This window comes from Paraburkholderia sp. RL17-337-BIB-A (genome assembly GCF_046025895.1).
In the GTDB taxonomy this organism is placed as follows: Bacteria; Pseudomonadota; Gammaproteobacteria; order Burkholderiales; family Burkholderiaceae; genus Paraburkholderia; species Paraburkholderia fungorum_C.
The window spans coordinates 2,818,213-2,875,883 of sequence record NZ_JARESY010000002.1; the positions used below are offsets into that span (position 1 = coordinate 2,818,213).

The window sequence follows — 57,671 nt, forward strand, 5'->3', positions numbered from 1 at the left end:
AAGCACGGTGTGAAGTGACAACCGGCGCGGGCTAACCTTGCGCTGCCGGTCTCGAGATACCGGAAAAAGAAACCCGCGACATAACGGCGGCCCTCATCACCCCACGTTGGTGATCAGCCCGTCGCCGCACCCACGCTGGTGATCAGTTCGTCGTCGCAGTTTGCGCTTCGCGAGTCTCGCGAACGAGCGTCTCAACCAGTTCCGCCGCCGGCATCGCACGCGAAAGCCGCACGGCCTGGCCTGCCCATTGAGCCGCATAGGCAGCGCTTCCCTGCGCTTTCGCAGCCGCCGCCGGCCTCGGCGCCCTGCGCGATGACGCCGTCCAGTCCTGCTGCATGGATCTGAGCGGCTTCGTCGAGGTTGGTGGCACTCGCCAGCAGCATGATTCCGGCTTCGCGCAACGCCGCGATTTTCGCGGCCGGCGGCAAGCCGAAGTGGAAGCTGACCACAGCCGGACGCTCCTCAAGCAACATCGCGAGCATCGCGTCGTCTTCGACAAAACTCGTATAGATCTCGCGCAGCGCCGCAGGCGGTTGAGCACCGAAGCGCGCGAAGTGCGGCGCCAGATAGTCGAGCCAACGCGCCTCCCGAATGGGATCGGCGTGGGCAGGCGCATGGGCGAACAGATTGACGTTAAACGGCTTGCTGCTCAACGCCCGCGTTTCGTGGATCGCCGCCCGCGCGCTCTGCGCGTTCATCGCACCGAAACCGAGCGAGCCCAACGCGCCCGCGTTCGACACCGCCGCGGCTAGCGCCGGCGTGCTCACGCCCGCCATTGGCGCCTGGATGATCGGCAGGCGGACGCCCAACCGGGCGAGTAGATTCACAGAGTCCTTCATGTCCGTAGCTCCTTGAAACCTCACGCGCCCAGCGTTACCGCGCGCCTCCCTTGCAACTGACTATACTTGTGCCACCCGTGTTGATAAATACCTCCATATCGAATTAATTTGATACGTCACGTAATGAATAATCCACGGATCATCGAACGAAACAATAAACGGCAGTTCGACGATTTGATGCTCGGCAGCATCGAGCTGTTCTGTCTCGCGGCTGAACTGGAGAGCTTTACCGACGCCGCCACCGCTGCCGGCGTGACGCCTGCGGCGGTGAGCCGCTCGGTGTCGCGGCTCGAGGAGCGCATGGAGGTGCGGCTCTTCGTCAGAACCACGCGCCGTATCCGGCTGACCGACGCGGGCAGGACGTATTACGAGCGTTGCCGCGAGGCGCTCGGGCAACTCGTCGACGCGGAGCGCGAAGCGACCGGCCAGCAGTCCGCCGCTGCCGGCGTGTTGCGCATCAGCATGCCGACGCCTTATGCGCACTATCGCGTGCTGCCCATCCTGCCGGCCTTCCGCGAACGGCACCCACAGGTGCGGGTCGACGTGCACATCAGCAATCGCAACATTGACTTCGCCGAAGAAGGCTTCGATCTGGCCATTCGCGGACGCGCGCCGGACGAGTCGAATCTGATCGCCCGCAAGCTGGAAGACGCGGAACTGGTCGTGGTGGCGAGTCGCGCTTATCTGTCGCGAGCCGGAACGCCGGCATCGCTGGACGACCTCGCGCGCCACGATTGCATCCAGTTCGACCTGCCGAGCAGTGGCCGCAAGATTCCCTGGCTGTTCAAAAGCGGGGGGGACGTGCAGGAACATTTCACCGAAGGCGGCTATTCGAGCGCGGGCGATGTACTCGGCGGCGTCACGTTGGCGCGCAACGGCGCCGGGCTGTTCCAGACATACCGTTTCGTGGTCGAGCAGGACCTGGAGACGGGCGGTCTGGTGGAAGTGCTGCCCGAGTTCGGTGGCACCTCGCGGCCGTTCGTGCTGTTGTACCCCCACAAGCGCCATGTGTCGTTGCGGGTGCGACGCTTTGTCGAATTTCTCGTCGAGACACTCGGCCCGGCTCCGCACGACGACGTCACCTCTCCCCTTCTTTGAGGCTGACCGGCGATGGATCGAATCGATGCGACCGGCTCGCTGGCCGGCAGACTCGTGGGTCCGCTGGTCGGCGGCCTGCCGCCCTCGTTGATCAGCAAGCGCGACGGCGTACGCGTATGCGCGGCGAACCTGGGACGCGTTACAACCGACCAACTCGAACGCAACATTCAACGCATTGCGCAATCGTCGGGCGTCGACGCGTGCACTCGCCGGCCCGATCGCCAATCGCGCGCTTATTGCCCCGTGTTGAGCACAACCCTGAACCGGGCGGCGCCGCTCATCATACGGTCGTAGGCCTCGGCTGCCTTCGTCAGTGGGAATTCTTCGATCATCGGTTTGATTCCCGATAGCGCGCTGAAAGCGAGCGTGTCCTGAGAATCCGCCGACGTACCCGACGGCCAGCCTTGCACCGAATTGCGCCCCATGATGAACTGCGCGATAGGCACTTCGACGGGCTCATCGGAGAGCCCGACCATGATCAGCTTGCCGTTCGCCCCGAGGCCGCCCACTACCGCGCTCATCGCTTTGCCACTCGTGACGGTGGCGAGAATGACGCGCGCGCCGCCCAGCGCCTGCAACGCTTCTGCGATGTTCCCCGCAGTGCTGTCGATGTAGTGATGGGCGCCAAGTTGTTTCGCAAGACGGGCCTTGTCCTCGCCGCGCGCGATGGCTACCGTGACGAATCCCATCTTTCTCGCGAACTGCACGCCGAGATGACCGAGCCCGCCAATGCCCAGAATCGCGACCACATCGCCAGCCCGCGCGCCGCTGTTGCGCAGCGCGTTGAATGTCGTGATGCCCGCGCATAGAAGCGGAGCGGCATCGACATCGGAAAGATCGTCTGGAATGCGCGCCAGCGCTTCGACCGGGGCCAGCATAAATTCGGCGTAACCGCCGTCGTAGCTGATACCCGGCACGAGGGCGCGCTCACACAGAACAAAATCGCCTTGACGGCAATGCTCGCACCGTCCGCAATGTCCGCCGTGCCAGCCGACGCCGACGCGCTGCCTCGCCTGCCATCCTTCGATGCCCGCACCGACTGTATCGATGACGCCCGCGATCTCGTGCCCGGGCACCCGGGGATATTGCAGGCCCGGCCACTGCCCTTCTTTCGTCAACACGTCACTGTGACAGACGCCGCACGCCTGGATCTTGATCAGCACCTGCCCCGCACCCGGTTCCGGCACGTCCCGTTCGACGAGCTCCAAGGGGCCGCCCGCCCGCGCCACTTGCATTGCCTTCATCGTCCGCATCGCTTTCCTCCTGGTGAAAGAGACGAACGCGAGCTGACCGAACCCGGTTCGTGGATTTGCCGCCGACGTCACCTACCGGTCAAGCGGTCAGCTTACGCCATATTCCAGGCGCAGCTCCCCTGCCACGGCATGGCCTGTTCTTCTCGTCGACGGGAGCGCCGCATGACTCGCGAAAGGGTCGTTCGACCTGGCCGCCCGTGCGGCCAGTTTTGCGCCCTTCACGCCGACCCGATCGGGTCGCTCACGGCCGGATCACTCACGGCCCCGCGTTGCACCGTCGGCCCCGACTGCTCGCCGAACTGCAACGCAGCAAGCTGGGCATAGAGCGGCGAACTCAAAAGGAGCTCCGCGTGACGGCCCTGCGCGACAATGCGTCCCTGTTCCAGCACGATAATGCGGTCGGCCTGCTGGACGGTCGCGAGGCGGTGTGCGATGACCAGCGTGGTGCGATTCTGCGCGGCGTTATCCAGCGCCTTCTGCACCAGCCGTTCGCTGGCGGCGTCGAGCGCACTAGTGGCCTCGTCGAGCAGCAGGATGGGCGGATTCTTCAGGATCGCGCGAGCGATCGCAATGCGCTGGCGCTGTCCGCCGGACAGGCGCACGCCGCGCTCTCCGAGAAAGGTGTCATAGCCTTGCGGCAGTTCTTCGATAAAGCCGGCCGCGGCGGCCATGTCGGCAGCGCGTTGTACTTGCGCCAGTGTGGCTTCCGGCGCGCCATAGCGGATGTTGTCCAGCACGCTCCCTGAAAAGATCACCGATTCCTGCAGCACCACGCCGATTTCCTTGCGCAACTCGACAAGCGGCACGGCACGCGTCGGGACGCCGTTGATCAGAATGCGGCCGGATTGCGGATCGTAAAAGCGCAGCAGCAACTGGAACAGCGTCGTCTTGCCCGCGCCGGATGGGCCGACCAATGCGACATGTTCGCCCGGACGGACCTCGAGCGAGAGTGCGGACAGCGCGGCAATGCCAGGGCGCGATGGATACGAGAAGCTGACGTTGTCGAAGCGGATGCCCTCGCCTCGCACAGGCAGCGCGATCGTGGTCTCAGCCTCCACCACCGGCGAGCGCGCCGCCAGCAATTGCAGCAAACGTTCGGTGGCGCCGGCAGCGCGCTGCAGATCGCCCCACACCTCGGCGACCGCTCCCACGGCGCCAGCCGTGAACACCGCGTAGAGAATGAACTGGGACAACTGCCCTGCAGTCATGCGCCCGGCCAGCACCGCCTGCGCCCCGAGCCACAGCACGAACACAATGGCGCTGAACACCAGCACGATCACCACGGCGGTCAACCAGGCGCGCGCGCGAATGCGCGTGAGCGCGGTCTCGAAGGCCGCCTCCACCGCGCCGCCAAAACGCCGCGCCTCGAATGGCTCCTGCGTATACGACTGGACGGTCGGCATGGCATTGAGTACCTCGCCCGCCAGCGCGCTCGTATTCGCGATCTTGTCCTGGCTCGCGCGCGAGAGCCGCCGCACGCGCCGGCCGAAGATCACGATAGGCGCGACCACCACGACCAGCGTTGCGATGATGTAGCCGGACAGCACCGGGCTCGTCACCGCCAGCATCGCCACACCACCCGTCAACAGGAAGAAGTTGCGCAATCCCAGCGACAGGCTGGTGCCCACCACCGTCTGGATCAAGGTGGTGTCGGCGGTGAGCCGTGACAGCACTTCGCCGGTCTGCGTGGTTTCGAAGAACTGCGGGCTCATCCCCAGCACGTGATCGTAGACCGCGCGCCGCAAGTCGGCCGTGACGCGCTCGCCCAGCCACGACACGAGATAGAAGCGCAACGCCGTGGCGCCGGCCAGGACCAGCGAAACGACGAATAGCGCGATGAAATAACGATCGATGTGCGCCCGGTCGCCCCCGGCGAAGCCTCGATCGATCAGGTATTTGAACGCCACCGGCAACACCAGGGTGGCGCCCGCCGAGGTCACCAGCGCGAGGAAGGCGAGCGCCCAACGGCCGGCATAAGGGCGCAGGAAGGGAAACAGCGCAAACAGGGGGCCGATACGTGGTGAAGAACGCGAAAGCGGCGAAGACGTAACAGCGTCTGGCATGGGGATTCCGGAGTGGATCGAATATCCTCCCGATTGTGCCAGTCCTGCGAATTCGAAGGCGGTTCGCGCAAAAGCCCGGCGCTGATCCATGCATGGGCCTCCTGCACCGCCAGCCCTATAATCCGCGGCACAAGCCAATTAACGTATCGAGGTCGAATCGATGTCTGGAAGTATGTCCAACGGAGCGCTGCGGCGCATGGCCGCGATCGTTGCACTCGTGGTCGCCCTTGCGCTGGTCGTTGTCAAAGTCTGGGCATGGGTTACCACCGGCTCGATTTCCTTGCTGACGTCCGCTGCCGATGGTCTGGTGGACGTCGTCGCGTCGACCGTGACCTTCGCCGGGGTCCGTTATGCAGCCATGCCTGCCGATCGCGGCCATCGCTACGGGCATGGCAAGGCCGAGGCAGTCGCCGCGTTCGTTCAGGCATTGCTTCTCGCGGGTGCGGCGGTCGGGCTCGCCGTCGAGTCGGTGCAGCGTCTGTTCATTCCCCAAGCGCTGAATCAGACGGGGTTCGGCATCTGGGTGATCGTGGGAAGCTCACTGGCCGCCGCCGGGCTCGTCGCTATGCAAACCCTCGTGGTCAGGCGCACGGGTTCTACGGCCATCGCCGCAGATCGTGCCCACTACGTGACGGATGTGGCGGTCAACATCGCAGTGCTGATTGCGCTTTTGCTTGAACAGTTTCTTGGCTGGTCCCGGGCCGATGCGATCGGCGCCCTGGCAATCTCCGTCTACATGCTGTGGAACGCGCGCGGCATGGCGGTCCACGCGTTGTTTCAACTGCTTGACCGCGAGTTGGATGAGGCAGATCGTGCACGCATTGAAGCCGCGGTACTGGCCTGTGACGGCGTGCAAGGCATTCACGATATCCGTACGCGCGACAGCGGGGACAGGATTTTTGTCGAGTTTCATGTGGAAGTCGACGGGGCCCTCACCGTCGAAGAAGGTCATGCAATCAGCGATAACGCCGAAAAAGCGGTGCAGCGATTGTTCCCTTCGACCGATGCCACGGCCCACCTCGAGCCTGCCGGTATTAAAGACGAGCGGCTGGACGACCTTGTCAAATAGCCTGAGCGCGTGGACCGCAGTGGAGTGTGTCAGGCACTCTTCGGCGCCATCCAGACTGGCATCGCCAGAAGGAGAAGCGCCCATCGTCAGAGCGACGACGGGCGCTTCTCCGAACCACTACTGCACGGGCGGCCGCATCACTGCCGCGTGCGCCGATCCGGGTCTGCCGCGCAAGACGCTCTATGACAAGATGCGGCGTCTCGGCATTTCGCGAGAGATTGAAGACGGCAGCAAGTGACGGCGTGCGCACCTGAGCGGATGCATACGCGGCAGGAAGCGGACTTTCGACGGCAGAACGATCGTCGTTGAAGAGTGAAGCGTGCCGTGGCGTACGATACGGTTGTACTCGGTAGAACAGCAATGTCCGGGAGAACGCGCGATGAATGCTAATGCGTTAAACGCCAAATACGCACACCGACCATAGTCCGGAATGATCGTAAAAGATCAGATAGTCCTGCAACCGGCGCAGTATTACTATCGGTTCGCTCACTCTATGGTGAAAGGACAACGGCAGACGCGGGACCAGATTGTCGGAGGCGCATGGTGGATTGATGCCGACGTCTTCAACACCATTAAAAATCGAGCGGAACGGTCCGAATCGCATCTTTTATCACCCGCACGCCGGAATCTGGCGATCGCCAAACGATGGGAGGGCAAGGTAGACATCGTGGTGCGGGCACTTCTGGTCGGTCCTCTGCTGGCATATATCGGACCTCGAACGTATCAGGTCTTCGAAGACAACGTTCCAGACGATCTCTCCATCTGGATTCCATCGCCGGACGCGATTCAAATTTATATACCGGGACTAAGAGAAAAGAACCCGACGACTGGGTACCCGATCTATCGGAATGCCTTTGCGCACGCAGAGCAGATTCGCATAGGCTGGGACCCGACTTGTTGAGTTTCGGAACTCGTAGATCCGCTACTGCAAGTGCCTCTTCCACCTGGCTCACCGCGTTGAGGCGGTGAGGCGCTGTCACAAGATCTCTGGCTGACCGGCCCGGCCGTATCGCGGCCGAAATTCCATCTGCCGCGCCCTGCAATGCGCCGGCACCAGGCTCACATAGTTCTCCGATCTCAAACCGTCAAGGTACGTAAAAACCCTAGGATACGCCTGTTGGTGTATCGATTTACTATATCGATACACCAAATTGTCCGAACACGGACTTCAGGAGACACCATGGCTTCGATTTCCCGGCGAAAATTCTTACAGATCACCTCCGCCGCCTCGGTCGCCGCAGCGGCCGGTTCCCTGCCCACCCTGGCGCGTGCTTCGGCGCCGATTGCCCTGCGTTTTTCATCCACGATGGTGGCGGACCAGAACGCCTCGCACTACGTCTGGTATCAGAATTTCGCCGCGAGTCTGAAGACGAACGTAGGCGACGCCATCCGGATCGACTTCTTTCCCAATAACCAGCTTGGCAATGAAAGCGACGTCGCGCAGCAGGTCAAGATCGGCTCAATCGACATGATGGTGACGGGCGCCTCGATATGGGCCACGCTCGCGCCGGAAATCGGCATGCTGGATATGGGCTATCTGTTCGACAGCTTCGCGCATGCCGAGAAGGTTCTCGATGGTCACGTGGGCGCCGCATTGGGCAAGTTCCTGCAAGACCGGTCGGGTTGCCAGATTCTCACGTGGACGTCCCAGTTCGGCGCGCGCAACGTCTTCACCAAAAAGCCCGTTGAGTCGCTGGCGCAATTCAAGGGCACCAAACTCCGGGTATTGCCGACGCCCGCGTTCATCGAAACCTTCAAGGCCATGGGTGCGGTCCCCACGCCGATCCCGTTTGGTGAGCTCTATATGGCCGCGCAAACCGGCGTGGTCGATGGGCTGGAACACGACTCCGCGACGGTGCTGTCAGGCAAGTTTTACGAGGTCGTGAAGTCATGCTGGAAAACCCAGCACAACTTCAGTCCGCTCACTGTCGCGATTGGGAAGCGATCCATGGACAAGATCCCCGCGGAGTTGCGTCCGGGATTTCTCAAGGCCGTCCAGGAAGCCAGTTTGAAACAGCGCCCCATCGCCGACGAAAAAGCCTCGCAGGCCGAGCAGGTGCTCAAGCAGCACGGCATGACTTTCTACCCGATGGCGCCGGCCGAGCGCGATGCCGTGCGCCATCAATTGCAGAGCACGCTCTATCAGAGCTTCGCAAAACAATATCCGGCGACGGCACCGCTCTTTGCAGAAATCGCCGCGGCAAGGGGCTAATCGATGAGCGCGCTCCCCACCCCTCACACGCCGAACGAGCACGCCCACGCCGCCGCCACAGCGTTGGCCTTCGATCGTGGAACACCGTGGGGATCGGGCCTCGAACGCCTGGTGCGATGGACCGAATATCTCTCGGCAGCCGTGCTTGCCGCCGATGTGGCCGTGGTATTCGTGTCGGTCATCTACCGCTACTTCCTGCACGATCCGGTGGATTGGGCCGAGGAAATCGCCTCTGCCCTGATGATCGTGCTGGTCTTCTTCGGCGCTGCGACAGTACTGGCCCGTAGCCAGCATGTCGGCATCGAGTTGTTCCGCGGTCTTTTGCCGAGGCGCTGGCAACCCGCGATGATTCACGCCGGGCACTGGATCATCGCCGGTGTGTCGGCGAGCCTGTTTTTTTCGTCCTGCCTGTTGCTCGTCGATTCATATGGACAGACGACCGCGAGCGGTTTGCCCGGCTGGATCAACGTCTACCCGCTCGTGATCGGAAGTCTGTTCATGACGCTCTTCGCCGTGGCGAATGCCATCAACGGCACGCGGCGCATCGTGCTGGGGAGCCTCGCCGGATGCGCGGTGATTGCGCTCGCGCTGATCGCATGGAGCACGTTCGTCCCCGCACATCCGATCGAGCCCGGGCTGTTGCTCGCCGCGGGATTTTTCGGCGGCCTGTTCCTTGGCATACCGATCTGTTTCGTCCTCGCCTTCTCCGCCCTGTTGTTTTTTCTCGCGGAACCGAGCCTGCCCATGCTCGTGTACTCGCAGCAGGTGATGGCCGGCGCCAATCACTTTGTTCTGCTCGCGGTGCCGTTCTTCGTGCTGGCCGGCCTGCTGATGGAATCCAACGGCATGTCGTCCCGTCTGGTCGAGCTGCTGCTGCGCATCTTCGGACGCGTACGCGGTGGCCTCGGCTTGATATCCATTACGGCAACCGCTTTCTTTTCTGGCGTGTCCGGCTCCAAGCTGGCCGATATCGCCGCTGTAGGCGGGGTCGTCATGCCTGCCGTACGTCAGAGCGGGGAGGATCCGGATGAGATAGCCGCGATCCTTGCCAGCAGCGCGGTCATGGCGGAAACCATCCCGCCCTGCGTGAACATGATCATCATGGGATTTGTCGCCAACATTTCGATTGCCGGCCTGTTTCTCGCCGGGATCGTACCGGCCGCGGTGCTGGCTGTGTCGCTCGGTATCATGGCCGTGATTTTTGGCCGGCGCATCGACCCCAGCAAGGCCTTCAGTGTGCGCCGCCCGCTGGTGCCCCTGCTCGGCGGCGCCCTCGTTGCATTCATCATGATCGGCATGATCGGCAAAGGCGTCACGTCTGGGGTGGCGACTTCGACCGAGGTATCGGCGTTCGCCGTGGTCTATGCGCTGGTGGCGGGATGGCTTGCATTCCGCGAACTGACGCCCCGGGTGGTCGCGCGGCTGTTTGTGCGCGCCGCGTCGATGGCCGGCAGCATTCTGTTCATCGTCGCCGCGGCGTCGAGCGTCTCATTCGCCCTCACCATCGAGCAGATTCCGGCGCTCGTGTCCGGCGTGATGGTCTCTTTCGGCAGTCACTACGGCGCGACAGGGTTCATGCTGCTGTCCGTGCTCATCATGATCGTATTTGGCGCGATACTGGAAGGCGCGCCGGCGTTGATCATCTTCGGGCCGCTGCTGACGCCGATCGCCCAACAGCTCGGAATCAACCCGCTACACTTCGGAACGGTGGCCGTGGTGGCAATGGGACTCGGCCTGTTTGCACCGCCTGTGGGGCTGGGCCTGTTCGCCACGTGCGCCATCACGGGCACCAAGGTCGAACGCGTCGCGCGGCCCATGCTCAAATACCTCGCGGTACTTGCTATCGTCCTCGTCCTGCTGGTGCTTGTGCCCGGCTTCTCTCTCTGGCTACCATCCCGCTTTGGGATGTAAGTCACTTTACCGAGGATCTCGTGAGCACGATACAAGACGTCGCTAAACATGCCGCCGTCTCGGTGAGCACCGTGTCGAATGTACTCAACGGCCGCACGGAAAGGATGCGCCAGGAGACGCTCGCACGCGTGGAGGAGGCGATAGAAGCGCTGAAATACCGGCCAAGCAGCCTCGCGCGTCAGTTGAAAACCGGCCAGACACCGTTGATTGGCCTGCTGGTGCCGTCCATCGCCAACCCGATGTACGGCTACATTGCCCGCGAGATCGAGACCTTCGCGCAGGAGAAGTACGGACACCGCGTGTTGATTGGCAACACCTATCGGGACAAGGAGAAAGAAGCGTCTTTTTTTGAGGACCTCCTCGCCCATGGGGTACGGCGCGTCATCGTGATCTCTTCGCTGGCTGACGAGAGCCACCTTACGCAGGCCGTGCAGCGTGGCATGGTGGTCGTCAGCTACGATCGGCGCGCCACGCCCGGCGAGCAATCTCAAGTCAACCACGTCGCGCCGGATAACTTCGAGGCGGCACGGATCGCCACCCGTCACCTGATTGCTCATGGCCATACGCAGCTCGCGTTCGCGACGGTCGCGGGTATGACCGTGAGTCGCAGCGATAAGATCGATGGCTTCTACGCAGCGGCGAGCGAGGCCGGCTTGCGCGACCAGGCGCGTGTGATTGAAGGCGGCCCGTCGAACGAATATGGCGATTCCGTCATCGGTGAAGTGGGACACGAGCTTGCGCTGCAAATCGTCAAGAATGCCTGCCGGCCCACCGGAATCGTGGCGGTCAACGATCTGATGGCGCTGGGTTTGATGTCCGGCCTGCGTGAAACAGGTCTAAGCGTGCCCTCGGACGTCTCCGTCGTCGGCCTCGATGGCCTGTTTCTGTCCGCGCTTTCCAATCCCAGATTGACGACCGTACAACTGCCGGTGACCGAGATGGCTCGCGCGATGGTCGAGCGGGCCATGACTCGCCGGGGCCCGCCGGACGCGGACGCCGAGAATCTGGTTTTCAACACTACGTTGCTCATCGAACGCGAATCCGTGGCGGCACCTCCGGCACAGATTCCGTCTATCCACGCCAAAAAGCGGAATACCAGGAAATGAATACGGTTTTTGTTAGTCATCCTAGCAACATGCTGGAGCGTTACTTCGGCGACAAGGCGCTCGCTGGGTTACGCGCGCTCGCCGAGGTGAAACTGAACACCGAGCGCCGGGAACTCAGCACCGATGAACTGGCCAGCGCGGCACGTGGCTGCGACATCATCATCGCCTATCGCCAGACGCCGGCACCGCGCAGCCTGTTCGCCGCGCTGCCGGAACTGGCGGCGCTCGTGCGGTGCGCGGTCGATATCCGGACCATCGATGTCGGCGGCGCAAGCGAACACGGCGTGCTGATCACACAGGCGAGCGCCGGCTTCGTGCCGTCGGTATCGGAATGGGTGATCGGCGTGATACTCGCCATGGCGCGCGGCATCAATACCTACGCGACGGCCTACCATCGCGGCACGCCCCCCGAGCCCGTCATGGGACGTCAGCTGCGCGGCGCGACCCTGGGTGTCATCGGCTATGGCCAGATATCGCGCTATCTATGCGACGCAGCGTGTGCATTGGGCATGCGTGTGATCGTCACGGATCCGTACACCGAGGTAGAACAGCCCAACTTGCAACAGGTGCCGCTGCCCACGCTGCTGGCTATATCCGACTTCGTTGTTTGCCTCGCGCCCGCCACGGCCGAAACCGCCAGCCTGATGAACGCCCAGGCGTTTGCCTCGATGAAACGCGGGGCGTACTTCATCAATGCCTCACGCGGCGAACTGGTCGATGAGGCTGCGCTGCTATCCGCGCTGGATTCCGGCCATCTGGCCGGCTGTGCACTCGACGTCGGCAGCGAAGCGGACCAGATGCCCTCCCTGATACTCGCACGGCATCCCAAGGTGATTGCGACTCCGCATATCGGCGGCCTCACGCCGGAGGCGATCGAACACCAGGCGCTCCAGACAGTCTCGCAGGTCGCGGAGATCCTCCGCGGAGAAACACCGGAAGGCGCTGTGAATGCTCCGCACGCGAGCCGATTGGGCAGATTCGCGCATGGGGAGAAGCAAGCACAGGCGATGGTGGAATCGCAAGCGCCCCGTCATTCGTAGCAGACAGCAACCCACATCTCATGGATTCGACTTTGGCTACGATGTACCCGGGCGCATGCGATTGCCACATACATATCTATGCAGAGGGCTATCCCCTCGCGCCTCACGCCACGTTTGTCCCGCCTCCCGCACCCGTGAGCGCGTACCAGCGGATGCAAAAGGAGTTGGGCTTGACGCGCGCCGTCGTGGTGCAACCCACCGGCTATGGTTTCGACAATAGCTGCACCTTGTCGGCATTGGCAAGGTTCGGCGACGCGGCACGCGGCATTGCAATGCTCCCGCCACAGGCACAGCACGACGACAATGAAATTGCCCGTCTGCACGAGGCGGGCATTCGCGGTCTGCGCTACATGATGCTCGCCGGGGGTCTCTCCTCATGGAGCAACCTCGAGGCCGACGCTGCCCGCATCGCCGCGCTCGGCTGGCACATCGATCTCCAGCTCGATGGACGCGACCTGCCGAGCCACGAGTCCGAGCTGAAGGACTTGCCCTGCAAGCTGGTCATCGATCACACTGGCAAGTTCATCGAGCCGGTGCATCCGGACAGCGAAGCGTTCCGCTCGTTGTGCCGCCTGCTCGATCGCGGACAAACCTGGGTCAAGCTTTCCGCACCGTATGAAACGTCTCGCGTTGGCGCACCGGACTACGACGACGTCGCGCTGCTCGCGCGCACGCTCGCCGCGCGTTACCCGGAGCGTTGCCTATGGGGAAGCAACTGGCCGCATCCTAACGCCCAGCCGCGTCCCGTCGATGCACTGCTGCTGGACTGGCTCATCCGCTGTGCCGGCCATGAAAACACGCTGGAAAAGATTCTTGTCGGCAATCCCGAAGCGGTCTACGGCTTCTCTCCGTCGTTGACCTCACGTCGGGGTGTGGCTAGCACCTCGTGACGAAGGGGCGTGGCAGTCATAGTCACGGTCACGGATCTGGATCGCCAAGACTGGCCGCGCGCAATCGGTCGAAATCCAGAATGGCGATTTCCCCGGATTTCAGGCTCACTATGCGTTGGCTTTCAAGGTTCCTGAGCAACTGATTCGTGGTCTGCCGCGACAGCGACACCATTGAAGCCAGGCTGTCTTGCGAGACCCTTATCCTGCTCTGTGACGCGTTCAGACCGCCATACCCGCCGGCGATCATCAGCAAACGATTCGCCACGCGCTGTGCCGCGGGCAACAGGGTCATCGCTTCGGCGTTCTCGAACGAAACCCGCAGTCTTTGCGCCATCAACAACGCAAAATCGCGCCAATAACGGGGCGTGGAATCGAGCAGGCTCTGCAACGCGGATTCGGGCACGTGCAGCAAAAGCGTCCTGCTGACGGCAGTGGCGTCGTTCGGACGCGGCAGCCCGTCGAACATCGAGATTTCCCCCACCCATGCAGTCGGTCCGAGCACCGCGAGCAATGCCTCTTTCCCGTCCATCCCGACTGTGCCGATAGCGAGCGCGCCGCCCAGCACGGCGTACAGTCCATAAGACTGGTCGCCGCGCCGATACAGGATTTGGCCCTTCTCCAGTGTGAGCAGGGTGGCACGACTGACGAGGTAGTCCCGCAACTCGACAGGCAGACCCCGAAACCATGGCGTCGTTTCGAGTTGCGACCGGTAGCGGTGCAGGCTGGATTCCATTGGCGCGTCGACCTGTCGTGTATCTGACAGATTTTAGGCGGCTTCGCGCACATCATGTGGACTCGCATCGGACGACGCAATGACTTTGACCCTTGATGCACCTGCGGCGTCGCAGGGACGGAATGGGCGATTTCGCCGGGCGTTGTTCCACCAGGTTGTTCCATTGCTTGAATCATCGAATAAGGAGTGTCGACATGGCCTCATCTACTGTCAGTCTGAAGAACGACGTGTCACCCGCCGAATGGGAGGCGCGAGTCAATCTCGCGGCCGCGTACCGTCTCACGGCGCTGTTTGGGTGGGACGATCTGGTGTTTACCCACATCTCGGCACGTGTGCCCGGCCCCGACCACCATTTCCTGATCAACCCGTACGGCATGATGTTCGACGAAATCACCGCGTCTTCGCTGGTCAAGATCGGTCTCGACGGCCGCAAGGTGGCCGAATCGCCGTATGACGTCAATCCGGCCGGCTTCACGATCCATAGCGCCGTGCATGCGGCACGCGAAGATGCGCATTGCGTGATGCACACTCACTCGGTCAACGGTGTTGCCGTGTCGGCGCAGGAGGCGGGCTTGCTGCCGCTCTCCCAGCAGTCGCTTGGTGTGCTGGCGTCGCTCGGCTACCACGACTACGAGGGCATCGCGCTCAATGAAGCCGAGAAGCCTCGTCTCGTTCAGGACCTCGGCGGCAACACTTATCTGATGCTGCGCAACCACGGCTTGCTGACGGTCGGCGCGACGCCGGCGGACGCCTTCGTCGCCATGTACTTCTTCGAAGCGGCCTGCATGATTCAGGTGCGTGCCCAGGCAGGTGGCGGAAAGCTCAGGCCCATCCCGCAGCCGATTCTCAACGGCATCAAGGAGCAGATCGGGCTGGTGACGAGGGGCGTCACGCTCGGTGCGCTGGCGTGGCCCGGGTTGCTGCGTCGGCTGGATCGCCGTAACCCCGGATATGCGGACTAGCGCGGTCCGTTCGCACCATGCGCTACGCACTACGCACTACGCACTACGCACTACGCACGATGATAGATGCTGAGCAAACGGCGTAAGCGTCATGAACCGCGTTTGCCGATTCAAGGCATCGCGGATGGGTGGGTAAGTCACGTGAGAACCGATATGGGAAAAATCTTTATCTACGGCGCCGGCTCGATTGGCTGCTATGTTGGCGGACGGCTTCTTGCCGGAGGTAGCGACGTCAGTTTCATCGGGCGTGCACGCATGGCCGAGCAGTTGCGCAGTCAAGGCATCACGCTGTCGCGGCACGACGATAGTCGCTGGTATGTGCCGCCGGAGCGGACCGACGTGTCGACGGACGCGGCCAGCGCCGCCACCGCCGACCTCGTGCTGGTCACCGTCAAGTCTGCCGCGACGCCCACGGCCGCCGCGGAATTGGCCAGCGTGCTTCGCCCCGGCACGATTGTCGTGAGCTTCCAGAACGGCGTGGGCAACGCGGACGTCTTGCGTGCCGCGCTGCCACAGCACACGGTGCTGGAGGGGATGGTGCCCTTCAATGTCGTCGAACGCGGCCCTGGCGCGTTTCATCAAGGTTCAGCGGGCGAACTGGAAATCAGACATACGCCGGCCATGCAGCCGTTCGTCGACGCGTTCAGGCAAGCGGGTCTGCCGCTGATCCAGCACGTCGATATGTTGCCGGTGCAGTGGGCGAAGCTGTTGCTCAACCTCAACAATGCGATCAACGCGTTAGCGAACCGTCCTTTGAAGGAGGAGCTCTCGCAACGCGCCTACCGGCGCTGCCTCGCTATGGCGCAGAAAGAAGCGCTGGCGCTGCTGAAACGGGCCGGCATACGGCCGGCCAAGGTGACGCCGCTTCCGTCAAACTGGATACCGCATGTTCTCGCCGTACCCGATGCAGTATTCGAACGGCTGGGCCGCACGATGCTGACGATCGATCCGCTCGCGCGCTCGTCGATGTCCGACGACCTGGCGGCAGGGCGCGCCACGGAAATCGACTGGATCAACGGCGAGGTCGTGCGCCTCGCCCAACGCCTTGGGCAAACGGCACCGGTCAACGCGCGGCTCTGCGAACTCGTGCGGCAAGCGGAACGCGCCGACGCGCGCCCTGCATGGTCAGGCGAAGCACTGCTGGCCGAGTTGCGGGCTGCGGCGGATGTGCCTTCGATATTGCACGGCAATATCTGAACGCTGGCGCACGCGCAGCCGTTCTTCAATATCCGTCCTCGAAGCGCCTCGAACGCTGTGGCCTTGGTTAACCGGTCGTCGTCCCCGCATAGGCCGATCTGAGCGTGGCGAGGTCCAGCTTCACCATTTTCATCATGGCTTCGGCCACGCGCGTGGCCTTCACTGGATCAGGGTCAGCCATCATCCGCAGTAGCTCGGACGGACAGATCTGCCACGAGACGCCGAAGCGGTCTTTCAGCCAGCCGCACGCATCCGTTGAACCGCCGCCCTCGAGCAGGGCGTTCCAATAGCGGTCGACTTCTGCCTGATCGTCACAATTGACCAGCAGGGATATCGCATGGTTGAACGGATCGCCCCCCCCAGAACTCATGGCGATGAAGGGCTGCCCAAACAGAACGAAATCGACAACCTTCGTGGCACCGGCGCTCGGCACCGCCGTGACCCGCGTGATGCGTGAGTCGGGAAAGATAGCCGTATAGAACGCTGCGACCTCTTCAGCTTCCGTGGCGTACCAAAGAAAAGGCGTGATCTTTTGAATCGTCATGGCAAATCTCCTTTCAGTGATGGCTATATGTGCAGGCAAGCCGCATGCCGCCATTGGGACGACGAAGCAATAGCATCAAGATCGACAGGCCAGGAAGAAAAGTTTCACTTTTTATCCGCTTCGGCCATCCGGGTATGACCCCAGTTGCCTTGCTGTTAGTGACTGCGCCGAGCCTCATGCGCCGACTCTGTCGACCTCTTCCACCCGGCGTTTGGCGTATTCCCAACGCGCCTCATGCGCGTTTCGTCGGCGCAATCACTCGAGAGGATCTCTATTTCCTAATACTCATTGAGCGGCGGAAGCGGCGCCCTTTCCTGCCGCTGCACCTGTTGCCTTTTCCAAACGCGTAACAGCGCGGTTTCCGTATCCGCCCAGCGAAATTCGCGCGTGGCGCGTTCGGCAAACTGTGCGGTTACCGCATCGGCCAGCTCCGCTACTTTCGGCTCCTCCTTGCGCGGGAGGTTGGCCAGCCGCGCCGGATGTCCGAACTCCCCGCTCCGATCCATCCAGCGATACAAAGCCGGAATGGTCCGCCGCCATTCGCCCTTGCGCGCAACCGCGCATAGCGTGCGCCACGCTACCGTGTCGCTTGCGAGCCACCGCTTGCGCGCGTCGCTCGCCCGATGTTTTGCGCGGCGCAAGAACATGACGATGCGCCCCCGTGCCCACGCCACCACCAGCAGGCCCAGCACGATCGCACAGCCGGCGATCAACTGCCCACTGTGAATCACAATGATTCGGTGGGGAATGCCCTGGCTCATCACATCGGCGGGGATTTCGAAGAGGGGTTTCTCGCGCGCGGTGGACGCGGAAAACGTCACCCCCGGCAACGCGATCGTCTCTTTCTTTTGCGTCTTCGTGTTCCACCATTCAATCGTCACAGGCGGCAGCTTGAACCGGCCGTTGTGATCGGCGATGTAGGTCACGCTGTCGGTTCGCTCGCCCGCGACCAGTCCCACCCGGTCCTGCACGATGTTGCGGGTCGTGGACGGTTTGGCGTAGCGCTTCAATCCGTCGACTTCGCCGAGATTGGCCGGCGGAATCAGCATCGACTCGGTGCCGGCCGCGCTTTGCGTGATGGTGCGCGTGATCGAATCGCCCACGCGAAGCTGCTGCTTCGACGGTTCGATTTTTTGCGTCGCCGTGAGCTTCGCGGTCGGAAAGAATACGGCCATGTCCTGCGCGCCCGGCGGCACGGTCGCCACGAGTTTGAGCGCGGGCGTCATCACTTGCACCGGGGCGTTCGTGCCACCTGGGTAGACGGTGATCGCAAACGGCGGGATGTCGTAGGTCTTGCCGGCCTGAGGCGCAATGCGATAGGCGCGGCTCACGCCGAACCAGCGCACGCCGTCGATGTCCTCGGAAAGGTTGTCGGCCTGCTCGTCCGGCAAACTCACGATCGCATCGGCGACGGTGAAGAGCGGCCAGTTCGGCGCCTCGGTAAACCAGGTGGTCGTCAGCAGATCGACGACGAGCTTGACCTCGCTGCCCGCAACGACCGGGCCGGCCGGTTCGAGATGAGCGCGAACCATGGTCCGCGGCGCAGGGTCGGCAAAGGCCGGTAGCGGTGAGCAAGCTGCGCCAAGCCATGCAATGACGAGCAGAAACCGCAGGAAAGTCGCTGTCATGGCGCGCCCGCTCCCTTGGCCTCAGACTCCGCTTCAAAGCGCTGCTGCAGAAAAACCGCGGGCGAGGTATTCAGGTTGCGCATCCAGACCTCTTCGCTCGGACGCGGCGCCCCCTGGATCACGGTCGACGTGCCCCGCCCGTTCTTTTTGTCGGTCTCGACCTGATCCGGTGCCTCCTCCTCCGGGTCCATTTCATCCTGCTGGTCTTTTGCGAGCAAGCGCTGCAAGAACGCGCGATTGGCCGCCGCCTCGCGCAGCGCAGGCTGAAGTTTGAGCGCGTTGTCGTAGGCTTTGATGGCGGCGGCGTAATCATCCAGATGCGCGAGCGTATTGCCCATGTAGAAATACGCCTGCGCCGTCTTCAGACGCGAAAAACTTTCGAGGGCGCCGGCATAGTCGCCCGCGAGATATTGCGCGCGCCCTTTCCACATCGGATCGTCGAAGCGTTGCGCGGCTACCCTGTAATCGCCGTGCTCGAAATTCCAGCGGCCTTGCTGATCGTGCGTGGCGAACAGATCGATCCAGCGCCATTCGGCAGCCTGTGCATGACGGGGCATGGCACTGAAGGCGAGCGAAATCAGCACCACAGGTAGCCACTTGACGGTCCAGCCGCGCCGGAAACTCCACAACGCGAGCAGCAGCAATGGAACGACGAGCCAGTAGCCCGTCTCTTTCCAGCGCGGCACGATCTTCGACGCTTCCTCTTGCGCGAGGTATGCCTGCGCACGATGCTGGACCCACACCACGTCGTCGTCATCCACGCGCATGCTGGCGAGCGGAATGTCGGCGTCATTCGCCACCTTGCGGATCGCGTCGGTATCGAAGGTGCCCATCAGCGGGTGGCCTTCGGGGTCCATCGCGATCATGCCGTCGGGGCCGCGTATCGGCCCGCCATTTGCCGTGCCGACCGCGAGCCACAGCAGTTGATGCCGCAGTGCTTTGGCCTTTTGCACGAAGGCGTCGGTCTGATTCGTATCGAAGCCGTCGCTCATGAAAACAATCGTGCCCGCGGCGGGATCGTTCGCCAGAAGCCGCTCGGCGGCATCGAGTCCGGCGGTGGCGTTCTTGCCGTCACGCGGCATCAGCGCGGGCGACAGCGCCGGCACATAAAGTTCGAGCATGGCCGGGTCCTCGGTGGGCGGCACGACGAGGTGGCCCGTCGAGGCGAACACCACCAGCCCGGTGCGTGCGCCTTTGCGCGCCCTCGCGAGATCGAGCACCTTCTGTTTGGCACGTTCGAGCCGGGTGGGCGCGACGTCGGTCGCGTCCATCGAATGCGCCAGTTCAAGGACGACGACGAGCGGCGCCTTGTCCTGATTGAATGGCGGGCGCTCCTGCTGCCAGGTCGGCCCCGCCGCGGCGAGCGCGCCGATGCCGAGCAGCAGAGCCAGCGTGTGAACCGGCTGAATCACGCGGCGTTTCGTGTCGCCGACGATCAGGTGTTCCAGCAACACCGGATCGATGACGTTGCGCCAGCGCGCGCGCACGCTGTTGCGACGAAACCAGACGAGCGGCAACAGCACGGCGGGAATCAACAGCAGCAACCATCCCGGCCGCAGAAAATGAAAAGCCGTCAGATCAATTTCCACGACGGGCCTCCGCAATGGCCACACGTTCCGGAGCTGGCTCGCGACGTGGCGCGCGCAGCACCGCGATCAGCAGCGCCAGCACGTGGTAGAGCGCGAAAATCGCCACCGCCAGCCCGGCCGGCACCCAGTAGAAATCGCGCTGCGGCCGGTAGATTTCGCGCTTCACTTTCTCGGGCGTGAGTTTGTCGAGCGTGGCGTAGACGTCGGCGAGGTCCTGTTGCCGTCCAAGCGCGCGAAACGCCCGGCCGCCGGTAATGCTCGACATGCGGGCGAGCGCATCGAGATCGACCTTGTCCTCGCCGGTCGTGTTCGGATCGCCAATGCCGATGGTGTGGATCACCAGTTTGTGGTCTTTGGCGATTTCGGCGGCGCGCTCGGGCGGAATGGCGCTGCTGGTGTCGTTGCCGTCGGTCAGCAGGATCAGCACCTTCTCCGGCGCCGGTGAATTCGCCATCAGCTTCACCGTCAGGCCGATCGCGTCGCCAATGGCGGTACGCGGCCCTGCCATGCCGATCTGCATCTGGTCGAGCAGAACCTGCACGGCGGCGTGATCGAGCGTGAGCGGCGCCTGCGGATAGGCGGCGTCGCCGAATACCACGAGGCCGAGGCGGTCGCCCTTGCGCTTCGCGATGAAATCGGCCACCACACCTTTGACCGCGCTCAAGCGGTCCATCCGGACGCCGGCGGCATCGACGAAATCGCGCGTTGCCATCGAACCCGACAGGTCGATGGCGAGCATCAGATCGCGCGCGGGTTCTTCGCGCACGATCGGCGCTTCGACATAGACCGGTTTGGCGGCTGCGATCACGAGCAGCACCCACAGCAATGGCATTAGCAGACGTTGCAGCCAGTTGCGGCGCAAGCGCACGCCACCGGGTGCCGGCTTTTCGCCGGCAGCCTCCGCCATTTCATGAAAGAACGGCACGCGCACCGCAGAGGCTCTTGTCCGATAGGCCGGCACCAGCCACCACACGAAAAGCGGCAGCGGCAGCAGCGCGAACATCCACGGAAAATCAAATTTCCACATGATGACGCTCGATCCAGTCGCGGGTGTGGCCGATGAGCGCTGCCGCGTCGCCGTCGGAAATTGCGGCAACCGCTTCGGGCGGCGCATAGCTCGCGAGTGCGAGGAGCGCGCCGCTTCTGGCGTCGAAGCGGCCGCGTGTGCGTTGCAAAAACGCGATCCATTCACCGCCGGTCAACGCCGCAACCTGCTCGCGCGGCGCGGCCACGAGCGCGGTGCGCTTGATCAGGCGCGGTATGGCGGCGAGCGCGTCCGCACGCTGTTCACGGTCCGCGTGGGCGGACGCAAGGCTGGCTTCAATGCTCGCCAGCTCAGCGAGCGCGGCCCGTCTGTAGCGCTCCCTGGCGCGGCGGCGGCGGGCAAGCCAGAACACCACGCCGAGCGCCACTAGCAGCAAAACGGCAACGAACACCCAGCCGATCGTATGCGGCGCGTACGACACCGTTTCCGGCAACGGCAACTCCTGCAACGCCTTGAGTTGTCCCGAAGAATCCGGCGGGACGAGCGACGCATCGCTCATAGACCGCTCCCCGTGGCCGGTCGCGCGCGCTGGCCGAACAACCGCCGCACCTGCTCGACTGTCGGCTCCGCTGTCGAGAGCGCCATCAGCGGTACGCCGCTCGAGCGCAGCAATTCCGCCACCTCGGCGGTGCGGCCGCTGAACAGGCTCGACAACGGTGCACGGACGCGCTCCTGCTCGATCCGCAGTTCCACCTGCAGATGTCCTTCGCTGACCACCAGCGCGCGGTGTTCGGGCATCTGCTGCCACAAGGGATCGAAGACCATTGCCGCGACGACGTCGTTGTGCGCCGACAACTGCCGCAACAGCCGCTGCGTGCGTTCGTCCGCGCCGGCAAAATCGCTGACGATGCAGATCAGGTAATCGTGACCGGCTAGCTGAAGCACGCCTTCGAGCGCCGCGTTCAGTTGCGCGTAGTCGGTGCGCGCTTCGCTGTCGGCATGCAGCGCGCGGTTCATCGCGGCGAGCGCGCCGAACAGGACCTTGATCCGGCTGCGGCTGCGCAGCGGCCTCACCCGCACGATGCGGCTGTCGTCGAACAGCACGCCGCCAACCCGGTCGCCGGCCGTGAAGCCCATCCACACGGCAAGCGCGGCCACTTCAGCGGCCACCACCGATTTGAACGCGCGGCGCGAGCCAAAAAACATACTCATGCGCTGGTCGACCACCACCAGCAGCGGCCGGTCACGCTCTTCGGTATAGGCGCGAATCTGCGGCTTGCCGAGGCGCAGCGAGACCTTCCAGTCGATGTGACGGACATCGTCGCCGGGCAGGTAGGCGCGAATCTCCTCGAAATTGAGCCCACGCCCACGCAAGCGCGACGCGTGACTGCCCGACAGCACACTCGATACCGGCGCCGGCGCGATAAAGCTCAGCCCGCGGGCATGAAACTCGAGCTTCGCGAGATGCGCTGCGTCGACATACACGCGGCCATCGGCTGACGGTGCGGAGCTTGCGGATTCGGACATCAAGACCACGGCGATCCCCCGCGTCGATGCGTCGATGCTTATTGCGCCATACGCCATATGCTATACGCCGTGCGCTCTGCGCCGTGCTTCAGGCCGGCACGGCAACCTTTTCGATCAGCCGGTCGACCACGGCGTCGGCACTAATATTTTCGGCATTGGCGTCATAAGACAGTATCAGCCGATGCCGCAGTACCGGATGAACGACCGCGCGCACGTCGTCGGGCGTGACGAATGTGCGGTCCTGCAACCAGGCCTGCACGCGACTCGCGCGGTCAAGGCCGATCGAACCGCGCGGGCTCGCGCCGATTTCGATCCATTTGCCGAGCTCGGCGTCGAGTTCCCTACCATGCCGGGTGGCATTGACGAGCGACACAATGTAGTCGTCCACCGCCGGAGCAACCGTAATGCGCCTGATTTCGTCACGCACAGCGAAGATGACCTCCTGTGCGAGCACATTGGGCATGTTGTCCGCCTCGCCGCTTTCGCGGCGCAGCAGCCGCAACATATCGACCTCGCTTTGTGGCGACGGATAACTAATTAACACCTTAAGAAGAAACCGGTCCATTTGCGCTTCAGGCAGTGGATAAGTGCCTTCCTGTTCGATCGGATTTTGCGTTGCCATGACAAGAAACAGATCTGACATCTTATGCGTTTTACCAGCCACGGAAATCTGCCGCTCTTCCATTGCTTCCAATAACGCGGACTGAACTTTGGCGGGCGCACGATTAATTTCATCGGCGAGAATCAGATTACCGAAGATCGGACCCGGCTGAAAACTGAGCGTGCGCTCCGTGCCGCTTTGCAGCAATGTTTCAGCGCCGGTGATGTCGGACGGCAACAGGTCGGGGGTGAACTGAATGCGGCTCATGGTGGCCGCGAGGCGCGTGGCAATGGCTTTGACGGTACGGGTCTTCGCGAGTCCGGGCAGACTTTCGAGCAGCACGTGACCGTCTGCCAGCAGTGCAATGAGTATCTGCCGAACCACGGCTTGCTGGCCCACTATCGCTTCGTTGACGCTCGATTCGAAACGCAGGATCGTTTCGCGCATAGATCTCGATTCCCGATTTTTTTGCTGGTGGGACAACTTGAATGCCGACGATCGCCGCCAGATACGTTAATGCACGAGCGGTCTTTCGTCAAAGTTTCGCTCATAAGTAAAAAAAGCGTGAAATGTGTTTAAAAAATTGATAGCCTGCGTGTCAGGTTTGCTAACCAGCAATCGACACATTTCTATTCGGCATAAATCGTTATTCCGTATCGCTAAGCTTCTTCCGTGCAAAAAGGGAGCCGGCCCATGCTTGCTAAAGGGACTGCCGCTTCACCCGTGTATGAGAAGGGATGATGAATTCAGGAAAACGTAGCACGGTAACGGATGCTCGCGCTAAAGGCACGCCCGCCGCGCGCTATCGCAAGCTACTCCTGTGGGGAGGGCTTCTCGTCATGCTTCCCGCATGCGTCGGCGCGGCGGTCAGCTGGGCTGTCACCTCACATAATCAACCTCATCCGCAAGTTGTCTATGGCGACGGGACGCATGGTCCGCTCGGCATGGCTTGGGTTCCCGGCGGACAATTCCTGATGGGCAGCGACTCGAAGCAGGCGCAGCCCAACGAGCGCCCCGCCCACAAGGTGCGTGTGCACGGTTTCTGGATGGACCGTCATCACGTCACCAATGCCGAATTCCGCAAATTCGTCGAAGCAACCGGCTACGTCACCACCGCCGAGAAGAAACCTGATTGGGATACCTTGAAGGTGCAATTGCCGCCCGGCACGCCGCGCCCGCCGGATAGCGCAATGGTCGCGGGGGCGATGGTGTTCGTCGGCACGAACCGTCCGGTGCCGCTGGAAGACTATTCGCAGTGGTGGCGCTATGTGCCTGGCGCGAACTGGCGGCATCCCACGGGACCGGACAGCAACATCATCGGCAAGGACGATCATCCGGTCGTTCAGGTTTCCTACGAAGATGCGCAGGCTTATGCGAAATGGGCCGGCAAACGCTTGCCTACCGAAGCCGAATGGGAGTTCGCCGCGCGTGGCGGGCTCGAACAGGCCACTTACGCCTGGGGCAATCAGTTCGCGCCGAACGGCAAGCAGATGGCCAACGTCTGGCAGGGCCAACAGGTGCAGTCATTCCCGGTGGTCAGCCCGAAGGCGGGCGGGGCACTCGGCACGAGTCCGGTCGGCACTTTTCCGGCGAACGGCTATGGGCTGTCGGACATGACCGGCAACGCCTGGCAGTGGGTAGCCGACTGGTATCGCGCCGACCAGTTCCGGCGTGAAGCGGTGAGCACCAGCACGATCGACAATCCGGTCGGCCCACGCGACTCGTGGGATCCGGCCGACCAGGGTGTCCCTGTCGACGCCCCCAAGCGCGTCACTCGCGGCGGCTCGTTCCTCTGCAATGAGGATTACTGCCTGAGCTACCGTCCAAGCGCGCGGCGCGGCACCGACCCCTACAACAGCATGTCGCATCTCGGCTTTCGTCTCGTGATGGACGAAGACACCTGGAAGCAACCGCTTGCACGTCAGGCATCGGCCCGCGCCGCCGACGCAGACGGAAGCTAGGGCGCTCTGCCCTTTCGAGCTGGTCCCGTTTCTCCCGCGCGCGTGTCGCTCGCGGGTCATGGAATTGTGCAATCGGAATGGAGGTTGGATGCGTTCGAGCTGTGAGCCAAGATGGCCAGAGCAGGCTGCGGGGCCGATCCGCGCTGCGGGTGCGCCTGTATTCAAGTCGGTATCCGGGTCTGCATCCGGGTCTGCATCCCGGTCGACATTCGGGTCGGCGTTCGGCGCTGCTCTCGTCGCGCTCGTCGTCGCGCTAGGCACCGCCGGTTGCACGACGCCTGGTGTTACGGACGCACCATCACCGCCCGCGGCAGTCAGTTCGACCGCCGCGCTGCCGTCCTGGCGTGACGGAGCGGCCAAACAAACGATCGAGAAATTCGTCGCCGACGTCACCCGTGCAGGCTCGCCGAACTTCGTCCCGCCGGCCGAGCGCATCGCCGTGTTCGACAACGACGGCACGCTGTGGAGCGAACAGCCGCTGTACTTCCAGTTCGCCTTCATGCTCGACCAGGTGAAAGCGGCGGCGCCGAAGCATCCGGAGTGGAAGAACAATCCGGCTTTCAAGGCACTCGTTGCCAAAGACTACGCCGCGTTGGCGAGCCAGCAGAAACAGGTACTGCAACTGGTCGCCGTCGCCAATAGCGGCATGACCGTGGACGACTACGACAAGACCATCCGCGACTGGCTGGCCAGCGCCCGGCATCCAAAATTCAACCGCCCCTACACCGAGCTCGTCTATCAGCCGCAACTGGAGTTGCTCGCCTACCTGCGCGCCAACGGCTTCAAGACCTTCATCGTGTCGGGCGGCACCATCGAATTCATGCGCCCGTGGGCGGAGAAAGCGTATGGCATTCCGCCCGAGCAGGTGATCGGCTCGAGCCAGCTCGTGCAATACCAGATGCATGACGGTCAGGCCGCGCTGGTGCGCCTGCCGAAACTCGATTTCGTCGACGACGGTCCCGGCAAACCTGTCGGCATCTATCGGAACATCGGCCGCAAACCCATTCTCGCGTTCGGCAATTCGGACGGCGATCTGCAGATGCTGCAGTACACCGCGTCCGGCAGCGGCCCGCACCTCGCCTTGCTGGTGCATCACGACGATGCAGTACGCGAATTCGCGTACGACCGCACCTCGAAGATCGGCAAGCTCGACAAGGCGTGGGATGAAGCGATCGTCGACGGCTGGACCGTGGTCAGCATGAAGGACGACTGGCAAACCATTTATCCCGCGCCGAAGCAGTAAGCGGACGCGGGAGAGCGCGAGCCGCGCGCAGGTTGCGGCCGCGACGAGGCAACCCCGTGCGCAGGGAACGCGTAGCGGGTGAACCGAAGTCAACTCCATTGGAGCGACACAATGAGAATGTTCCTGCGCAAGGGGCGCTACGCAGCCGGGGCGACAGTGGTCGCGCTGGCCGCGTTCGCCGCATTGATTCTTCCCTCCATCAACGCGCCCGCGCAGACTCAGGCGCCGGCGAAACCGGCGGCGCCACCGGCCACCAGCGCGCCGCAGCAACAGCCCGCCGCTAAGAATTCATCCAAACCGAACATCCTCGTGATCTTCGGCGACGATATCGGGCAGGCGAATATCAGCGCCTACGCGCGCGGCGTGGTGGGCTACAAGACGCCGAACATCGACCGCGTGGCCAACGAAGGGATGATCTTCACGGACTACTACGCCGAGAACAGTTGCACGGCGGGGCGTTCGTCGTTCATCACCGGCCAGTCGCCGTTGCGTACGGGGCTCTCCAAGGTCGGCGCGCCGGGCGCACCGGTCGGTCTGCAAAAGACCGATATGACGATCGCCCAGGCGCTCAAACCGCTCGGCTATGCAACCGGTCAATTCGGCAAGAACCACCTGGGCGACAAGAACGAGTACCTGCCGACCAACCACGGCTTCGACGAGTTCTACGGCAACCTGTACCACCTGAACGCCGAGGAAGAACCCGAGCGTCCCTATTGGCCGAAGGACAAGAACGACCCATACGTGAAGAACTTCTCGCCGCGCGGCGTGATTCATAGCACCTCGGACGGCAAGGTTCAGGACACCGGCCCGCTCACGGCCAAGCGCATGGAAACCATCGACGACGAAACCGGCGCCCATGCGGAAGAGTTCATCCGCAAGCAGGTCAAGAACGGCACGCCGTTCTTCGTCTGGATGAACTTCACGCGCATGCACGTGTTTACGCACGTGCGGCCCGAGTTCAGAGGCAAGAGCGGCATGCCCGGCAACGAATACGCCGACGGCATGTGGGAGCACGACCAGGACGTCGGCAAACTGCTCAAGCTCCTCGACGATCTGAATATTTCTAAAAACACCATCGTCATCTACACGACCGACAACGGGCCGAATGCGTTCACGTGGCCCGATGCAGCAACCACACCCTTCCGCAGCGAAAAGGACTCCAACTGGGAGGGCGCGTTCCGTGTACCCGCGATGATCCGCTGGCCGGGACATATCAAGCCGGGCGAAACGTCCAATGAGATGATCTCGGGGCTCGACTGGTTCCCGACGCTGCTCGCCGCGGCGGGCGACACCGGCGTGAAGGACCGGCTCCTCAAGGGCTGGGCGCCCAAGGCGGGCGGCGCCAGCTTCAAGAATCACCTTGACGGCTACAACCAGTTGCCATTCCTGACCGGGCAGACAAACAAGGATCCACGAACCGAGTTCTACTATTTCGACGACGACGGAGATCTGGTGGCGATGCGCTGGGATCAGGACGGCACCGCTTGGAAGGCAGTGTTCTGCGAACAGCGCGCCCAGGGCAATCTGAATATCTGGGAGGACCCGCTCGTCTGCCTGCGTCTGCCCAAGCTGTTCAACCTGCGCATGGATCCCTATGAACGGGCGGACATCACCTCCGATCAGTACAACGACTGGCTGACGAAGAACGTCTACCTGAATGGCATCGCGACGATGAAAGCATCGGCGTTCCTGCAGACCTTCGTCACCTATCCGCCGAGCCAGCGCCCCGCGAGCTTCAGCGTGGATGGCGTGCGCAGGCAGGTCGACAAGAAGATTGACGAGTCCTTCAAGAAGCGCGGACTCGAGTAATACGTCGCGCGGTTGCGCCTGCCGGCCTGGGACCGGCGGGCGCAACTTCCGGATGCCGTTGCGTTGCACACCGCGTCAAGCCCATTCAGGTCTATCGACACCCTCCCCCTCACCATTCACTCCATGACCCAAACGCTGGCCAACCGTGCCAAAAGCTCACGCCGTGAGCGCCGTGCACATGAACGCGCACAGCGTCGCGACGATGCTCACGTGCATGAACCCCAGAAAGAAGCTGCCAGCCCAGGCCTGCCGATTGCCTGGCCGTTGCTGCTTCTGTTCGCCTCGGGCGGCGCATCGCTGATTTACCAGGTGTTGTGGATCAAGCAGCTCGCGCTGGTGGTGGGCGTCGAGGTGCAAGCCGTCACCACCGGCGTCAGCGCGTTTTTCGCGGGCCTTGCAATCGGCGGCTGGGTCTTCGGCAGACTCGCCGACCGGCTTGCACGGCCCTTGCGCCTCTATGCGCTGCTCGAAGCCGGCGTGCTGGTGCTGGCCCTCGCCAGCACGTGGCTGCTGCCGCATGCCGCGGCGCCGTTTGCCTCGTTGCAAGATCGGATCGGACTGTTGGCCTGGGCATTGCCCTTCGGTTTGGTCGGCTTGCCTGCCGTGCTGATGGGCGGCACGCTGCCGGTGCTGATGCGCGCGCTGTGCCCCGCCGCCATCCATCTGGGCCGCGCCGGCGCCCGGCTCTATGCGGCCAATACGGCCGGTGCGATTGCCGGCACATTGGCGGCGAGTTTTGTGCTGATTCCGTGGCTCGGTGTGTTCGGCAGCGCTTGCGCCGCTGCCGTGCTGAACGCCGGCGCGGCGCTTGTTGCCGCCCTACCTGGACGCATGCAGCAGGCCTTGCTGGCGGTAGATGAGTCAACCTCATCGAGCGTCGCTTCGCCGCAGTCTACGGCGGACATCGCGCATGACACGCGTTCCCCGGTCGCTGCGGTGCGGACCGCGGACGACACATCCTCCCCGGATGCTGCGGCGCGTAACGCACGCGAGGCGTCCTCTTCCGCTGCTACGGTGCGGACCGTGCGCGACGCGTCCTCCTCGGCTGCTGCGATGCAGACCGCGCGCGACGCCTCCTCCTCAGCTGCTGCCGTGCGGACCGCGCGCGACGCGTCCTCCTCGGCTGCTGCGGTGCGGACCGCGCGCGACGCCTCCTCTCAATCGCCTCGCACCGACATCGCACGCAACACGCTTGTCTCAAAGGGCCGCCTTGCGCTCGTGCTCTACGCGATCGCCGGCGGCGTCGCGCTCGGCTACGAGGTGGTGTGGTCGCAGGTGATCGTGCAATTCATCAGCACGCGCAGTTTTGCCTTCGCCGTGGTGCTGGCCACCTATCTGCTGGGCCTCGCGCTCGGCAGCGCGCTGGCGTCGCGCTACGCCGATCGGGCGCGCGATCCATGGGGCGCATTCGCGACGCTGATCGTCGCGGCTGGACTGGTCGCGCTGCTGGAGATCGCCGTGCTGGGCAACTGGCTGCCGCACTGGCAAAGCCTCGCGCGAGAAGCCGTGCTCGGCGCCACCGACAGCCTGCTGAGCGCCATGTGCGCAGGCTTCGCGGTAGCGGCCGTATGCGTCGTCTTCGTGCCTACGCTGCTGTTGGGCGCGGCGTTCCCCTTCGCGTTACGTTTGAACGTGGACAACCGGCACACAGGGCGCGATGTCGGTGCCGTCGTGGCGCTCAATACCGTCGGCGGGATCGCCGGGACCCTGCTGACCGGTTTCGTGCTCGTGCCGATGCTGGGCCTCGTTCACACACTCGCCGCGCTTGCCGTCGTCGCGGGCGCCGTGAGTCTGATCGCCGTGCTGCGCGGCTCGGACGTGCGGCCATTCGCGCGCTGGAGCGTGCCTGTTCTTGCCGTGCTGACGCTCATCACCGTGTTCGTAACGCCATCGGACCGGCTCGCCACGCTGCTCGCCGAATCGCGCGGCGGTCATCTCACGTTCTACGAAGAGAGCACGGGCGGCACGGTGGCGGTCGTCGAACAAAACGCCGGCCAGCGACAATTCCGGCGGCTCTATATCCAGGGGGTCTCCAACTCCGGCGACACGATGGCCTCGCTGCGATACATGCGCCTGCAAGCCCTGCTGCCTTTGCTCATCCACCGCGACACGCCGCGCACGGCGCTGGTCATCGGCCTGGGCACCGGCATTACCGGCGGTGCGCTGTTGACGTGGCCGGGGCTGGAACGCCGCGCGGTCGCCGAATTGTTGCCGGCCGTGGTACGCGCCGCGCCGCAGTTCAAGGGCAACTACAGCATGAGCACCGATGCCCGCATGGACATCCGGATGCGCGACGGCCGGCGCGAACTATTGCGCAACGCCGAACGCTACGATCTGATCACGCTCGAACCGCCGCCGCCGTCGGCCGCGGGGGTTGTGAATCTGTACTCGTCGGACTTCTATCGGCTGGCGGCGTCGCGCCTGGAGCAAGGCGGCATCGTCGCGCAATGGCTGCCGTTGCCGACGCAAAATGAACAGGACACGCGCGCGCTGATCCAGAGCTTTATCCAGGTGTTTCCGCATGCCGCGTTGTGGACCACGGAATTGCACGAGATGATGCTGGTGGGTTCGATGCAGCCGCTCGAACTGGACGTGCCGCGAATCCAGGCGCGCTTTGCACAACCGCAGGTCGCCGCGGCACTGCGCGAAGTCGGTATCGCGTCGCCGGCAGCGCTGCTGGCCACCTGGATCACTGATCGTGCCGGCCTCGCGTACTACGCCGCCGACGCTCAAGCGGTCACGGACGACCAGCCTCGCATCGAGTACGCCCCATGGGTTCGCCACGACGCATTTCCGACGACGCTGGCCCACCTGCTCGCGCTTCACACCGAGCCGCCGTTGCAGGGCGCCGACGACGCGTTTCGCACCGCCATGGAGAACTCGCGCGGCGCATTGCAGAGCTTTTATGCGGCCGGACTGGATGCTTATAAAGGCGATCGGGATGCGTGGGCGCAGGACATCGGCGACGCCTTACGCACGGATCCGGGCAACGCTTACTACCGGTGGCTCGTTGGAGACGGCAACTAGCCGTCTTGAGCCGCTGTCGAGCATCTGCCTCGCGAGACAACGCGTAGAACGCGGAGACCCCATGAACGACAACCCGCCAGACGCCGCGACTGAGGGTAGAAAATTTCTCCGGGAAATCTTGCGGCCTGTCGCGGCAATCAACCGATGGCTGGACCAGCTCGACCCCGGCACGCACCGTCGAATCAAAGGGCTGCGGCTCGTGACGGCGTACGGTATCGCGGCGGCACTCGGGACACTGCAGGACATTGCCCACAGCGTGCCAGGCAACGTCTCGCTGGGTTACCTTGCCGGCAGCTTCGCACTCTGGGCGAGTGTGTCCGAGGGCAAAACGACGCGCGCCGAGTCGAGCCGGGATCTCCTGCTGCTCAGTTTGGCTGCCGGGTTAGGCGCGGCGCTGTTCGCGGTTTGTTTCGGACCATTGCAACTTGCGGGCCGGGCAGGACCGGAACTGATGCTGGTGACCGGCGCGTTTCTGGTCGGCTATCTGAAACGGTTCGGCGTGCTTGGCGCCGGAATCGGATCGCAAATCTATCTGGGCGAGTTATTCGCCTACAGCGCCCACCTGACGACGGCTGATTTGTGGGCTATCGCGATTGCCGCGTTGATCGCGGCATTGGCGTCGATCGTGCCACGCGTGCTAAGCGGCCCTGCGGAGCGGCCCGTTTCCCTGCCTGCACTCGCCGCCGGCATAGCACCGGGTGCAGGGAGATGGTCGCCGGAGTTCTTCATGGGAGTGCAGGCGGCGATCGGCGCGTTGGTCATCGTCGTTCTGAACGGGATGATCGGTCTGGAGGAATCGGCCTGGGCGATCACCGCGTGCACTTACGTCGTCGCGGGCTCGGCGACGGGCACCATACAGCGTGTGCGTCGCCGGATTCTCGGGACGATGGTTGGCGTTCCGTTAGGTCTCGCCTGTCTGCCGGTTGCAGAGCATGCACCGCTCCTGATCTGGATTGCAGCCGCACTCGCGATGATCGTCTATGCGATGGCGTTGCCGGAGCGCTACGACATCGCTTGCGGTGCGTTCGCCTTTACGTTGATCGTGACGCTTGCGGCAAGCGGCGTGCACTCAATCCCCCTGCTTGCGGCACGCGCCTGGGAGACGCTTCTCGGTGGAGCCCTCGGTCTGCTTGCCGCCATGTTTGTTTTTCCACTCAGAACTTCCGGCCCCGGCAAGTAGCGTTCAACCAGGGTACGAATTTATCCATGCGCCGGTGAGCCGATCTCATTGACGATCGGACCAGACAGACGATGCTCCGCGGATAAAGTTTCGTGCTGCCAATGGAAAACGTCGAAACGAAACTGCTGCGCTGGTAAAGTGCCCGTGACTTCCTCGCTTCCATTCGCCACGCTGCCATGCCATTTATGCCCAATCAAAGCAGCGCCTGCGCCTCAATCATGCACCGCACACGGCACCTTCCGGCCATCGCTGCGCTGAGCCTGTCCTTGCAGGGATGTACGCTGCGCGGCGCGCCGTCGTATGAAATCTCCGGCGCCTACTTTCCGCTCTGGTTGGTGAGCGCGCTAGTCGGGTTCGTCGGCGCACTCATTGCGCATCGAATCTTCGTGTCCACGGGGTGGGCGCAGATCGTCCCGTTTCAGCTCTCCGTCTGCGTCGCGATCGGCCTGACGGTCGCGGTGCTCTTCTGGCTTTCGGGAACAGGACAGCTCTTATGAAAATTGCCGGCAAGCGCCAGGCTTCTGTCAAAGGCCGCGTGATCGCGGGCGTGATTGTTTTACTTGGCATCGCGGCGGCCATTTACGGCTATGACCGGACCACCCGCTTTCCGTCAACGGATGACGCCACGATCGATGCCGATGTCGTGCACGTCGCGTCGCCGGTCGGCGGCCGCATCGTCAGGCTGGCGGTGCAGGAAAACCAGCGGGTCGCCAAAGGCGACGTGCTCTTCGAGATCGATCCTGTACCATTTCGTCTCCTGGTCGCGCAGACTCAGGCCGACCTCGAACTGGCCCGCGCGGCGCTCGAAACACGCCGCAGGACGATTGTCGGCGAGCGTGCCAATGCAACCATCGCCGGCGACCAGACCGGCAAGGCGGCACACAACTACGAGCTGGCAGCGCGCACCGTGCAGCGGCTCACGCCACTCGTGGCGAAGGGCTATGTGCCGGTCCAGCAATTGGATCAGGCGCAGGTCGCCGAGCGCGATGCCGCGTTGTCGCTCAAGCAGGCGCAGGCGCAGAAGCAGGCAAGCGCGCAGACGATCGGCGACGAGGCGGACGCCGTCGCCGTCGTCCATGCACGCGAGGCCGCACTCGCGCTCGCGCAGCACAGCCTCGACGACAGCGTCGTGCGCGCGCCGCAGAATGGTTTCGTCACGGGGCTCTCGGTGCTGGCGGGCGAGACGGTTGCGCCGCATCAGTCGATCTTCACGCTCGTGCACGCGGACGAATGGTTCGCCGTCGCCAACTTCCGGGAAGGGGCGCTCGCGCGGATCCAGCCAGGTGATTGTGCGACTGTCTATTCGATGATCGACCGGAACCAGGCGATTCACGGCAAAGTGGTCGGCATCGGGGCGGGTGTTGCCGATTCAGACCGCATCAATCTGCCGCGCACCTTGCCGATCGTGCAGCAATCCGTGAACTGGGTACGGGTTGCCCAGCGCTTCCCTGTGCGTGTGCGGCTCGACGCGCCGGCCGCCCGGCTGGTGCGGATCGGTGCGAGCGCGATAGTCGAGGTCCGGCATGGCGCAGCCTGCCGGTGATCTTGCCCGACCGGGCCCCGCCGACATCCTGAAGCTGCTTGCGCCCTATCCCGGGCGCGCGGCGATGGCGGCCCGCATCGCGCTGATCTGCGCGCTGACGGCGTTCGTGACGAACGCCTACGGTACGCCGGAAGCAGCCATCTCCGCTTATGTCGTGTTCTTCCTGAACCGGCCCGACCGGGTGCTGAGCGTGGTGCTGGGCTCGGCGCTGCTGGTGCTGGTCACGCTGGTCGTCGGGCTCGTCATGGTGGTGGCCGTGTTCGCGCTCGACGAGCCGCTCTGGCGGGTGGCGTGCATCACGGTGCTGTCGTTTGGCTTCCTGTTCGTGACGTCGGCGAGCAAGCTGCGGCCGGTGGGCGCGATCATCGCGATGATCGTCGGCTTTGCCCTCGACGAACTCGGCATGGCGCCGTTCGGCGAAGCGGCGACGCGCGCCCTGCTCTACGCGTGGTTGATGGTCGCGATTCCGATCGGCATCTCGATCGGCGTCAATCTGTTAGTGGCCCCGTCGCCGCGCAAGCTGGCGGGCCGCGAACTGGCGAGGCGCCTGCGGCTCGCCGCGCGCGGCCTGGCCGAACCCGAGTCGACGGGCGACGCGCTCAGCGCGTGCCTGCGCGAAGGGGAGGCGGACATCGGCACGTGGCTGAAGCTCTCGGTGGTCGACGGATCGTCGCGACGTGCCGATGTCGCCCCGCTGCGGCAGGCCGTGTCGTCAACGCTGGCGATCCTGGTCGCGGCCGATCTTTCGGTGCACGAACCGTCGGCACGGCTGCCGGCATCGTTCGTCGGGCCGATCGCCGGTACGCTGGAAAACATGGCACGCATGCTCGAGGCCGGCGGCTATCCGGTCGACATCGAACTCACTTTGCCTGCCGTGACAGGGCTGATGCCGCTCGCGCATATCGTCGTCGAGGATCTGCACGATGCGATCGTCCGCTTTGCCGTGGTTGAAAGCGAGGTCGCGGTGGGGGCTGAAGCCGTGATTCAAACCGAAGGCCGTGCTGAAGGGCGCGCTGAAGCCCGTGCCGAAGGCCGCCCCGAAGCCCGTGCCGAAGGCCGCCCCGAGGCACGTGCCGAAGGACGCGCCGAAGCCGACGCCGAAGCCCGTGCCGGAGGACGCGCCGAAGCACGTGCCGAAGAACACGCCGAAGCCGACGCCGAAGCCCGTGCCGGAGGACGCGCCGAAGCCCGCCCCGAAACCCGTGCCGAAGGACGCGCCGAAGCCGACGCCGAAGCCCGCGCCAAGGGACGCCCCGAAGCCCACGCCGAAGCCAATACCGAGCCGCCGGCCGACGGTAAGCGCGGCGGGTTCTTCCTTCCGGATGCATTCACCAATCCCGATCACGTCCGCTACGCACTGAAGACCACCGTGGCGGCGATGTTCTGCTATCTGCTCTATTCGCAGATCGACTGGCCGGGCATCCATACCTGCTTCATCACGGTCTACATGGTGTCGCTCGGCACCACCGCCGAGACCGTCGAGAAGATGACGCTGCGGATCGCCGGGTGTATGGTCGGCGCGCTCCTGGGTGTCGCGGCGATCCTGTTCGTGGTGCCGGTGTTGTCGTCCGTCATCGGGTTGATGGCGCTCGTGTTGGTGGGTGCATGGCTGTCGGCATGGGTCGCTTTCGGTTCGCCGCGGATTGCTTATGCCGGGTTCCAGATCGCCTTGGTGTTTTTCATGTGCGTGTTGCAGGGCGCGGCGCCTGGCTACGATCTGACGATCGCGCGGGATCGCACGATCGGGATCCTGATCGGCAATGTGGTCGTTTATCTGGTTTTCACTCGCGTGTGGCCGGTGAGCGTGGCCGAGCGCGTCGACACCGGGCTTGCCGCGCTACGGCAGCAATGGGAACGGCTGGTGGCGCTGCCCGATGCCGTCACGCGGCGGGCGCAGGCCGCGAGTGCCATGGCGCAGTGCGGCGCGTTGGAACAGGACCTCGCGCTGATGCACTACGAGCCGTCGTGGGTTCGCCCTGCATCGCATTGGATCGCCGAACGCCGCAGCGCGTTGGCCAAGCTTGATGCGCTCGAAGGCCCAATGTTTCTGCTTGCAGAACGGCGCCCGGGCGATGCTGTGATTGATGGCTGGCTCGGGCGAGTCGTGGGTGGGTTGCCGCTAGCGCTAGCGCCTGCTGAGAACGCGGATGGAGGCGGTGCAGTCGCGGGGGATTCAGATTTGCCAGTTGCGCAGGCCTCGCCTTTGTCGAATGCGCGGAAGCCGCCTGTGCCGGATGCGGCGGAGTCGCCTCTGCCGGTCACGCAGGACTCGCCTTTGCCGGTTGCACAGACCCCGCCTTTGCCGGTTAAGCGGGACCCCGTTTTGCCAGTCACACCCAATACGATTGGGCGAAACGCAGCCGCTGACGACAGCGCACGGACCGCTTTGGTTAACCTCGGCGATGCACGCCTCACTCAACTTGAACACGCTGCGTCGAATGACGCGGCGAAGGAACTCACACGTCATGCGCCGGCTTAAGCCTCCATTCGCGGTGGCGATCCTGGTCGCGGCGGGTTTGGCCGGATGCGCCACGTCATCCACCGACATGGCGCCCGACAGCCCCGACCGTCCGTGGCAACCGCAGACGGACGCGACCGGCGCCATTGTGCCGGGGCCGGCTGGTTCGGCTGGTTCGGCTGGTTCGGCTGGTTCGGCTGGTTCGGCTGGTTCGGCTGGTTCGGCTGGTTCGGCTGGTTCGGCTAACCCAGCTAACTCGACGGCTCCAGCCAACCCAACAGCCTCGGCACGCAGCTACCAGTTGCCCGCGAATCCCGCGCTCGCCGCCGTGCCGCCGCCGCCGCCGCTAGAGCAGGAGCACGCATACGGCCTACCCGAGCTGATCGACCTGGCTGAGTCGGCGAACCCGCTGACCCGCATCGCCTGGAACGACGCGCGCAATGTCGCGCTCGCGGCCGGCATCGCGAAGAGCGCCTATCTTCCGCAACTATCGGTCGCGGCGATGGGCCAGTACGCGGGTTTTCATAATTCTTCCACCTCCGTGCCCGGCGATTCGTCGGCGAGCGCGACAGGACACGGCACCACCTCCGTGGTCGCGCTGCAATGGCTGCTGTTCGATTTCGGCGGCCGCGCCGCCCGTCTCGAAGCCGCGTCGCAGGCATCGGTGATGGCGAACATCGGCTTCACCGCGGTCCACCAGCAGGTGATCTTCGACACCAGTGTCGCGTTCTACGCGTACCAGGCCGCGCGGGCCCGCATCGCCACCACGCGCCAGGGCCTCGACAACGCCGAGGCGATCCTGGCCGCGGCACAGTCGCGCTACAAGCACGGCGTCGGTACCGTCATCGAAGTGGCGCAGGCCAATCAGAATCGCGCGCAGGCCAGGCTCGCGCTCGTCCAGGCTCAGGGGGTGGAGAGCAACAGCTATCTCGCGCTGATCGCCGCGATGGGCATTTCTCCGCTGTCGAAGCCCAGAATCGCAGATATGCCGGCGCACACGCTGCCGGCGTCGACGAGCGACTCGATCGACCGGATCGTGTCGAGCGCGATCGCGCGGCGCCCGGATGTGTTGAGCGCCTACGCGGCCGAACGGGTCAACCTGGCGAAAGTGAAGGCGGCCGAATCGGACTTCATGCCGAAAGTATTCGTCTCGGCGACGGGCGCGTACAACACCGGCAGCTCGTCGATTTCGGCGGTTCCGGCGGTCGGTCAGCAATTGCCGACGGTGAACCTGAGTGGCGGCCGTTACGGCGGCAGCGTGATCGTCGGCGTGACGATTCCGCTGTATGACGGCGGCTTGAGATCGGCGGTGCTCGCGCAGGCGCGCAACGATGCCGACAGCGCGTCGACCCGTCTTACCCGAAGCCGTGAAGAAGCGGTCCGGCAAATCGTGGCTGCGCAAAATACGCTGCAGACGAGCCTTGCCGCGCAAGCTGCCGCCAGGGACTTGCTGGCTGCCGCGCAGACCACGTATGACGCCGCGTTCGATGCGTATCGACACGGGGTCGGCTCAGTCACCGACGCGCTGCTTGCCCAGAACCAATTGCTCGCGGCGAAGAACGCGGACGCGGATAGTTACAGCAGTGCGTTATCCGCCGCGGCGGCGCTGGCGCTGGCGACTGGGTCGGTTGATTCGATACCGATGCGGGACAACTAGTGAGGAAGGGGTTTCAACACATCCGCGAGGTCGATACCGTTCCTGGCCGCGGTCAACAACTATGAGGATAAAGGACCCGCCGCCAGCAACTCACGCATACACATGCGTTTGTGCCAGGGACTTCAACAGAAAAGTCTTCGGAATCCCTGGGGCAATTCAAGTATCAAGCGGCAGCTGAATTCGGCCTGCGAGCAATAAAGTCAATTTCGACGAGCGCGTCGCGCGCCAATCCAGTCACGCCTATACAGGTTCGCGCCGGCAATTTCCCAGGCGGGAAACAGGCAGCATAGACCGCGTTCATCGTCGCGTAATCTCGTTTGAACTCGGTCAGAAAGATCCGCACGGAGAGGACATGTTCGAGGCCAAGCCCGATCCCCTTTAACACGAGGACCAGATTGTTCATTACCTGTGTCGTCTGTGCGGCAACGCCTTCTGGAAGCGGTGCGCTGTCATCGTCCGGCGATGTCGGCATCTGGCCGGTGAGAAACACCCAGCCGTTCTGTTCGGTTGCATGAGAGAAGGGACCGACCGGGGTCGGCGCGCCCTCCACCATCCAGAATTTCGTTGATAAATCCATCTGCTGTTACTCCATGAACAAAGAAAAGCGTCGGGCGCGTACCACGCCCGGCCGCGCCATAGCGAACCCATCACAAATTGATTAGCCCGTGAACAAGGCCTTGCGGATGATCGCATGCACACCCCAGTTGCCATCCACAACCTGTGTCACGCCGAAGTCGACCGCAACGGACATCAACGAGATAGCTTCATCTTCGGTGAGACCCTTGGTCGTCATCAGAAAGCGGCGTGTCTTGATGAACGCGTCGCGCATTGCGAGGTCTAGCGTCGGCTTCTCGTAGACCTTGCTCTGCGCATGCGTGCCGAATTCAGCCAGATAGTTTGCATGGCTGAAGCCGTGCAGCACCCACTCTTCGGGTGTTTCGACGAGCGGATACGTAAGATCCGCATACGGTTGACCGGCAAGCGTCGCTCTCTTGTGCAAGATCAGTTGGAAGTCGCCGGTCAGCGAGCATTCGATCGCGGTCCCACATAGCTCCGAATCGCCCTGCGACGCGTGCGGATCCCCGAGTGACAGCAATGCGCCGGGAGCGCCAATCGGCAGAAAGACGCTCGCGCCCTGCGCGACGCGCCAGTTGTCGAGGTTGCCGCCGAACGCGGACGGCGGGATCGAATCGATGAGGCCGTCCTGTTGCGGCGCGACCGCGATCAGGCCGAAGTGCGGGCGCACGGGGATCTTCACGCCCTTCAGGATCCCATGGTTTTCCTCGATCGTCGAATGGTCGACGGGGACGCCCGGATAATCGATCGTTGAGTGCACCACGCCGAATGGATCGCGCTGCGGTGTCCAGCGGTAGTTGTAGACCGCACGCGCATAGGGCGGACCGTGGTGCGGCTGCGGCTCGGCGTCGAGTTCATAAATCGTGACAACTTCGCGCGGTTTTGGCTCGGTCAACAGCTCGCGGTAATGGAAGCCCCACCACGCGGCCGCATTGCTGCCGAACGCGCGCCCGCTGAATTGCGGATTTGCGCAGCGCCGTGGACGCACATCGAGAATCCTGACTTCCAGTACGTCGCCCGGTTCGGCGCCGCGTACCGCGATCGGACCGGTGCAGATATGCACCCCGAACCCTTCGCCGGCTCCGCGTCCGTAGATCGATGCATCGAGCGGTCCGGCACCGCGCCGGTTCACGTTCTTGCGCTCGGCAGTCCAATGGAACACGCTTTCGGCGCCTGGGTCACCGGCAATCATGCGCGCCCAGTCGTCCGATGCATGCTGCGTCAGCGTCTCTATCGTCACGGTATCGCCGCTGTCGACTTCGAGTACGGGTTTCAGGTCGTGCGAGAAATAGCCCCAATGCACTGTGTTTGCCGTCGCACGCAACAGATGGTGGCGCGACTTGGCCCGCCGACGGGCAACGCCCCTCGTGGAATCGGTCCGTGTGTCGACGGGGGTGCTGGTCACGACCGTACCGCCATCCTCGAGCGTTGCTTCCCGCGGCGCTGCTTGCGGCGCTGCTTGCGCGCTGGCGTGTGCGGCGCCTTGCGCATGGAGCAGCAGCGCTTCCGTTTTGAACGGCAGTCCGCGCGAAATGCGCCGCACCAGATGCCTGGCCAGATCAAGGCTCGCTTCCTCACGGAAGGCGCGCGGTGAGGTGTGATACTGCTCGCGAAACGCACGGCTGAAATGTGCGGGATCGTTGAAACCCCAACGGAAACAGATGTCCGAGATCGAGGTCTTTTCGTATAGAGGATCGACGAGTTCGACCCGGCAGCGTTCCAGGCGGCGCAGCCGCAAATAGGTGGAGAAATTCTGGCCGGCGGCTTCGAATAGCTTTTGCAGGTAGCGCTGCGAGACGCGCTCTTCTGCGGCGAGAAGCGCGAGACTGATGTTCGGCTCGCCAAGCCGCGCATCGATACTGCGGCAGACGCGCGAGAAGATCGCCGCCTGTGACGGTGTCAGCCCGCTGATCGGCGCTTCACGCTGATGCGCCGCGAGAATCGCTACGAGGAACTCAACCAGCACGATTTCAAGCGGACGCAACTCGTTGGTCGACAACGTATCCATGCTTTCTGCGAGTGACGCCAGAAAACCGGAAAACACGTGTCCGACGCCGGTATCGCCGGCAATCCGCCCGGCAGCCATCGACGCCGGCGCAAGAAGCCGCCCTTTGATCGCCGCACGCGGTATGCGCACGACAAGGGCGCGGAAATCCGTGGCGAAAACCAGCGAGGCGCCTTCGCGCGACGGCAGAAGGACGAGGTCGTTCAACGCCAGCGGCTGGCGTCGGCCGTCGGCGACCAGCATCGCCGAGCCGTCAAGGTGCAGCACGATCAGGACGCTTTCGCCGTCGGCAGCATTCGGCTCGAGCGTCTGCGCAGCGGACGCCAACAGGCTCAGATCGAAGCCGCCGATCGACCGCTGAGCCTGGATCATCCCGTGCAATGTCCGTGCAGGGGGAATCGCGTCGCTGCGCCATCCCATCCTGTCCAGCGCTTCCCGCCAGGCGCGAGGCCGTTCAACTTCCGGATAGGATTCGGTAGTAAAGCGCAGCAGATCCAAGTGGACTCCAAGGTCGATGCCTTGGCGCGAACACGTCACAAGGCGCCCGCCGCTCCAGGATGGATTCCAGGAGGCGGAGAGGTCACCGCAGAATGCAATATTCGCGCCATCGCACGTCTACTGCATCGACGGCCCCCGCCCTGATCGGTAGTGTGTGCGGAGCCACCACAGTTCGTCGAGTGCACCAGTAGCGCTCCCATGCACCACACTGACACATCCGGCACGACGTGGTCCGCCGCGCCCGCAGTCTGCACGGGAACGCTCAGCCCCCCACGCCGCCGACAAAGACATTCTTGCGGAGCGAGCCATGCACGCCCCAGTTGCCGTCGACAACTTGTGTGACGCCAAAATCCGCGGCGACCGATATCAGCGCGATGGCCTCGTCCTCGCTCAGCCTGTGTACGGTCATCAGGAAGCGGCGCAGCTTGCGGAACGCGTCACGCATCGCCTTGTCGAGGCTCGCGTGCTGTGCCACCTCGATCTGTCCGGCCGGCCCGAGCTCCGCCAGATAGTTGGGGAAGGTGAAGCCGTACATCGACCATTGGTCTTCGGTTTCCAGCATCGGGTGCGTGAGGCCTTCGAGGATGGTGCCGCCCAGGTCGTTCTTCTTGTGCAACACGAATTCGAAGTCTCCGGTCAGCGAGGTCTCGATCGCGGTACCGCCGAGCTCGCTGTCGCCCTGCGCCGCATGCGGATCGCCGACCGAGAAGAATGCGCCTTCAACGGCGACCGGGTAATACATCCGCGCTCCTTTGCCGACACGCCAGTCGTCGATATTGCCGCCGGTGTAGCTGGGTGGATTGGAGCTGACGTAGTCGAGCTCCGACGGCGCGAGTCCCATGGTGCCGAAATGCAGCCGGGCGGGTACCTTCACGTTCGACAGAATGTTCTCTCGCTTCCTGACCAGCGAATGGTCGACCTGCACGCCGGGGTAGTCGATCGTCTGATGCACGATGCCGTCCGGATCCGTCTGCGGTGTCCACACGTAGTTGTAGACCGCACGTGCGAACGGCTCGCCCGAGGTGTCGAGCTCGAAGATCGTCACGACTTCACGCGGCTTCGGCTCCTCGATCAGATCGTGATAGTGAAAGCCCCAGGATGCTGCGACGTTCGAACCGAAACAGCGGCCGCGATAACACGCATTGCAGCTCGGCCGCGGGCGTACGTCGAGTATCCGCACTTCGAGCACGTCGCCGGGCTCGGCTCCTTCGATCGCGACCGGCCCGGTCAGCAGATGCACGCCGACTCCTTCGCCGGAACCGAGCGTGAACGGTCCATCGGTTGGCCCCGAGCCACGGCGCGGCATGGCCTTGTGCTCGCGGGTCCAGTGAAAGACGCTTTCGGCGCCGGGGTCGCCCGCGACCATCCGTTCGTGATCGTCGTTCGCATGGTGGGTCAGCGTCTCGATCGTGATCCGGTCGCCGGAGCGCACCGTCAACGCGGGCGCGACTTTCTTGCTGAAATAACCCCAATGAACCGTTTCGGGCGACACAGGCAAAGTATGGTGCTTCATGGTTGTTCGAACCTCGTAAGGGGCCCGGCGCAAAGGGCCGGGCAATGCTGAATGGCGCGTGCCGTCACGACGCGACTTCGAGCCGGTCGTCGGCGCCCATCACACTGAGGAATCGGGCCGTCAACGGATGGCGCGGGCGTGTAAGCACTTCGTGCGCAGGCCCCTGTTCGACCACCGCGCCGCCGCTCATGAACACGACGCGATCGGCGACCTGATCGGCGAAGCGCAACTGATGCGTTGAGATGATCATCGTCAGACCGCCTTCGTCCACGAGCCGCTGGATCACGTCGAGCACTTCGCCGACGAGTTCGGGGTCGAGCGCGGACGTCGGTTCGTCGAGCAGCAGCACGCGAGGATTGGGCGCAAGCGCGCGGGCGATCGCGACGCGCTGCTGCTGGCCGCCGGACAGATGGCGCGGCAACGCGTCGGCGCGATGACTGAGGCCGACGCGTTCGAGCAGTTCACGCGCCCGGCGCTCGGCATCGGCGGGCGCCATGCCGTGCACCCAGCGCAGCGGCCCCGCGATGTTCTCGCACGCCGTCAGATGACTGAACAGGTTGAAATGCTGGAACACCATGCCGACGCCGGCACTCGCACGCTCGTTGGCGAGATCGCCCTGAGTCATCGGTTGACCATCGACCCGAAAGCCGAGGCGCTTGCCGGCGATGCGGATTTCCCCCGCATCCCACTGCTCCAGGTGATTGATACAGCGCAGCAGCGTGCTTTTGCCCGAGCCGCTCGGCCCGAGCAGCGCGATAACCTCGCCGAAGCGCACGGTGAGGTCGAAGCCGTCGAGCACGGTCTGCTGGCCGTACCGCTTGCTCAGACCCTTCACCTGCAGCGTCGCGCTCTGCTTCTGGAGCATCGCGTAGCGCTGCGCGCGTTCCGCGTGAACGTCACGCTGACCGTCGCGCGCGTTGGGCATAAGCACAGGCGACGGAGCCGGTTCGAGCAGCGTATCGGCGCGTGGCGGCGCGTGCGCGCCGGGTGGGTTCGCCGCAATCCGGGCACGGCGCCACGGCAGCAGCCGTGCAAAGCGTCCAGACGGGCTGCGATCGAGATCGAGCGCGGTTTCGGCGAACAACTGGATCGCGGCGATCGCGCCGGTCAGTACGAGATACATCAGGCCGGACGCGAAGAAGATCGAAAAGAAATCGAACGTCGACGACGCGAGCTGGGTGCTGCGCAAGGTCAGCTCGTCGACCGCGATCACGGAAGCCAACGACGAGTTCTTCAGCGCGCTGACCGATTCGTTCCCGAGCGCCGGTATCATCGTGCGGATCGCCTGCGGCGCGATCACACGGCGCAGCAGCACGCTCGGCGTCATGCCGAGCGCCTGCCCCGCGAGCAGTTGCCCGCGGTCGACACCGAGCACACCCGCGCGCAGGATCTCCGCGATGAACGGCCCCTCGTTCGCGGCGAGCGCGAGACCCGCTGCGCCCAACGCGCTCAACTTCAAGCCGATGTGCGGCAACGCGTCGTACGCGAACACGAGTTGCAGGATCAGCGGCGTACCGCGAAAAATCACCGTGTAGCCGCGCGCGATCGCTGCGAGCGGCCCCACCTTGCTCAGCTGCATGCCCGCGAGCACCAGCCCCACGATCAGACCGCCCGCCAGCCCGAGGGCCGTGACCGCGATCGTAAAGCCGATGCCGCTCAGCAGATACGGCATGCCGAGATAGTGCAGAAACAAATTCATTAGTTCGAGGCAACCAGCTTGGGGGTTTCGAGATTTTCAACGCCGAGCGACCACTTCTTCAGCAAGTCGGTCTGAATGCCGGCCTTCTGGATCGCGACGAGTGCTGCCATCACGGCGGCACGCATTGCCGGGTTGGTTTTCGGCACGGCGATACCAATCGAATACGGCAGCGTGACGGCAGTGGCCTTTTCGAGTTGGGTCGGATACGCCTTGACCGCCTGGTCCACCGTGTTCACGTCGTTGATATAGGTGTCGGCGCGGCCCGCGAGAATCGCCTGGATTGCGTTCGCGTTGTTGTCATACAGCTGCACGGCCGCTTCCGGCCTGTTCGCCGCCTTGCAGGCCGGTGCAAGATTCTGGATCAGCGGCACTTCAACGTAGCCGGTGTTCTCGGCGGCAGTTGTGCCGCACATCGTCGGGTTGATGCCGCTGATCTTCTTCGGATTGCCCTTTGCGACGAGCACGCCGTCGAACACCTTCGAATAGGTGACGAAGTCCGCCGCCTTCGCGCGATCTTCGGTCGCATACATGTCGGAGATCACGATATCCGCCTGGCCGCTTTGCAGCGTCGGCAGCAGCGCCGCGAACGAGACTGGCTTGTACGTCATCTTGAAGCCGAGGCAGTTGCCAATCGCGTCGCCGAGGTCGATGTCGAAACCGATATATTTACTCGGGTCATTCGGGTCCAGCGCTTCGTAGCCCGGCGTGTGCGGGTTGATCGCGTTGATCAGCGTCTTGCCTTTGAATTGCGGGTATTTCGCCTGGAGCGCCGCGCATTCGGCAGGCGCCGGCGCGGCGGCCCGTGCCTGGCCCGACACCAGCACCGCCAGCATACTGACGGTGCCAAGAACCAGCCCGCGCCAGTGGCGGGCAAAACTGCCCGCGCGCCGCACTCGATGCCCATGATCGACAAGATTGGTATACATCCCTGAACTCCCTGAGCGGCAGATGACAATGGCCCACACCATGTACGCCTTGTTGCATCGCACCAGCGCGAGAATATGTGAACGAAATTCCGCGGACTTGTCCCAGCGCGCACAAATGCTTGTACGGGGGTGAAGGAGTTGGCATGCAGCAGCGTCATGCACACCGCGAGCGAGCAGGAGATAGCAAGCCGATCAAGGTGAGCATGCTGGTCAAAGTCGGGCGGATGTAATTGCGCAAGACGTACCGCGGCCAGAAATTGCGCGACGCCCCGTCGCGCAATACGGTTCGTAGCCGGCTGCGCGAGACCGACTCGGTCGAACCTCGTTACCCCAAGGCGGACAAGTCCCAGTGTGCTCGATGAGGGTCAATTTTGACGACCGGGACTCCGTGCGTCGAATGTATAAGCAGTTGATATACCCACAAGCAAATTCGGCATTGGATCGTGGACAGCGCCGGGACTACCATGCTTCGCGTTGACCCGGTCAGCAACCAACAATAATAGTCCGCCTCGGAGACAGGCAGTGAAAACCCTACTCAGTGACGACAAGCTCGGCATCGCGACAGCGCCGCCCGAGCTTTATTCCCGCATCAAGTGGCGTATCGTTCCCCTTCTCATGGTCTGCCTGCTGTTTGCGTGGTTCGACCGCATCAACATTGGGTTCGTCAAGTACGACATGCAGCACTCGTTTCCGCTCAGCAATACGGCCTACGGGCTCGGAGCGAGCCTGTTCGTGATCGGCTACATCATCTTCGAGGTGCCGAGTAACGTAATGCTTTACCGGATTGGTGCGCGTCGCTGGTTTGCACGTATCCTCATCACATGGGGGCTGGCCAGTGCGGCCATGGTATTCGTGCGAAGCGAAACAGCCTTCTACGTGCTTCGATTCATCATTGGATCTGCAGAGGCGGGGTTTACGCCTGGCATCTTTTTCTACCTTGGCACCTGGATTCCGCCGCATCAGCGCGGACGCACGTACGGTGTGCTCTATCAAGCCGTCGCATTGTCCGGTGTGCTGGGAGCGCCGCTTTCCGGCTTCATCCTGACGCACTTCCACGGAGTGGGCGGATTGCCTGCCTGGAATTGGGTGTTCCTGCTTGGGGGATTACCGTGCGTGGTATTGGGCGTGATCGTGTGGTTTCGGCTTGAGGATCGCTTCGAGGACGTGGCGTGGCTTTCCGCACAAGAAAAGAGTCATCTGCGCGAAGCGCTGTCGGCGCAGCCCCTGGAGGCGGCAACCAGCCGCGCAAGCTCGCTGAGCGTTGCACTGAGATCGCCGGCATTCCTGGTGGTTGCCCTGGTGTGGTTCCTCACGCAGATCGCCGCCTTCGGCATGAACTTCTGGGTCCCGCATATCGTGCGCGACGCCGGCATCTCAAACCGCATGCTGGTCGGCGCGATCACGGCCATCCCCTATCTGTTCGGCTCGATTTCGATGTTTCTCGTGGGCTCGTTCGCAGATCGTCTGGGTGACCGGCGCATGATTTTCACGGGCTGCATGGTGGCCACCGGCATCGGCTTTCTCGGCTCCGCGATCTTCGAGAACAGCCTGATTCCGCTGGTTGCCTGCCTTGGCCTGGTTGGGGCTGGAGTCTTGACCGCTTACACGACGTTCTGGTCGTTGCCCCCGAAAGTCGTGGCCGGTTCCGCGGCCGCGAGTGGCATCGCGGTCATCAATTGCGTCGGTCAACTGGGTGGCATCGTGAGTCCGATCGCGGTGGGAAAGATTATCGATGTCACCGGCAGTATTACGCCGGCGCTTTATGCGATCGCATCGGTGTGCGGAGTTTGCGTGCTGGTGACGCTTTTCCTGTTTCCCAAATCGCTGCGTATTCGCGAAATCAAACGTTGATCGAGCCCTCGTCGCGCAAAGTCGCTCATGTGACTTTGCACGATGGTCAGACCTCGTCGCGCGAGCGGAAACTGAAAATGCCGTTGCGGGTCAATCGGTCGCTTTCGGCGACCACCAAATCCCGCAACGCCACAATACCCTCGCTTTCATTGCGTTCGATACGCGTTGCAATCAGCAATTGCCGCTGTAGCTGGCTCCCCGCGATTTCACTGAGCGACACACGCTCGCCCGAGTCCGTCCGGAATACCGACACGGGCATGAGTGTGCAACCGCTGCCCTGCTGAACCATCTCGCGAATCGAGTCCACCGAATCAATTTCCGCCTCGATGCTCAGTTGGCCGCCAATGCGCGCGAGCTCCGTCTCAACCAGGCGGCTGTGCAGAATTGTCATGAGCAGTGGCGTCTTCGGCAAATCCGACACGTGAAGGATGGACGGCATCTTGCGGTCCTTCGGTGCGGCGAGCACAAACGGTTCGGATAACAAAGGTTGCAACGTGACTGGCAGCGTCACCGGCTCCTCGGTGCGCGTGATGATCGCGACGTCGACGATGCCTTTGACGAGCCAGTCCAGCAACGTCGGCGTGAACGCCTCGCGCACGGACAGTCGCAGCGAGCTCACCCGCTTGCAGGCCGAGAAAATTCCCGGCACCAGGACACGCGCCACCGAAGGCGAGGCGCCAAGCACTACGGAGACGTCGGCCGTCGGTGTGCGAGGTTTGACGAGCGCAGCGCGAGCACGATTCGCTTCGGCAACGATTTTTTGCGCCGACAGATAAAGCGTGACGCCTGCCGGCGTGAGCCTGACACCGCGTGAAGTTCGATGCAGCAGAAGCACGTCCAGGTCCTGTTCCAGGTCGTGAATCTGTCGGGTCAGCGCAGGTTGTGAAATGGCGATGGCCGTCGCGGCGGCATTGAAACTGCCTGCATCCACGACAGCGAGGAAGTATCGCAGTGCCCGAAGCTCCATCTTCGACTCCCATAACAAATCCGTATAGCTCGCGGAATATACGGTATTAGCGGGTACCTCGCAACGATGGCTAAATATCGTCAATGCCGATCGCTTGCCAGCGCTCGCACGACATGTCGTGGTGGTGGCGAACGGGCTTCCCTTATTGAACGAAAACTTGCACATCAGACGTCCATCGATGACCGCTCATAACTCCTATCTCACCGAAGCTGCCGAATTGCTTGCCTTCATCCAGAAGGCGCTGACTGTCGCTGGGATTCCCGACGACGATGCGAAAACCGTGGCGCAACTGATGGTCCAGGCCGATCTGCAAGGTTCGGATGGGCATGGCGTGATTCGACTCCCGCAATACGTCAAACGTATTCGCGCAGGCGGTATCAACGTACGACCGGACATCAAAGTGGTCGCCGCAAAGCCGGCGATGGCAATCGTGGATGGTGACAACGGCATGGGACATCTGGTCACGACGTTCGCCACGCAACTCGCGATCAGCAAGGCACGCGAAACGGGCGTCGCCTGGGTCGGCACGCGCGCGAGCAATCATGCCGGGCCCGCCTCGCTCTATGCGCGCATGGCGCTCGAGGAAAACATGATCGCGTTGTATTTCGCGGTGGGCAACGCCAATCATATGCCGCCGTGGGGTGGCACCGACATGCTGCTTTCCACCAATCCGATCGCAGTCGCCATTCCTTCGAAAAGCGAACCCGACATCGTGCTCGACATGGCGAGCACGGCCGCGGCGTACGGCAAAGTCAAAGCCCGGGCTAAGCGCGGAGAGTCGATGCCGGAGGGCTGGATGATGGATCGCAACGGACAGCCGCTGCTCGATCCGACCCGCGCGGAAGAAGGCTTCCTGCTGCCGATCGGCGGCCACAAAGGCTACGGACTTGCGCTCGTGATCGGCATACTGGCCGGCACGCTCAACGGCGCGGCGATGGGCAAGGACGTGATCGACTTCAATAAGGATTCGGTCACCCCGACCAACACGGGGCAAAGCATTCTGGTGCTGGACGTCAGCGCCTTCGGCAACCTCGACGAGTTCTCAGGCGCGGTCGATACGCTGATCCAGCAGCTGCGCAACTCGACGCGGCTGCCCGACGTGAAGCGCATCTGGATGCCCGGCGAACAAAGCGCGGCCAAACGCGAACGCCACGCCGTCGAAGGCATTCCCATCGCAGCGGGCGTCATTGCCGATCTGGATCCGCTGGCTGACGAACTCGGCATCGAGCGGCTCAAAACGTACACGACGCTGTCGGAGAGTGCTGCATGAACGGGCCTGTGCGCCAGGCGCTGAAGGCAAGGCCGTAGAACCTTTCAACCAGATCGCGACGCGGCGCCGTTCTCGCGTCCGCTCGCTTCGAACACGGATCCAATCATGACCACGATGTATTCAACAAACCCGGCTACCGGCGAAATACTGAATGAGTTTTCTCCGCATAGCGACACGAAGCTCGACGAGCAGTTGACGCTTGCCTACCAGCGTCAATGCGAATGGCGACGCAGTGCCGTCGTCGAACGGCAGGCCCTGCTGGGCCGCGTTGCGCAGCGCCTGCGCAGCGGCCGGGAGCAGCTTGCGCGAATCATCACGCTGGAGATGGGAAAGCCGATCGAGGAGGCGCGCGCCGAGATTGAAAAATGCGCAATGACGTGCGATTTCTATGCGGAAAATGCGCCGCGCTTTCTGGGCGACGAGGTGATCCCGAGCAATGCGCGCGACAGCCGCGTCGTCTTCGACGCGCTCGGTGTACTGCTTGCGGTCATGCCATGGAATTATCCGTTCTGGCAGGCCATTCGCGCTGCGGCTCCGGCCATTACGGTCGGCAATACGGTGGTGCTCAAGCACGCGGCCAATGTCCCGCAATGCGCGCTCGCGTTGGAACAGGTCTTTCGCGAAGCGGAGGCTCCCGCGGGAATTTTCGGCACGCTGCTGATCGAATCGTCGCGCGTGGCGGCGGTCATCGACGATGCGCGCATCGCGGCCGTCACCTTCACCGGCTCGACGCCGGTCGGTCGGACGCTCGCGCAACAGGCGGGGCACGCACTCAAGAAGCACGTGCTCGAACTCGGCGGCTCGGATCCCTTTATCGTGCTGGCCGATGCGGACATACCGGCTGCCGCTCGCGCTGCCGCCAAGGCCCGCTTTTCGAACGCGGGACAAAGCTGTATCTCCGCGAAGCGCTTCATTGTCGAGGAAGCGGTCGCGGATGCATTTGTGGATGCGCTAGTCAACGAAGCGCGTGCGTACGCCATCGGCGACCCGCTGCTCGACAGCACGAAGATGGGCCCGCTGGCGCGCGACAATCTGCGTGAGGACCTTCACGCGCAAGTCGAGGCGACGATTGACGAAGGCGCGACGCTGCGGATCGGTGGCCGGCCTGTCGACGGGAAAGGCTACTTCTATCCGGCCACAGTGCTCGATCATGTCGAAGCAGGCATGACCGCAGCCCGAGAAGAAACGTTCGGGCCGGCAGCGGCGGTCATGCGTGTGCCGACAGTGCAGGTAGCGCTCGACATTGCCAATGGCACGGAATTCGGGCTGGGGGCCGCGCTCTGGACTGCCGATGTTGCACGCGGCCAGGCACTCGCGCGCGAAATCGACGCTGGCGCGGTCTTCGTCAACAGCGTGGTGGCATCCGATCCGCGACTGCCTTTCGGCGGCATCAAACAGTCCGGCTATGGGCGAGAACTCGGCGTGTGGGGCCTGCGCGAATTCGCCAACGTCAAGACCGTGATGACGAGCTAAATGTCCATTCGCATGCGATAACGAACGTGACGCCCTGCACCCATTGGTAACCCCACTAACTATTCAACGGACTCACATGGACACACCGACCTCACGCGCGCAGCCTGCCATTCTTCGCCCGCGGGAAATTCCCAGTCACGACCGCGGCGGTGGCGCCTCCACGACGCCGCTGGTAACGCGCAGCATCGGGGCGACCGGATTCATCAACGGAATCACCGAGTTCGCAGCCGGTGCTGTCATACCGTTTCACAGTCACAACTGCGAAGAGAGCGTGATGCTGCTTGCAGGCGAAGCCGTGCTCGACATCGACGGTCAAACCTACGCATTGCGTCCCTTCGACACGACGTGGATTCCACCCAACGTTACCCACCGGTTTCGCAACGTGTCGAACGTCTCGCCAATGAAAATCCTCTGGATCTATGCGTCAATGAACGCGACTCGCACGGTCGCGGAAACAGGCGAAACCCGTCCGATTACGGCGGAACACCAGGAAAGCCCTCCGGCGCTGAAAGCGTGAGCAACCGGTTGGTTGCGCGCGTTGCTTTTCCTAACGTTCGACCTGCGCTGCTGCAATGTCCTCGAGCGACCTTCCGCGCGTCGGCACGCCCATGAGTACCACGGCGAGCGCGCCGATCAGCAGCACAAGCGTGGTCGCACCGAACACCCCGGCAAAACCCAGCAGCGGATAGACGTAGCCGACCAGGATAGGCGCGGCAATCGCGCCCAGCCGGCCAATCGACGAAGCGAGCCCCGTGCCCGTTGCGCGCACGTCGGTGGGGAAAACTTCCGGTGTGTAAGCATAAACGCCGGCATAGGTGCCGTTCATGAAGAACGACAGCAGGATGCCCGACACCATGATGCCGGCATCCGTACCCGTCAACGCAAGCCCAAGCGCCGATATGCCGCCCAGGATCATGTATGACGCGATGGTCGCCTGCCGGCCGATCTTCTCGTTGAGCCACGCGCCTGAAAAGTACCCCGGGATCTGCGCGATATAAATCACGAGCGAATACGAAAAGCTCCGCGCGATCGTCATGCCGTTCTGAACCAGCAGGCCGGGAATCCACGTGAAAAAAGCGTAATAGCTGAACGTGATGGATAGCCACATCAGCCACGTCATGGCCGTGATGCGCGCGAGCTTCGCCGCCCACAGCGCCTTCACGTTCGCGAGGATGGAGGCCCGTCCGGCTGCGAGCGGAACATGTCCGTCGCGTACGGCAGGCAGCGGCTCCAACTGCACGCCCGCTTTGATCACCTCCGCTTCCATGCGCGACACGATCGCGTCGGCCTCCGCGTGCCGGTCGCGCGCCTCGAGCCAGCGCGGCGATTCGGGCAACGCGCGGCGCCACCAGAGCAGCATCACAATGGGCAGCGCAGTGATGACCATGACCGCGCGCCATGCATTGGGGGCGAGCGGGATCACCAGATAGCCGAGCAGCGCAGCCGCCACGAAGCCAAAAGAGAAAAACCCCGCGAGACTGCCCGTGAAACTCCCGCGATACCGTCGCGCCACGAACTCCGAGAGAAACGGCGCGACGATGGCGCTTTCCGCGCCCGTTCCTAACCCGGCGACAATGCGCGTCGCGAGAAAAAATCCCCAGTCATTCGCTAACGCGCTGGCAAGAGACGCTATGCAGTAAATCACTAGCGCATACATCATGACCTTGCGCCGGCCGATGACATCGCCGAGCATGCCCGCCAGCATCGCGCCGACGAAATAGCCCATGAACGTGCCGCTTCCCAGCACGCCCGTCTGCACACTCGTCAAGCCCCATTGCGTGCGCAGCACCGGCAGCAGGAACGCGAGCACGGCAGCGTCCATTGCGTCGAAGGTGTAGCCGAGGCCGCCCATCAGCAGCAGACGGCGGTGAAAACCTGAAAACGGCAGACGCTCGATGCGGGCGGCAATCATCGACATGGACAGACTCCCAAAGGAACTGCGGGGCGCTGCAATCCAGGGTCAGGCGGGTCATGCGGTCAACTGCTTTCGAGCTCGTTGACGAAGAGCCGGCCATCCTTCATGACAAGCGGAATATGCTCGCCCTGCCCTAACAGGCAATCGACGGACTTCAGCGGATTGCCATCGACCACCAGCAGATCGGCATGCGCGCCCGGCATGATTCTGCCGAGCTTGTCCTGCATGCCGAGCACTTCCGCGCCCACGATGGTTGCGCTCGCGATCACCTCGGCCGGCGACAGCACTTCGGCCAGAAGCCGGAATTCATCGCTCTGCAGACGCTGGGCCTCGCCGAGCAAGTCCGTGCCGAAGCCCATCTTGACCCCGGCACGCTTCATGATTTCAATCGAGTGCATGCCGGCGCCATGCACGTCCGCGATCTTGGCAATGCTGGCCGGCGGCAGCCCATATTTCTCGCCTTCACTTGCAAGGGCGTCGTACGTGACGAGGGTCGGCACGACATACGCGCCGTGCTCCGCGACGAGGCGGGCGGTCTCCTCGTCGATCAGGTTGCCGTGTTCGATCGTGCGCACGCCGCAACGCACCGCGCGCGCGATGGCCGCAGGCGTATAGGCATGCGCCAGCACATAGGTGCCGCGCCCCGCTGCTTCAGCGACGATGGCGCGGATCTCATCCTCGGAGTAACCGAACGCGCCGACGGGGTCGGTGGGTGAAGCCACGCCGCCCGAGGCCATGATCTTGATCTGGTCGGCGCCCATCTGCAGTTCCTCGCGCACGGCCCGGCGCACTTCATCGACGCCGTCCGCCACGCGGCCGAGTGCCCCCACGCGCACACAGCAGCCGCAGGGTGAATCGGGCGGCATGTAGTCGGAGCGGGCGCGGCTGTCGGCATGACCACCCGTCTGGCTGAGCGCGCGGCCGGAGACGAACAGGCGTGGACCTTCAATAAGCCCTGACTCAAGCGCCTGCTTGAATGGATAGCCAGCGCCGCCTGCATCACGCACAGTGGTGAAGCCGCGGCGCAGCATGGCGCGCATGATCGGCACGGCGCGCAGCGTAACCAGCACATTGGGCAGCGTCGCGACGCGCGGCAAGTTGAACTCGATCGCCACGACGTGCACGTGCAGATCGATCAGACCGGGCATGATCGTTTTGCCTTTGACGTCGATCACGCGCGCGTTGCGGCTTGTTATCGGCTTGTCGGAAACTTCGCGCACGAAGCCGTCCTCGACGAGGACTTCGAAGCCCTCCAGCAGATCAGGACGGGTAGGATCGAGAAGTGCGCCGTTACGTAGCAGGAAGGTGGTCAACGGTTATCTCCTTCGAGTTTCGATCGCAGCGCCCGGTATCCGGGGCTTGCTTCGAGTATGCGGGCCGGCACAGGGAAACATTGCCAGGATATTGAGCAGGATCGGTCAGACACATGTCAAGTATGTACGCTGACGTGCAGGCGGCGCAAGACGGGACGCGCGGCATCCGCTGGCCACGGCGATCGTCAGGAACCCATTTCTCGCGGCGCTGGCTGAACGCTCGCCACCAGAAGCAGTGGTCGAAGGGGCCGCCACTTCGGCCCGCTTCGTGGTGAAGTTCCAGTGCAGCGCCGTGGCCGTATCCACCGGCGCCGGCAGCTTTGCCGCATCATCGGGATGTGCGCGTACCCACGCCCCCGCCGACGTCAATTGCGCGAACACCGTGGAGCGCGTTTCTCGCAGCCGGCGCGCCCTACATCCCCCAACGCAACGACGGCGTATGGACCGGGCTGTCCCAGTGGCGTGCCATTTCGTCGTCCAGTAAACATAATGTAATCGACGCGCCCGCCATCTCGAGCGAAGTCGTCAGCGCACCCACCTGTGCCCGGCCGACCTTCAGGTCGCGTTGCTGAAGCCACGCGCGCGTCGAGTTGAAGAGCAGGTAAAGCTCGCCAAGCGGTGTTCCACCAAGGCCGTTGATGAGCACCAGCAATTCAGCCCCGGCTTGGGGCTTGAGGTCATCGACGATTGCTTTGAGCAGCTCTCCCGCAATCGCATCGGCGCCTGAGAACTTTGCGCGGCGCCGGCCCGGCTCACCGTGAATGCCCACGCCCACTTCGATCTCATCATCGCCGATCTTGAACGTCAGCGTTCCCGCGGCCGGCACGGTGCAACTGCTGAACGCCACACCCATCGAAGCGGTGCGCTTGTTGATCCGGTCGCCGAACGCCTTGCACTGTTCAAGGTCGGCGCCGCTTTCGGCCATGCTGCCTACCAGCTTCTCAACGATCACCACGCCAGCGACACCACGCCGCCCGGTGGTGTAGCTGGAGTTTTCCACTGCCACGTCATCGTTGATCAGCACCATCGCGTTTGGGATCTCGGACATCTCCGATGCCATTTCGAAGTTCATCAGGTCACCCGAATAATTCTTCACGATGAATAGCACCCCCGCACTGGTATCGACAGCGTCTGCGGCGGCCATCATCTGATCCGGTGTAGGTGATGTGAAGACTTGACCAGGACAGGCTGCGTCGAGCATTCCATAGCCCACAAAACCGGAGTGCAACGGCTCATGCCCCGAACCGCCACCCGATATCAATGCCACTTTGCCCGGTTTAAGCGTCTTGCGACGCACATATACCGGTTCGTTGTTGAGTACGACCAGGTCGCTATGCGCGGATGCAAATCCCGCCAGACTTTCGGCGAGGAAATCGTCGACGTGGTTGATGAATTTTTTCATGGTCTGGCCTCCATTCACGCCCGGTTGCGCGCCAGATGCGCGCATACGGCGGTGATCATGATCTGACTGGAACGCGCACCAGGGTCGATATGACCGCGCGAGCGTTCGCCCAGAAACGACGCCCGCCCTTTGGTCGCGAGCATATCGCGGGTGGCGAACATGTTTCGCTCGGCCACCTGCGGCAATTCATCCAGCACTGTTTTTCGCAACGTAGGTGAATCGATGGTCGCAAGCTCCTTAAAGCGCGCGGCAACGGGAATCAGCACGTCCATCATCGTCTTGCTGCCCACGCCCGTCTTACCCCGCTGTCCGACCGCTTCGACGCCCGCCGCAAACATGAGCGCGGTGCCCGCCACATCCAGCGGATTGTTCGCCGATGCTTTCGCCATCCCGTTCAGCAACGAAAAAAACAGCGGCCCGGATGATCCGCCGACCGTCGACAGCACCTTGTTCGCCGCGAGTTCTAACGCGGCCCCTAAGGTTTCCGCTTCGATGTCCGCACGCACTGCAAGCAAGGCCTCCATGCCGCGCAGCAGATTGAAGATGTGATCGCCATCGCCGATCTGCTGGTCGAGTACGGCTATTTCGTCCGTGTGTTCTTTGAGCGCTGCGTATGCGGCGTCGATACACTCCATGACCGTTTTGCCGTTCATGTCGGGATCCTCCTGCCGTCTGCACGGAAATATAAGAGGCTGCGAGCAGGCAACGACACGCCCACCAACTGCCCCGGGCTGAAATTGCGCTCGGCCATCGTGGTCGCCACAACCGCCGTTCCAGCGCGATCCAAAATCAGCAGATGACGCAACGGTGAGTATTCGAGCACCTTCAGGTCGAGTGCGTCGCGCGCATGATCGGTGCCAGGTGCATCACGCGCGTCGCCGTCGTGCAGCACCACGTCTTCAGGACGAATCGCCACGGTCGCGGTGCCGGTCGGCACCGCTGCTGAATCGAACAGCGTTGGCGGCAGCAGGTTGATCGGCGGCGAGCCGAGCCGCTGCGCCGCGCTCAATGAAACCGGATTACCGTAGACCTCGCGCGGCGTGCCGAGTTGCACCAGACGACCGTGTTCAAGAATGCCAATGCGGTCGGCTAGTGTGGTGGCTTCCACCTGATCATGCGTGACGTAAAGAATGGTCGCGCCAATCGTACGATGCAGCCGTTTCAGCTCGATACGCAATTCCTCGCGCAGCTTTGCATCGAGCGATGATAGCGGTTCGTCCATCAGAAACACTTTCGGCTCGCGCACGAGCGCACGACCGATCGCGACGCGCTGCATCTCGCCGCCTGACAAATGCGTTGCCATGTTGTCGAGCTTCGCTTCCATATGCAGCAACTGCGCGACCGCGTGCACGCGCGCGCGGACCTGTTCCTCGCTGCTGCGACGACGTGGCGAACGCAGCGGAAACGCAAGATTGCCGAACACAGTCAGATGCGGATACAACGAGTATTGCTGAAAAATAAACGCGACATCGCGATCGGAAGGATGCACGCCGGTGGCGAGCGCGCCGTCGATTAGCACGTCGCCGGCATCGGGACGTTCGAGTCCCGCGATCAGGCGCAGCGTAGTGGTTTTTCCCGCGCCGCTCGGTCCGAGCAGCACGACGAATTCGCCGTCTTTCACGTCGATCGACAGGTCGTCCACCGCAACGATGTTGCCGAAGCGCTTCGATACATTGCGTAGCTGGATTTCAGCCATGACCCTCTCCGCTCGCAGAAAGTGTGGCAGCAGCGCCCGGCAACAGGCGTTCAGTAGCGGCGTCATAAAGAAGCGTGCGTTCTTTCCGAAATGACAGACCGACGGTCGTGCCCGCGGCGACACCATCGTCTTTGCTTGCCCGCACGCGCACGACGCCGAGCGCGGTTTCAACCGCCAACACCTGGTGCGAGCCGAGATATTCGTCGGCGATCACCTGACCACGCAGCGGGCCGTGCTCGTCGATCACGATGTGCTCCGGTCTGATTCCCAACAACACGCGCGCCGCGGCGGCATCGCAACGTGGCACGGACACCGCCGCGCCATGCAGACTCACCTGCTCCTGGCCCGCCATAACCGCTCCGTCAACGGGCAGGAAATTCATGGGCGGACTGCCGATGAAGTTGCCGACGAACACAGTCGCGGGGAAGTGATAGATCTCATG

At 63.3% G+C, this 57,671-nt stretch carries 46 protein-coding genes and 2 pseudogenes (2 of these 48 only partly in view); 25 read left to right on the plus strand and 23 right to left on the minus strand.

All coding sequences use genetic code 11. The features are described from left to right. Nucleotides 1–18, plus strand: partial view of a CopM family metallochaperone gene (copM, locus tag P0D84_RS33315; protein WP_408343735.1) — the 3' portion only. The gene continues 381 nt to the left of window position 1, outside the view; the window shows 18 of its 399 coding nt (coding positions 382–399); its start codon lies off the left edge, out of view; the stop codon is at nucleotides 16–18. Between the two features lie 269 nt (nucleotides 19–287). On the opposite strand, the pseudogene P0D84_RS33320 reads toward copM, so the two are convergent. Continuing rightward, nucleotides 288–839: pseudogene (locus P0D84_RS33320) on the minus strand (NAD(P)H-dependent flavin oxidoreductase); the annotation flags it as partial. Nucleotides 840–962: 123 nt separating this feature from the next. On the opposite strand from P0D84_RS33320, the gene P0D84_RS33325 reads away from it, so the two are divergent. Next, on the plus strand, nucleotides 963–1,937 hold the full coding sequence (locus P0D84_RS33325; protein WP_408343737.1) for a LysR family transcriptional regulator: 975 nt from the start codon (nucleotides 963–965) through the stop codon (nucleotides 1,935–1,937). Between the two features lie 233 nt (nucleotides 1,938–2,170). Here P0D84_RS33325 and P0D84_RS33330 read toward each other — a convergent pair whose 3' ends face one another. Both P0D84_RS33330 and P0D84_RS33335 read right to left on the minus strand, forming a co-directional pair. Then, a complete protein-coding gene (locus P0D84_RS33330; protein ID WP_408343739.1) occupies nucleotides 2,171–3,190 on the minus strand; it encodes an alcohol dehydrogenase in 1,020 nt (339 codons plus the stop codon). Nucleotides 3,191–3,408: 218 nt separating this feature from the next. After that, nucleotides 3,409–5,253, minus strand: a complete 1,845-nt coding sequence (locus P0D84_RS33335; protein ID WP_408343741.1) for an ABC transporter transmembrane domain-containing protein — start codon at nucleotides 5,251–5,253, stop codon at nucleotides 3,409–3,411. A gap of 196 nt (nucleotides 5,254–5,449) precedes the next feature. On the opposite strand from P0D84_RS33335, the gene P0D84_RS33340 reads away from it, so the two are divergent. From P0D84_RS33340 to P0D84_RS33375, 8 genes are all read left to right on the plus strand, one after another. After that, nucleotides 5,450–6,322 (plus strand): cation diffusion facilitator family transporter, encoded by an 873-nt coding sequence (locus P0D84_RS33340; protein ID WP_408343743.1) that lies wholly within the window; start codon nucleotides 5,450–5,452, stop codon nucleotides 6,320–6,322. Next, on the plus strand, nucleotides 6,312–6,560 hold the full coding sequence (locus P0D84_RS33345) for a hypothetical protein (RefSeq protein ID WP_408343745.1): 249 nt from the start codon (nucleotides 6,312–6,314) through the stop codon (nucleotides 6,558–6,560). Before P0D84_RS33340 ends, P0D84_RS33345 begins: the two co-directional genes overlap by 11 nt. A 192-nt stretch (nucleotides 6,561–6,752) precedes the next feature. Then, on the plus strand, nucleotides 6,753–7,223 hold the full coding sequence (locus tag P0D84_RS33350; protein ID WP_408343747.1) for a hypothetical protein: 471 nt from the start codon (nucleotides 6,753–6,755) through the stop codon (nucleotides 7,221–7,223). A 279-nt stretch (nucleotides 7,224–7,502) separates the two neighbouring features. Further along, complete coding sequence (locus P0D84_RS33355) at nucleotides 7,503–8,534, plus strand: TRAP transporter substrate-binding protein (protein WP_408346232.1); 1,032 nt, start codon at nucleotides 7,503–7,505, stop codon at nucleotides 8,532–8,534. Nucleotides 8,535–8,537: 3 nt separating this feature from the next. Then, complete coding sequence (locus P0D84_RS33360; protein ID WP_408343749.1) at nucleotides 8,538–10,445, plus strand: TRAP transporter large permease subunit; 1,908 nt, start codon at nucleotides 8,538–8,540, stop codon at nucleotides 10,443–10,445. A 20-nt stretch (nucleotides 10,446–10,465) separates the two neighbouring features. Continuing rightward, the gene (locus P0D84_RS33365) at nucleotides 10,466–11,551 is read left to right on the plus strand and encodes a LacI family DNA-binding transcriptional regulator (protein WP_408343751.1); all 1,086 of its coding nucleotides are present in this window, start codon (nucleotides 10,466–10,468) and stop codon (nucleotides 11,549–11,551) included. Continuing rightward, nucleotides 11,548–12,591: a hydroxyacid dehydrogenase gene (locus P0D84_RS33370; protein ID WP_408343753.1), complete on the plus strand. Its 1,044-nt coding sequence runs from the start codon at nucleotides 11,548–11,550 to the stop codon at nucleotides 12,589–12,591. The genes P0D84_RS33365 and P0D84_RS33370 overlap by 4 nt, the downstream gene beginning before the upstream one ends. A 20-nt stretch (nucleotides 12,592–12,611) precedes the next feature. Continuing rightward, nucleotides 12,612–13,481: an amidohydrolase family protein gene (locus P0D84_RS33375; protein WP_408343755.1), complete on the plus strand. Its 870-nt coding sequence runs from the start codon at nucleotides 12,612–12,614 to the stop codon at nucleotides 13,479–13,481. Between the two features lie 28 nt (nucleotides 13,482–13,509). Here the strand turns inward: P0D84_RS33375 and P0D84_RS33380 are convergent, their stop codons facing one another. Next, entirely contained in the window at nucleotides 13,510–14,214 is a 705-nt protein-coding gene (locus tag P0D84_RS33380) for a Crp/Fnr family transcriptional regulator (protein ID WP_408343757.1), read from the minus strand. Nucleotides 14,215–14,408: 194 nt separating this feature from the next. Between P0D84_RS33380 and P0D84_RS33385 the strand changes: the two genes are divergently transcribed. Both P0D84_RS33385 and P0D84_RS33390 read left to right on the plus strand, forming a co-directional pair. Beyond that, complete coding sequence (locus tag P0D84_RS33385; RefSeq protein ID WP_408343759.1) at nucleotides 14,409–15,176, plus strand: class II aldolase/adducin family protein; 768 nt, start codon at nucleotides 14,409–14,411, stop codon at nucleotides 15,174–15,176. Between the two features lie 153 nt (nucleotides 15,177–15,329). Next, a complete protein-coding gene (locus P0D84_RS33390; protein ID WP_408343761.1) occupies nucleotides 15,330–16,373 on the plus strand; it encodes a 2-dehydropantoate 2-reductase in 1,044 nt (347 codons plus the stop codon). A 67-nt stretch (nucleotides 16,374–16,440) separates the two neighbouring features. Here P0D84_RS33390 and P0D84_RS33395 read toward each other — a convergent pair whose 3' ends face one another. From P0D84_RS33395 to P0D84_RS33425, 7 genes are all read right to left on the minus strand, one after another. Next, nucleotides 16,441–16,917, minus strand: a complete 477-nt coding sequence (locus P0D84_RS33395) for a VOC family protein (RefSeq protein WP_408343763.1) — start codon at nucleotides 16,915–16,917, stop codon at nucleotides 16,441–16,443. Nucleotides 16,918–17,195: 278 nt separating this feature from the next. Continuing rightward, on the minus strand, nucleotides 17,196–18,545 hold the full coding sequence (locus P0D84_RS33400) for a BatD family protein (protein WP_408343765.1): 1,350 nt from the start codon (nucleotides 18,543–18,545) through the stop codon (nucleotides 17,196–17,198). Next, the gene (locus tag P0D84_RS33405) at nucleotides 18,542–20,134 is read right to left on the minus strand and encodes a vWA domain-containing protein (protein WP_408343767.1); all 1,593 of its coding nucleotides are present in this window, start codon (nucleotides 20,132–20,134) and stop codon (nucleotides 18,542–18,544) included. Before P0D84_RS33405 ends, P0D84_RS33400 begins: the two co-directional genes overlap by 4 nt. Then, entirely contained in the window at nucleotides 20,124–21,161 is a 1,038-nt protein-coding gene (locus P0D84_RS33410; RefSeq protein ID WP_408343769.1) for a vWA domain-containing protein, read from the minus strand. The genes P0D84_RS33405 and P0D84_RS33410 overlap by 11 nt, the downstream gene beginning before the upstream one ends. Beyond that, nucleotides 21,148–21,678 (minus strand): DUF4381 domain-containing protein, encoded by a 531-nt coding sequence (locus tag P0D84_RS33415; protein ID WP_408343771.1) that lies wholly within the window; start codon nucleotides 21,676–21,678, stop codon nucleotides 21,148–21,150. Before P0D84_RS33415 ends, P0D84_RS33410 begins: the two co-directional genes overlap by 14 nt. Next, complete coding sequence (locus tag P0D84_RS33420) at nucleotides 21,675–22,646, minus strand: DUF58 domain-containing protein (protein ID WP_408343773.1); 972 nt, start codon at nucleotides 22,644–22,646, stop codon at nucleotides 21,675–21,677. Before P0D84_RS33420 ends, P0D84_RS33415 begins: the two co-directional genes overlap by 4 nt. 88 nt (nucleotides 22,647–22,734) lie before the next feature. Further along, nucleotides 22,735–23,694 (minus strand): AAA family ATPase, encoded by a 960-nt coding sequence (locus P0D84_RS33425; protein ID WP_408343775.1) that lies wholly within the window; start codon nucleotides 23,692–23,694, stop codon nucleotides 22,735–22,737. Between the two features lie 290 nt (nucleotides 23,695–23,984). Between P0D84_RS33425 and P0D84_RS33430 the strand changes: the two genes are divergently transcribed. The 9 genes from P0D84_RS33430 to P0D84_RS33470 all read left to right on the plus strand — a co-directional run bounded on the left by P0D84_RS33430 (nucleotide 23,985) and on the right by P0D84_RS33470 (nucleotide 38,125). After that, a complete protein-coding gene (locus P0D84_RS33430) occupies nucleotides 23,985–25,208 on the plus strand; it encodes a formylglycine-generating enzyme family protein (RefSeq protein ID WP_408343777.1) in 1,224 nt (407 codons plus the stop codon). 88 nt (nucleotides 25,209–25,296) lie between these two features. Beyond that, nucleotides 25,297–26,451: an HAD family hydrolase gene (locus tag P0D84_RS33435; RefSeq protein WP_408343779.1), complete on the plus strand. Its 1,155-nt coding sequence runs from the start codon at nucleotides 25,297–25,299 to the stop codon at nucleotides 26,449–26,451. A gap of 111 nt (nucleotides 26,452–26,562) precedes the next feature. Continuing rightward, nucleotides 26,563–28,260 (plus strand): arylsulfatase, encoded by a 1,698-nt coding sequence (locus P0D84_RS33440; protein WP_408343781.1) that lies wholly within the window; start codon nucleotides 26,563–26,565, stop codon nucleotides 28,258–28,260. A 123-nt stretch (nucleotides 28,261–28,383) separates the two neighbouring features. Beyond that, the gene (locus tag P0D84_RS33445) at nucleotides 28,384–31,287 is read left to right on the plus strand and encodes a fused MFS/spermidine synthase (RefSeq protein WP_408343783.1); all 2,904 of its coding nucleotides are present in this window, start codon (nucleotides 28,384–28,386) and stop codon (nucleotides 31,285–31,287) included. A gap of 61 nt (nucleotides 31,288–31,348) precedes the next feature. Next, entirely contained in the window at nucleotides 31,349–32,467 is a 1,119-nt protein-coding gene (locus P0D84_RS33450) for an FUSC family protein (protein ID WP_408343785.1), read from the plus strand. Nucleotides 32,468–32,685: 218 nt separating this feature from the next. After that, the gene (locus tag P0D84_RS33455) at nucleotides 32,686–32,964 is read left to right on the plus strand and encodes a hypothetical protein (protein WP_408343787.1); all 279 of its coding nucleotides are present in this window, start codon (nucleotides 32,686–32,688) and stop codon (nucleotides 32,962–32,964) included. Continuing rightward, nucleotides 32,961–34,010, plus strand: a complete 1,050-nt coding sequence (gene mdtN, locus P0D84_RS33460) for a multidrug transporter subunit MdtN (protein WP_408343789.1) — start codon at nucleotides 32,961–32,963, stop codon at nucleotides 34,008–34,010. Before P0D84_RS33455 ends, mdtN begins: the two co-directional genes overlap by 4 nt. Then, on the plus strand, nucleotides 33,991–36,489 hold the full coding sequence (locus tag P0D84_RS33465) for an FUSC family protein (RefSeq protein ID WP_408343791.1): 2,499 nt from the start codon (nucleotides 33,991–33,993) through the stop codon (nucleotides 36,487–36,489). The genes mdtN and P0D84_RS33465 overlap by 20 nt, the downstream gene beginning before the upstream one ends. Further along, complete coding sequence (locus P0D84_RS33470) at nucleotides 36,476–38,125, plus strand: TolC family protein (RefSeq protein ID WP_408343793.1); 1,650 nt, start codon at nucleotides 36,476–36,478, stop codon at nucleotides 38,123–38,125. The genes P0D84_RS33465 and P0D84_RS33470 overlap by 14 nt, the downstream gene beginning before the upstream one ends. 163 nt (nucleotides 38,126–38,288) lie before the next feature. On the opposite strand, the gene P0D84_RS33475 is transcribed toward P0D84_RS33470, so the two are convergent. The 5 genes and pseudogenes from P0D84_RS33475 to P0D84_RS33495 all read right to left on the minus strand — a co-directional run bounded on the left by P0D84_RS33475 (nucleotide 38,289) and on the right by P0D84_RS33495 (nucleotide 45,342). Continuing rightward, nucleotides 38,289–38,702: a RidA family protein gene (locus P0D84_RS33475; RefSeq protein WP_408343795.1), complete on the minus strand. Its 414-nt coding sequence runs from the start codon at nucleotides 38,700–38,702 to the stop codon at nucleotides 38,289–38,291. A gap of 81 nt (nucleotides 38,703–38,783) precedes the next feature. Next, on the minus strand, nucleotides 38,784–41,204 hold the full coding sequence (locus tag P0D84_RS33480) for an acetamidase/formamidase family protein (protein ID WP_408343797.1): 2,421 nt from the start codon (nucleotides 41,202–41,204) through the stop codon (nucleotides 38,784–38,786). A gap of 262 nt (nucleotides 41,205–41,466) precedes the next feature. Further along, a pseudogene (locus tag P0D84_RS33485) lies at nucleotides 41,467–42,714 on the minus strand (acetamidase/formamidase family protein); the annotation flags it as partial. A gap of 67 nt (nucleotides 42,715–42,781) precedes the next feature. Further along, nucleotides 42,782–44,416 carry an amino acid ABC transporter permease/ATP-binding protein gene (locus P0D84_RS33490; RefSeq protein ID WP_408343799.1) on the minus strand — a complete coding sequence of 545 codons (1,635 nt, stop codon included), beginning with the start codon at nucleotides 44,414–44,416 and terminating at the stop codon, nucleotides 42,782–42,784. Next, nucleotides 44,416–45,342, minus strand: coding sequence for an ABC transporter substrate-binding protein (locus tag P0D84_RS33495; RefSeq protein WP_408343801.1), 927 nt, complete (start codon nucleotides 45,340–45,342; stop codon nucleotides 44,416–44,418). Before P0D84_RS33495 ends, P0D84_RS33490 begins: the two co-directional genes overlap by 1 nt. A 522-nt stretch (nucleotides 45,343–45,864) precedes the next feature. On the opposite strand from P0D84_RS33495, the gene P0D84_RS33500 reads away from it, so the two are divergent. Then, the gene (locus P0D84_RS33500; RefSeq protein ID WP_408343803.1) at nucleotides 45,865–47,193 is read left to right on the plus strand and encodes an MFS transporter; all 1,329 of its coding nucleotides are present in this window, start codon (nucleotides 45,865–45,867) and stop codon (nucleotides 47,191–47,193) included. Nucleotides 47,194–47,239: 46 nt separating this feature from the next. Here P0D84_RS33500 and P0D84_RS33505 read toward each other — a convergent pair whose 3' ends face one another. Beyond that, on the minus strand, nucleotides 47,240–48,160 hold the full coding sequence (locus P0D84_RS33505; RefSeq protein ID WP_408343805.1) for a LysR family transcriptional regulator: 921 nt from the start codon (nucleotides 48,158–48,160) through the stop codon (nucleotides 47,240–47,242). 178 nt (nucleotides 48,161–48,338) lie between these two features. Here P0D84_RS33505 and P0D84_RS33510 point away from each other — a divergent pair, with 178 nt between their 5' ends. From P0D84_RS33510 to P0D84_RS33520, 3 genes are all read left to right on the plus strand, one after another. Then, on the plus strand, nucleotides 48,339–49,430 hold the full coding sequence (locus tag P0D84_RS33510; RefSeq protein WP_408343807.1) for an Ldh family oxidoreductase: 1,092 nt from the start codon (nucleotides 48,339–48,341) through the stop codon (nucleotides 49,428–49,430). Nucleotides 49,431–49,535: 105 nt separating this feature from the next. Continuing rightward, nucleotides 49,536–50,903, plus strand: a complete 1,368-nt coding sequence (locus P0D84_RS33515) for an NAD-dependent succinate-semialdehyde dehydrogenase (RefSeq protein WP_408343809.1) — start codon at nucleotides 49,536–49,538, stop codon at nucleotides 50,901–50,903. 76 nt (nucleotides 50,904–50,979) lie between these two features. Beyond that, on the plus strand, nucleotides 50,980–51,420 hold the full coding sequence (locus P0D84_RS33520; protein WP_408343811.1) for a cupin domain-containing protein: 441 nt from the start codon (nucleotides 50,980–50,982) through the stop codon (nucleotides 51,418–51,420). A gap of 30 nt (nucleotides 51,421–51,450) precedes the next feature. On the opposite strand, the gene P0D84_RS33525 is transcribed toward P0D84_RS33520, so the two are convergent. The 6 genes from P0D84_RS33525 to P0D84_RS33550 all read right to left on the minus strand — a co-directional run. Next, a complete protein-coding gene (locus tag P0D84_RS33525; protein ID WP_408343813.1) occupies nucleotides 51,451–52,821 on the minus strand; it encodes an MFS transporter in 1,371 nt (456 codons plus the stop codon). 59 nt (nucleotides 52,822–52,880) lie between these two features. Then, nucleotides 52,881–54,131 carry a metal-dependent hydrolase family protein gene (locus P0D84_RS33530; RefSeq protein WP_408343815.1) on the minus strand — a complete coding sequence of 417 codons (1,251 nt, stop codon included), beginning with the start codon at nucleotides 54,129–54,131 and terminating at the stop codon, nucleotides 52,881–52,883. Nucleotides 54,132–54,543: 412 nt separating this feature from the next. Next, nucleotides 54,544–55,533, minus strand: a complete 990-nt coding sequence (gene dhaK / locus P0D84_RS33535; protein WP_408343817.1) for a dihydroxyacetone kinase subunit DhaK — start codon at nucleotides 55,531–55,533, stop codon at nucleotides 54,544–54,546. Between the two features lie 14 nt (nucleotides 55,534–55,547). Next, nucleotides 55,548–56,186: a dihydroxyacetone kinase subunit DhaL gene (gene dhaL, locus P0D84_RS33540; protein ID WP_408343819.1), complete on the minus strand. Its 639-nt coding sequence runs from the start codon at nucleotides 56,184–56,186 to the stop codon at nucleotides 55,548–55,550. Then, nucleotides 56,183–57,229, minus strand: coding sequence for an ABC transporter ATP-binding protein (locus P0D84_RS33545; RefSeq protein WP_408343821.1), 1,047 nt, complete (start codon nucleotides 57,227–57,229; stop codon nucleotides 56,183–56,185). The genes dhaL and P0D84_RS33545 overlap by 4 nt, the downstream gene beginning before the upstream one ends. Then, on the minus strand, nucleotides 57,222–57,671 hold the 3' portion of the coding sequence (locus P0D84_RS33550; protein ID WP_408343823.1) for an ABC transporter ATP-binding protein. Its footprint extends 654 nt past the window's final position; 450 of the gene's 1,104 nt are visible here — the last part of the coding sequence; the start codon falls outside the window, past its right edge; the stop codon is at nucleotides 57,222–57,224. Before P0D84_RS33550 ends, P0D84_RS33545 begins: the two co-directional genes overlap by 8 nt.

Bases quoted from the DNA above. Each gene is read 5' to 3' on its own strand.
- P0D84_RS33505 (WP_408343805.1), bottom strand. From the start codon at position 48,160: ATGGAGCTTCGGGCACTGCGATACTTCCTCGCTGTCGTGGATGCAGGC.
- P0D84_RS33335 (WP_408343741.1), bottom strand. From the start codon at position 5,253: ATGCCAGACGCTGTTACGTCTTCGCCGCTTTCGCGTTCTTCACCACGT.
- P0D84_RS33430 (WP_408343777.1), top strand. From the start codon at position 23,985: ATGATGAATTCAGGAAAACGTAGCACGGTAACGGATGCTCGCGCTAAA.
- P0D84_RS33515 (WP_408343809.1), top strand. From the start codon at position 49,536: ATGACCACGATGTATTCAACAAACCCGGCTACCGGCGAAATACTGAAT.
- P0D84_RS33355 (WP_408346232.1), top strand. From the start codon at position 7,503: ATGGCTTCGATTTCCCGGCGAAAATTCTTACAGATCACCTCCGCCGCC.
- P0D84_RS33380 (WP_408343757.1), bottom strand. From the start codon at position 14,214: ATGGAATCCAGCCTGCACCGCTACCGGTCGCAACTCGAAACGACGCCA.
- P0D84_RS33450 (WP_408343785.1), top strand. From the start codon at position 31,349: ATGAACGACAACCCGCCAGACGCCGCGACTGAGGGTAGAAAATTTCTC.
- P0D84_RS33350 (WP_408343747.1), top strand. From the start codon at position 6,753: ATGATCGTAAAAGATCAGATAGTCCTGCAACCGGCGCAGTATTACTAT.
- P0D84_RS33470 (WP_408343793.1), top strand. From the start codon at position 36,476: ATGCGCCGGCTTAAGCCTCCATTCGCGGTGGCGATCCTGGTCGCGGCG.
- P0D84_RS33445 (WP_408343783.1), top strand. From the start codon at position 28,384: ATGACCCAAACGCTGGCCAACCGTGCCAAAAGCTCACGCCGTGAGCGC.
- P0D84_RS33495 (WP_408343801.1), bottom strand. From the start codon at position 45,342: ATGTATACCAATCTTGTCGATCATGGGCATCGAGTGCGGCGCGCGGGC.
- P0D84_RS33400 (WP_408343765.1), bottom strand. From the start codon at position 18,545: ATGACAGCGACTTTCCTGCGGTTTCTGCTCGTCATTGCATGGCTTGGC.
- P0D84_RS33525 (WP_408343813.1), bottom strand. From the start codon at position 52,821: ATGTCGATGATTGCCGCCCGCATCGAGCGTCTGCCGTTTTCAGGTTTT.
- P0D84_RS33385 (WP_408343759.1), top strand. From the start codon at position 14,409: ATGGCCTCATCTACTGTCAGTCTGAAGAACGACGTGTCACCCGCCGAA.
- mdtN (WP_408343789.1), top strand. From the start codon at position 32,961: ATGAAAATTGCCGGCAAGCGCCAGGCTTCTGTCAAAGGCCGCGTGATC.
- P0D84_RS33360 (WP_408343749.1), top strand. From the start codon at position 8,538: ATGAGCGCGCTCCCCACCCCTCACACGCCGAACGAGCACGCCCACGCC.
- P0D84_RS33340 (WP_408343743.1), top strand. From the start codon at position 5,450: ATGGCCGCGATCGTTGCACTCGTGGTCGCCCTTGCGCTGGTCGTTGTC.
- P0D84_RS33490 (WP_408343799.1), bottom strand. From the start codon at position 44,416: ATGAATTTGTTTCTGCACTATCTCGGCATGCCGTATCTGCTGAGCGGC.
- P0D84_RS33375 (WP_408343755.1), top strand. From the start codon at position 12,612: ATGGATTCGACTTTGGCTACGATGTACCCGGGCGCATGCGATTGCCAC.
- P0D84_RS33420 (WP_408343773.1), bottom strand. From the start codon at position 22,646: ATGTCCGAATCCGCAAGCTCCGCACCGTCAGCCGATGGCCGCGTGTAT.
- P0D84_RS33455 (WP_408343787.1), top strand. From the start codon at position 32,686: ATGCACCGCACACGGCACCTTCCGGCCATCGCTGCGCTGAGCCTGTCC.
- P0D84_RS33520 (WP_408343811.1), top strand. From the start codon at position 50,980: ATGGACACACCGACCTCACGCGCGCAGCCTGCCATTCTTCGCCCGCGG.
- dhaL (WP_408343819.1), bottom strand. From the start codon at position 56,186: ATGAACGGCAAAACGGTCATGGAGTGTATCGACGCCGCATACGCAGCG.
- P0D84_RS33545 (WP_408343821.1), bottom strand. From the start codon at position 57,229: ATGGCTGAAATCCAGCTACGCAATGTATCGAAGCGCTTCGGCAACATC.
- P0D84_RS33510 (WP_408343807.1), top strand. From the start codon at position 48,339: ATGACCGCTCATAACTCCTATCTCACCGAAGCTGCCGAATTGCTTGCC.
- P0D84_RS33410 (WP_408343769.1), bottom strand. From the start codon at position 21,161: ATGTGGAAATTTGATTTTCCGTGGATGTTCGCGCTGCTGCCGCTGCCG.
- P0D84_RS33440 (WP_408343781.1), top strand. From the start codon at position 26,563: ATGAGAATGTTCCTGCGCAAGGGGCGCTACGCAGCCGGGGCGACAGTG.
- P0D84_RS33425 (WP_408343775.1), bottom strand. From the start codon at position 23,694: ATGCGCGAAACGATCCTGCGTTTCGAATCGAGCGTCAACGAAGCGATA.
- P0D84_RS33415 (WP_408343771.1), bottom strand. From the start codon at position 21,678: ATGAGCGATGCGTCGCTCGTCCCGCCGGATTCTTCGGGACAACTCAAG.
- P0D84_RS33435 (WP_408343779.1), top strand. From the start codon at position 25,297: ATGCGTTCGAGCTGTGAGCCAAGATGGCCAGAGCAGGCTGCGGGGCCG.
- P0D84_RS33370 (WP_408343753.1), top strand. From the start codon at position 11,548: ATGAATACGGTTTTTGTTAGTCATCCTAGCAACATGCTGGAGCGTTAC.
- P0D84_RS33475 (WP_408343795.1), bottom strand. From the start codon at position 38,702: ATGGATTTATCAACGAAATTCTGGATGGTGGAGGGCGCGCCGACCCCG.
- P0D84_RS33395 (WP_408343763.1), bottom strand. From the start codon at position 16,917: ATGACGATTCAAAAGATCACGCCTTTTCTTTGGTACGCCACGGAAGCT.
- dhaK (WP_408343817.1), bottom strand. From the start codon at position 55,533: ATGAAAAAATTCATCAACCACGTCGACGATTTCCTCGCCGAAAGTCTG.
- P0D84_RS33330 (WP_408343739.1), bottom strand. From the start codon at position 3,190: ATGCGGACGATGAAGGCAATGCAAGTGGCGCGGGCGGGCGGCCCCTTG.
- P0D84_RS33325 (WP_408343737.1), top strand. From the start codon at position 963: ATGAATAATCCACGGATCATCGAACGAAACAATAAACGGCAGTTCGAC.
- P0D84_RS33390 (WP_408343761.1), top strand. From the start codon at position 15,330: ATGGGAAAAATCTTTATCTACGGCGCCGGCTCGATTGGCTGCTATGTT.
- P0D84_RS33465 (WP_408343791.1), top strand. From the start codon at position 33,991: ATGGCGCAGCCTGCCGGTGATCTTGCCCGACCGGGCCCCGCCGACATC.